The organism is Gulosibacter macacae (assembly GCF_003865375.1).
Taxonomy (GTDB): domain Bacteria; phylum Actinomycetota; class Actinomycetes; order Actinomycetales; family Microbacteriaceae; genus Gulosibacter; species Gulosibacter macacae.
Map to the genome: position 1 here is coordinate 144469 of NZ_RQVS01000003.1, position 57671 is coordinate 202139.

The window sequence follows — 57671 nt, forward strand, 5'->3', positions numbered from 1 at the left end:
CGCATGGCGAGTGGGTAAAAATTACTCCGGGCTTGGAAGCGGTTTGGGATAAACTTGCGAATTCAAAAGATACGTTGGCTGATCTCGCGGTTGATCGAGAAACAATTTGGGCCCTTGATGTCGGACTCACACCTCGCTACTACATATCTGCAACGCGACGCAACCTTGATCGAAGCTCTAAGGCGACGCTTTATTTTGCAACCGAGACCGATCGAGATCGCGCTGCTGTTGTCCTCAATTCCTCGGTTCCATATTTTTGGTGGAGAGCGCTCGACGGTGGCGTAACATTACCTCGTCGAGTGCTCATGTCCACTCCTATACCGCAATTCGAATTATCGAGAGAAACTGTCGAGGCGCTCTGGGTTTCAGAGGCGATGAATGTCGTTGTGAAACAGAATTCTGGCCGTATGAATGAGAATGTGAAACACTCAACGGAGCTAGTTTCTCAGCTGAATACCCTTACCATGTCGGGCGCGAGCCATCTGAAGTTGCTCTATGCCAGTTCCATGTTCCCACTAAGCGATATGATGTCGCCAAGCCTAGACGATGGCGGCGGAAGGAATGGGAACTATGCAGGCAAAGGGATCGGGCAGTAGCGAATTCGACATGCTGCGGAATCATCTCCAGAGCGACCCCGCGGTCAAGCGAGAGGTCGAGTTTGCCTTTGCGTCTCTAGTTGGGGCTGCGAACCCATCGGATCGCGGCTTGCGATTCCTCTTTGGGGGTGGAGCAGAATGGATCTTGGCTGCAGCCTCTTGGTCTGCAGGTGTCTTGACCGCGCCGGCAGGTCACAATTCCAATGGGTTCGATCTTGCCGACTTGCTCGCTAAGGCACGAGGGTTGTGGAGTGTCAAGGCGAGTGCATCTGATAAATCAATGACAGTTCGCTTAACCAATTTCATGGGTGATGGTGCGAACGCCGACTGGCAAGATCCAACGGTTTTTGTGGCGCCTTATTTCGGTGGGGCTGTCCTTGTAGATCCTAAGATCCATGCTGAAATTCACTCACAGGTAATCAAGAAGGGTGACGCCCTTACACTTGCTGGCACGATCGTTAAGAGGTTTCGGGATGAAAGTCCAGCGAATTTCATTCCGTTTGAAGTTGCTGTGAATAAAGGAACCTTTCAAGGCGACCCGTTCTCGTTTATAAAATCTGTACTTGCTCCGGGTCATTTTCCCATCCTGTCAAGACCGTTTCTTGAATCGACACCGATTGCTGCCTCTAGTCGGGTTGAGGAGATCAAGAAGCTGGCGGAATTGAGGGACGCGGGCGCGTTATCGGAAGAGCAGTTCCGGAAAGCTGTTGATCAAGTCGTATCGTAGATGTTGCTTGATTGTTGTTCGAAGTGAACATCGCGCACCAGAACAGATATTAGTGATACTCGTGCATTCCCTATAGCAAAGTATTGAGAGCAGTTCGAAGGGCTCGGATGCCCTCAAGTGTAACCGTTGATCCGCCACCTGACAATGAACCTCGCGAATCAAACGATGCAGAGTACTTGTGCCCTGCCTTCTTGATAATGCGCTCCAACACCTCAGGCATGGATCCTCTTGAAGAAACTCCGACTCGTTCAGCGGCACTTGAGAAGACTTCACTTGGAAGACTCGAGCCGACCGAGACCTTCTTTGCGGGTAGTCCTAGAAGCCTAGTTACATCGTCTAGGACATCTTGCTTAGTCTCGCCGCCGAGAAATCCATATGAGCCATTACGGCTTGCGCTAGATTGTCCTGTATTGTTACAGGTTGAACACCAGGAATGATCCATTCCGTGGATACATTCATCCATTTAGCTCAATCCTTCAAATAATCATACAGCAATTATGTTTCGGGGGAAGTCGCTTCCCGAGACATACTTTCCCTGCTCGCAGGATACAGTCTTCATACCAATAGAGGTTGAACCTTCGCAAGGATTCCGCTTGTGTGTTGGTGCCCCGCTTGCCGTCACCGCGTGGGTGTCAACGCAGTTGCGTGTTTGACTTATGTTCCAGCTGGGGCATGGCGCGAGGACTGGAGTGCCGCGCACCGTTTTGGCTCAATTGAGCACGTGCGATTAGCGGCGAGTGGCGCGTGTCTCACACGAAGCCGCCCCCAGGTTCTATTTCGGTGTGAATCTCCGGCATGAGCATCATGCAAGGGTCGCCGGTGGTCTCCAACCGCTGCCACTGTGGAAACCGAATTATCCACAGGGGTAGATGGATTCGGAGTGACTGGAATCTTGCTGTGGCTACCTTGACGTCGTGACTCTTGACCCGGCCGTTGAATCTCCACCCGACGAGGATGCATCCGGTCTCGCACCGCAGGTGACCTCGCGGCCGCCGGTGGTGCTTGACGAACTCTTCGCGACGCCGCAACGACCGAGGTTTCGCATCACGGCTGGCGCCGCCGTCGTACTCGCGCTGGTTGCAGCAGCGGTGGTGGTACTCGCGGTGGCGCTGCAACCGCGCTCAAGCGGGATGCAGGCGGCGACGACCGGCACACCGACCGCGACCGTGATCGATGCCGCCCCATCGTTGGCACCGCGCGTGCTCGTGCACGTGCTCGGCGCGGTGGTCTCACCCGGGGTCTACGAGCTCGGACCCGGTGGTCGAGTTGTCGATGCAATCGCGGCGGCAGGAGGCTTCACCGACGACGCCGAGATCTCGGCCATCAACCTTGCCCGGGTCGCCGTTGACGGCGAGCAGCTCTACGTGCCGCGCATCGGGGAAGAACCACGGCCGGCGCCTGGCGGCATCGTCGGCGGTGGTGTCACGCCCGGGGGAGTGAGTGGCGGACTCATCAACATCAACACGGCCACGGTCGCCGAACTCGACACCCTGCCACGCATCGGTCCAGCGATTGCCCAGCGCATCATCGACCACCGAGAGGCGAACGGTCCCTTCGCCTCAGTCGATGACCTTGGCGATGTACCCGGAATTGGCGAGGCGACGCTCGAAGGGCTCCGCGACTTGGTGACCGTGTGAGCAATCCATCGCTATCCGCATCGGCCGGCGTCGATACGTCGCAACCCGAACGGCCTCCGCTTGATCTTCGGCTGCTTCCCGCGGCTGCGTTCGCCTGGTTGCTGGCGTGGGTCGCGACCGGGTTCCCGCCGCTGGCATGGTGGCTTGTCGTATGCTGTCTGCTTGCAGCAACGGGCGCGCTGGTGTGGGCTCGGCAAATTGATCGCAGCGGTCGCGACAATCGAGTGAGCGCCGGCGCGCTGGGCGCGATCGCCGTTGTCGCCGCCGCAGGTCTGCTCGTCTCAGGGACCGCCGCAGCGCGCGCCGAGGCGCGAGTTCCCGAAAGCATCACCTTGGCCGCGAGTGACGGCTATCGCGTCGAACTCCACGCGGTCGTCACCTCGCTTCCCAAGCGAGACGCCCAATCCATCCGTGTGCGGGTCACCACGCTCGCGATTGACGGGCAGCCCGCTGAGGCGCCCGTGCTTCTCTTCCTGCCGGCGAGTGAACAGGATGCCTCCGCCCTAGAAATCGGCACCGAACTGCTCGTCGCAGCGAAGCTGCAGACTGTGCCAGCAGGAGACCGCGTGGTGGCGCTCGCTTTCGCTTGCGAGCCAGCTCTCGTCGCCGCGGCACCGAATTCATTGCTCGCGGCAGGCAACGAGTTGCGCTCGAGCTTCGTTGATCTCGCGCGTGAGCTTCCCGGTCCTGGCGGCGCGCTCGTGCCGGGGCTCGCGGTCGGTGATGAGCGGCTCGTCGACGCCGACCTGGATGCGGCAATGAAGGTCTCTTCGCTCACGCATTTGACCGCCGTCTCCGGCTCTAACATCGCGCTCATTGTCATGGTGGTGATTGGGCTCGGACGTCTGGCCGGATGGAAACGTGCCGTTCGGCTCGCGGCCGCGGGCGCCGTCGTCGCCGGATTTGTGCTGTTGGTAACTCCGCAGGGCTCGGTGATTCGGGCGACCGCGATGGCGCTGCTCGTGCTCGTACTCGACGCGACCTCGCGGCCCGTGCAAGGGCCGCCGGTGCTGTCGCTTGCGGTAATCGTGTTGCTTGCCGCTGATCCCTGGCTCGCGCGCGACTATGGCTTCGCGCTCTCGGCAGCGGCGGCTGCCGGCCTTCTGCTCGGAACCCGACCACTCGCGACCTGGCTCGAACGCTGGTTGCCACCGCCAATCGCGCTCCTCATCGCGGTGCCACTCGCGGCGCAGCTCGCTTGCCAACCCATCCTGTTGCTCCTTGAACCGTCCTTGCCGCTTTACGGTGTCGCCGCGAATCTGCTCGCGGCTCCGGCCGCCCCGGTCGCTACGGTAATCGGGCTTGCGGCCTGTCTCGTGGCGGTCGTCGTGCCACCTCTTGGCCAGGTGCTCGTGTGGATCGCGTGGCTCCCGGCGCAATGGATCGGACTCATCGCCGAGACCACGACCGGCCTGCCATTCGCCTCGATCCCGTGGCTGGACGGCGCGCTCGGGGCTACGGTGTTCATCCTTGTGCTCGCGGCGATCGTGCTCGTGGCTGCCAGACTCGGTGGCGAGCGCTGGCGACGGGTGCGGAGTCTCGTTGCTGCAGTGCTCACGGTGACGCTCGCAGTCATCGTCGCGGTGGCGGCTGGTGTCGCGGCGCTTCGCAGTCGCGACCTGCCGAGCGATTGGCGACTTGTGGCCTGCAATGTCGGGCAAGGTGATGCGCTCCTGCTCAGCGCCGCGGGCGCGACCATCCTCATTGATACTGGCGATGATGCGGCCCTCCTGCACGACTGCCTTGATGAGTTCGGGGTGGAGCGAATCGACCTTCTGATCCTGAGCCACTTCGACAACGACCATTCCGGTGCGCTGGCTGAGCTGCGCATCCCAGTGGACGCGGCCTGGTTGCCCGACACCAAGGAGGCAAGAGACGAGCCAGACACCCTGCGCCTCGAGCTCTCAGGCGCGACCCTCCACTTCGGTGCGGCCGGTGACGCACTAGCAATCGGTGACCTCACCCTGCACGCGCTCTCGCCGAGACCGGGCTTGAATGGTGCTCCGTCCCGGGACGAGGGCAATGACGGCAGTCTCGTCGTCCATGCAGTGCCCAATGCTGACTGTGCTGTCTCCTGCTTCAGCACGCTCTTGCTGGGTGACGTGGGGGCGGAAGCGCAGCGCCGCATCCTGCGTAGCAACGTCTCGCTTGTTGCGACCGTCGTGAAGGTCTCGCACCACGGCTCTGCCGACCAATCCGCCGAGTTCTACGCCGCAGTTGGCGCGCAGCTCGGCATCGTGTCGGTCGGCGATAACAACTACGGGCACCCGCGTGACGAAGCTCTGCAACAGCTCGCCGAGGCGGGTACGGCGTGGCTGCGCACCGACAAACACGGGCACCTTGCCGTGTTCATTCGTGACGACGCGCTCACCACGTGGACCTCGATCTCGTGATCTGCGTCCCGCGAATTTCCTCCTGCGGCCTCATCCCGCTCCGGGAGCGGGATGTTGAGCTGTGCGGCAATTTGCGGGACGGGCATCGACCTACGATGGAAGTCTGACGAAGGAGGCGCAGTGGCGGCACCGAAAAAGGCGAGCAAGCCGAGCGCAAAGTCGCGCATCCAGCAGGTGCACTGGCGCGAATCGCGACCGGCACCGGTCGTGCTCGTCTCCGGCCCCGAAGACTTCTTCGCGCACGAGGCGATCACGGGCCTGCGCACCCTCCTGCGCACCGAAGACCCCTCGCTCGAAGTCACTGAACTGGATGCATCTTCGGCCGCCCCCGGCGAACTCACCACCGTCGTCAGCCCGTCGCTCTTCATGGAGCCGCGCTTCGTCGTCGCCGAAAACGTGCACCAAACCGGCGACGCCTTCCTCGAAGAAGCACTGAGCTACCTTGAGTACCCAGTCGAGGGCACGACGCTCGTCTTGCGGCACGCCTCGGGCGTGCGCGGTAAGAAACTTCTCGACGCGGTGCGAGCGATGCCTGATGCGATCGAAATATCTTGCGTCGCGCTCAAAGCCAATGAGCAATTTGACTTTGTCGTCGCGGAGTTCCGAGCCGGTGGCCGCCGGGTCCAACCACAGGCGGCACAAGCGCTCATTGCCGCGTTCAACACCGACCTCGCTGAACTTGCCGCAGCCTGCCGACAGCTCATGAGTGTGAGCCCCGAACCCGAGATCTCAGTCGAACTTGTCGAGCGCTATTACGGTGGTCGAGTTGAGACCACGGGCTTCAAAGTCGCCGATGCCGCTATCGCCGGTCGCGTCGCCGATGCCCTCTCATTGACCCGAGCCGGCTTCGATACCGGCCTCAACCCGGTGCCGATCGTTGCGGCGATCGCGATGAAGCTCCGCACCATGGCAAAGGTGTCAGATCTCGGTGGCAGCGACGCCCAACTCGCGGGCCAGGTCGGCGCCGCGCCCTGGCAGGTCGGTCAGGCCCGCCGCGAGTTGCGTGGCTGGAGTGATCAGGAACTCGGCAGCGCCATCCGACTCACCGCCGAGACTGATTGGCTCGTCAAGGGCGGCTCCCGTGACGCCGAATTCGCGGTCGAACGACTTGTGCGCCGCATTGCCGCACGCGAGTTCTGATCCGCGCAATAGTTTGGCGTGCATCCGGGAATAGACTGAAGCCATGAACTCGCGTGCTCGTCTGGGAATTGCCGCCCTCGCCACCTCGGCCGCTCTTGTCCTTAGTGGATGCGCCGGGAACGATCTCGCTTCATCCATTTCCTCGGCCTTTGGTGCGGATGCGACCGCGACCGCGACGACGGAGCCGACGAGCCCCTCAACCCAATCGTCCTCGCCGAGTGCGCCACCCACCGCCACACCCGCGCCAAGCGCGCCAGCAACTTCGGCGCCGCGACCAACCGGTGGCCCCGGCGCGGGACCCACCAACACCGCCGCCTGCGGCACGATGAGCGGCGAAGATGCGCTCTACACCAATCTGCACAAGCTGCCGCCAGCTGTGGAAGGGCGCAGCGACATCCACTGGGATCCCACCTGGGCTGACATCAACTACGACGCCTGTGCTGACCTCTCCTGGATCACGGTGCCGATCGAAGGTGGCACCGCATCCTCACCACACCAGATCATGCTCTTCCACAAGGGCGAATACCTCGGTACCGGCTCGTACGTGTCGTTCGGCTTTTGGCCGGAGGTGACGCGCGTCAACGACGCAACACTCAAGACGGTGTACAAGTGGCCCCGCGCTGGCGAATCTAATGCCGGCGCAAGCGGGCGTTCCACCTCGTATTACACCTGGGATGCATCGCTCGAGAAGGTCGTGCACTCGGGTGAGTTCCCTCCGCACTAACGGGATCGGATGCCCTAGCGACGCGCCGGCTGCTGCTGCGTGATGCAGTGGATGCCGCCACCGTGCGCGAAGATGCCGCGGGCATCCACGAGCTCGATGGTGTGCTCGGGATAGCAACGTTGCAGAATCTTTGCCGCAACTTCGTCGTTCGGGTCGTTGAATGCGCAGAGAATAACTGCGCCATTGCAGACGTAGTGGTTGATATATGACCAGTCGACCCAGCCGTGTTCGTCGCGCAAGACCGTCGGAGCCGGTACTTCGATGACCTCGATCGGGCGGCCAGCTGCGTCGGTCTCGCCAGCGAGGCGCTGCTTGAGTGCCTGGCTGATCGCATAGTCAGGATGCCCCTGGTCGCGCTGGTCATGCACGAGCACCTTCGCGGGCCCTGCGAACGAAGCGATAATGTCGACGTGCCCGCGGGTGCCGTAGGAGTCGTAGTCGCGGTGGAGCCCGCGGTTGAACCAAATCGCCTTGGACGCGCCGATGGTGCAGGCGAACTCGACCTCGACTGCCTCGACGGTGGCGCCGGGGTTTCGGTGCGGATCGAGTTGCACCGTGCGGGTGAGCAGCACTGTGCCCTCACCATCAACGTGGATGCCGCCGCCCTCGTTGACGAGCTCGCTCGAGACCACGCGGACACCCGCATGCTCGGCAATGACCCGGCCAATCTTTGAGTCGTTCTCCCAGGTCGCCCAGCTCTGCGCACCCCAGCCGTTGAACACCCAGTCGACGGCGACGAGTTCGTCGCCGTCGAAGGCAAACGACGGGCCGATGTCGCGCATCCAGGCGTCATCGAGGTCGTGAATGACGATTTCGAAGCGGTCGCGGAACTGCGCACGCGCTTCGGCGGCGTCGCCCGGGTCAACGATCATCGACACCGGCTCATACTTCGCGATCGTTTCGGCAACCTTGAGCCAATCGCGCCGGGCCTGTTCAAGGGCTTCTTCACCGCGCTCACCGAACGTGTCGTTCGGGGGAGGGAAAGCCATCCAAGTGCGCTCGTGGGGCGCCCACTCGGCGGGCATGAGCGGTGAGGTCATCATTGACTCCGTTCGTCGTCGAACACTGCGCTAACTATATTAATGGCGATTATTTTACGAGCGCAATATGGCCATCTTGGCACCCGGGGCTGAGCGGAAACGAGGTAGGCCCCGCCGAAGCGGGGCCTACCTTCAAAAACTGCTACTTAGAGCGAGTTCACCGAACGGGCGATTGCCGACTTGCGGTTCGCGGCCTGGTTCTTGTGGATGACGCCCTTCGAGACGGCCTTGTCGAGCTTCTTCGACGCGAAGGCGAGTGCCTCGTTTGCCTTGGCTGCGTCGCCAGCGGCGACGGCCTCGCGGACGCGACGGATCGCGGTGCGGAGCTCCGACTTGTAGGCGCGGTTGCGCTCGGTTGCCTTGCGGTTGGTGCCAATGCGCTTGATCTGCGACTTGATGTTTGCCACTGTGAGTGTCTTTCCTCGGGAGAAGTTGATTGCTGATTCGCACCGAGCGGGTAGAGGGGCCGCGCGGCGCATCGCGTCGAGTGGGGTACGCGTAAGCCAAGGGCCAACGTTACCAGCATCCGGGCCGATTCCGCATCCATTTCGCGCAGATCGCCGTGCCTTCTATTCTCAAAGAACACCGCAGCCGGTGCCTAGACCGAGATGGGATTCGCGTGACCGATACAACCGCAGCGCTGCTCGAAGAACTCAGCGACCTTGCCGATCCGAAGACTCTTGCGGTGAACGAGCGCCATGGCGATGATCACGCGGTCAACCTCACGAAGCTCCGAGCCATTGCCAAGCGGCTGAAGACGCAGCACGAACTCGCGGTCGAACTCTGGGCGACGGGCGACTCGGCCGCGCGCTTGCTGGCGCTCCTCATCTGCCGGCCGAAGACGTTCACCGAAGCCGAACTCGACCGGATGCTGCGCGAGTCGCGCATTCCCAAGGTGCACGGCTGGCTCGTCAATTACGTCGTGAAGAAGAGCGCGCACGCGGAGGCACTGCGGGTGGCGTGGCTCGCCGATGACGATGCGGTGGTCGCAAGTGCGGGCTGGGCGCTCACGAGTGAGCGGGTGCTCAAACGGCCCGACGGTCTTGATCTTTCGGGGCTGCTCGACACGATCGAAGCTGAGATGAAGGATGCACCGGAGCGGCTGCAGTGGGCAATGAACGAATGCCTCGCGCAGATTGGTATTGCGCATCCCGAGCATCGCGCGCGTGCACTCGCGATAGGTGAGCGGCTCGAAGTGCTCAAGGACTATCCGACGCCGCCGAATTGCACCTCGCCGTTCGCACCGATTTGGATCTCCGAGATCGTGCGGCGGAACGAGGGCAAATAGCGTCGGCTGGGGTCTCGATACGCGGCTTCGCCGCTACTCGACCAGCCAATGGTGCACCTACTTTGACGCAGCGCGCTCGAGCGCTTCGCTGAACTCTCGGGCGCGCTCCTGCTCGGCGCGCACCGGCGCGATCACGAGCGCCTGCACAACCGTCTCGACCTCGCGCAGCATCCGGCGCCGCGCTCGGCGCTTCCGCACCGCACCGACCGCACCGCTCACGGCCGCAGTCAAGAGCCCGACCAGGATGCCCAACAAGAGTCCCAGCGCGATCAGCAGCCCCGGCACCGGCCAGCCCTCAATCATCGTGATCTCGGGCCGTGGCAGGCCAAAGTTCGGCAAGAACCAGGAGGCGAGATACCAACCAACACCGACAATCGCCGCGATGAGCGCGAGCCACTGAATGATCGTGATGATCACCCACCACCACGAGCGGCCAGCCCCAAGATCCGTTCGCGCAATCGCACGGTCGAGTTCATCCGGTAGCTGTTCGGTTGCCTCATTGGCGCGTCGACGCAACGACGCCTGCCAGCGGTCGGGCAGAGCGGATGCGGCACCGTCGGCATAATCGCGCACGCTGCGGCCGATCGCCGCGCGCTGACCAGCTGAAAGCGGCGGCAGCGAGGTGCGGTGCAACTCGGGATCGGTGTCTGACTTCTTCGTTGCCGCGGCCGCAGACCCGAGCCGCAATCGGCGCAGGGGATCGGGGCGCAACCGCAAAAGCCAACTCGTGAGTGGCCACCCGGTCGCTTGGCCAGCGCGCTTGCGATATGAGGCGCCGACGGCGTTCGCCACAATGTCCACGCCCGCGGCCACGCCAATGTCGTCGACGAGGCGCGAGTGGGTCGCCTTCGTCGGCACGAGCGCGGTCGACGCCGAGCCCTCGGCGCCGAGCTTCGTCGCAAGACTGCGCGCATCCGCTTCGAGGCGTGCCGTTGCGGCCGCGCGGTCGCGCGCAAACTTCGCAATCATCTTGCGCACCGCATCCACGCCCTCGCCAGTCGCGGCGCTCGTCGGAAGCACCCGCATCTTGCCGAGGCCGTCGGCGCGCACAAGTTCACTCAGCGAGTGCACCACCGGCTGCACCTCGTAGGGCGCGAGCGTGTCGATCTGATTGAGCACGACTGCGGTCACGGCCGAATGCGTGGCGAGCGGACGAATAAAGTCACGGTGGATGGTCGCATCTGCGTACTTTTGCGGGTCAACGACCCAGACGAGCACATCGACCTGACCTGCAAGTCGGGTCGCGATCTCGCGATGCTCGAGCGCCACCGAATCGAAGTCGGGCAGATCGAGCAGGATGAGCGAGAGCGACGGATCACCATCGAACGGCGCGCTTGGCGTGCGGCGGTCGCGCACGTCAAGCCAATCGAGCAGTGGTTCGGCACCGGTCATGTTCCAGACGGCCGCGAGGGGTTCGCTCGTCGTCGGGCGCACGACGTGGGTGCGGGCGAGTGGCTCCCCGACAACCGCGTTGAACAGCGACGACTTACCCGAACCGGTCGCGCCGAAAAAGCCGACGACGGTGTGCTCGCTTGAGCGCTCGCGGCGTTCGGCGGCCGAGCGCAGGAGGGCATCGAGCGCCTCGGCTTCGGTGTCGAGGATGCGGCCCTCGGCAAGATCGCGGGCGTGAGCGAGCGCGGCGAGCCGGTCGTCAAGGCTGAGACTGCTCATTGGGTCGATCCTGCAGTGTCGGGGCGCGGGTCATCACTGGTTGCTGGGAGTTGCGGCAACGGCGGGAGCGGCGGCATGGCTTCAGCCTCAGCTTCGGCCTCGGGAACGGGCCGCTCGGAGGTGGGCCGACTCGGCCAATGCGGCACTTCGTCGAGGTCGTTGGCATCGAGGTAGTCGCCGGGTTCGCGCACAACCGGGGTCGCTGCGGTCGGCACCGTAATGGCATTGAGGTTCGTTGCCGCCTCGACCGGGTCAGCGAGCGGCACGGCCATTGATGACGCGAGCGCGTCGGCGGTTGCGGTGAGTTCAGCACCGCTCGGACCCTCAAGCACCGGCGCCACGAGCGCCGCATAGCGCTCGTACTCCTCATCAAAGAGTTGCTGCACGCGGGCATTGAGGTCATCGCGTGCTTCGGCGGCGAGCTTGCGCACTGCCTCGTCACCAAAGATCGTCTCGAGCAGCTTCTGACCAATGACGGCCGAGCCACCCGCGATGGCGATTTCACCACCGGTGAGTCCGGCGGTGGAGGCAAAGACGAGCACCATGAGCGCCACGGTCACGCCATTCAGGCCGAGCGAGAGGACGCGCGCCTGTACCCGCTTATTCGCGGCATTGTCCGAGATGAGTTGCATGAGCGCCGTTTGCCAATCGCGCACGAGCTGCGAGGCGCGGGCATCAAGGTCGGCTGACTCGCGCGCGAGCGCGGGGTCGGCTACGAGCTGGCGTCCGGCTGCCGTATTGCGCAGGCGTTGCCAGACGGCACCCGCAGCACGACCGGCTTCATCAACGATGACCGCGTGGAGACCGGTCTCGATTTCGTTCTCGACCTCGCGCACCGGCGCTGGTTCACCCGAGAACCACTGACCCACGCGATCGCGGAAGCGGCCAAACCACGTTTCGATCGAGCGGAAAACATCGGAGGTACCGACGTAGTCCTGCCAGCGGGCAAGCACCTCGCTCCGCAGGAGCGTGCCGTCGCGCGTTGATTCGATGACGTGTTCGACCGACTCGTCGTACTCATCGGAGGCAACGGCAAGGAGCTCATCAGTGGAATTGAGTTGCGCATCGCGCGCGGCGGCCACTTCGAGCGCTTTGCGCTGCAATTGTGCGACGGCGCCGGCCACAGTGCGGCGGGCAACTTCGTGGCGGGATGCGCGATCGGCCGCGATCGTGCCAAGCCACTGGCGAATCGGTGCCACGGCCTCGGCCGGCAACATGCCGAGTTCATCAAGGGGCGTTTCCAGGATGGTGAACACCGGCGCCTCGGCGAGACCGCGTTCAGCGAGCATTCGGCGCAGATCAGATTCGACATCGGCAGCCGCACCCGGCGGCACGCGATTGAGTACGACTGCGACGGTGATGTCACGCGCGGCCGCATCGTCGAGGAGCTTCCACGGCACCGCATCGGCGTACCTGTTCGCCGTCGTCACGAAGCACCAGAGGTCGGCGGCGGCGAGCAATTGTGCGGCTAGCGCGCGGTTCTCGTCGGCGATTGAGTCGATGTCGGGTGCGTCGAGTACCGCAAGATCCGGCGGGATGTGGTCATCGGCGACGAGCACGACGGATGAGATAAGCGCGGCATCGGGCGCGGCACCAGCTTGGTTCGAGGGCACCGGTGTCGAGACCGCGGTGCCGGTGATGCGGCTGAGGCCGGGCAGGATGCGTGCCGACGAGAACCACTCTCGGTCACTCGGCGAGTGCAAGAGGATCGGTTGCCGAGTCGTTGGTCGAATCGCGCCGGTGCGCGTGACCGGGTGGCCAACAAGCGCGTTCACAACGGTCGATTTGCCGGCGCCGGTGGACCCACCGACCACCGCGAGCAGCGGCGCATCCAGATTCGCGAGCCTCGGCGCGATGTAGTCGTCGATCTGCCGTAGCGCCATTTGCTGCGCGGCGCGCGCCGTGTCGACCCCGGGCAATTCGAGTGCCAGCGAGGTCGCGGCGAGTTGTGCGCGCAACTCATCAAGTTTGCCGAGGGCAAGGGTGGTCGAATCGGTCACGTACTTAGCTTGCCGCATGCGGCTGAGGCTCGGCATGGCGACGCGGCGGTGCCCGTGCGCAAACGACTGCGGGTCCGCATCCAAATTCGGATGCGGACCCGCAGCGTTCAAGAGGTTAGGAAGCCGGGCCGGCGTGCTTGCCTGTCGACTTGGCGGCGGCCCGTGCGGCCTTCGCCTCATCGCGAGCCGCCTTCTCGGCGGCCTTTTCTTCAGCGGAGATCGCGTCAACGAACTCGGCGTGCTCGCCTCCGGGCACCCAGCCGGAGTTCACCACGCGCACCTGCCAGAGGATGGCGAGCACGAGAATGACCAGGCCAATGCCGAGCGTGAGCGCAACGCTCATGCCGACGTTGCCCGAGAGCACGCTCGCACCAATGAGCGAACCGAACCAACCGAAGTCGGCGTCACCGAAGGTGGAGCCGGCCATCGACGGGTTGCCAGCGAGGATCGCGACCCCGTTGAGCACTGCGTAGAGAAGGGCCGGCAGGATCGTGATCAGGATGCCGTTGACGAAGCCACCAACGACTGCACCGATGCGACCACCGGTTGCGTTGCCGTAGACACCCGCACCACCACCGGTGAAGAAGTGGGGCACCATGCCGGGCAAGATGAGCGCGAGACCGAAGGCCGGGCCGAGCCAGACTGCGAGCAGCACGAGCATCACTAGACCGCCGACGAACGACGAGATGAAGCCGATGAGCACGGCGTTCTGGCCGTAGGGGAACACGATCGGCACGTCGAGCGCCGCCTTCGCGCCCGGAACGACCTTCTTCGCGATGCCCTGGAAGGCGGGGATGAGTTCACCCAGCAGGGTGCGCACACCGTAGAGGATGACCGAGACGCCGACACCGAACATCAAGCCCTGCATGATTGCGGCCATGATGAACGCGCCGCCGTCAGCGGCATCGAGCAATGCGTAGGCGGAGTCACCGAGCGAGATCATGCCCCAGATCGCGAAGACGACATAGATGAGCACCATCGACAGGGCGGTAGCGACCATCGAGTCACGCAAGAACGAGAGTCCTTGCGGGAACTTGATGTCTTCGGTCGAACGCGAGCGCTTGCCGACGGCCTGACCGGCAGCACCGGCGGCGATGTAGCCGAGGGTGCCGAAGTGGCCCATGGCGACAGTGTCGTTGCCGGTGACGCGCTTCGTCCAGGGGTGGGCGAAGGCGGGCATCGCGACCATGATCACGGCGAGGAGGAACGCACCAACAATGACGGCGAGCCAGATGTTGTCGCTGCCGAAACCGATGGAGAGCAGTACTGAGAGCATCATCGCCATGAACACCATGTGGTGGCCGGTGAGGAACACATAGCGCAATGGCGTGAAACGGGCGATGACGAGCATGAGCAGGAAGCCGAGCGCGAGAATGTACGCGCTCGTGGCACCAAACTCGGCTGCGGCCATTGCGGTGATGACTTCGTTGGTCGGCACCACACCTTCGGCGCCGGTTACTTCGAGGACGAGTGTGCCGAGCGGGCTCAGTGCGTTGACGACGACGCCGGCACCCGCGCCAAGCACGAGGAAGCCGAGCGTTGCCTTGAGTGCGCCGCCAATGATTTGGCCGGCGGTCTTACCGAGGGCGATGAGGCCAACGGCGACGATGATGCCGACGAGGTAGGCGGGGACATTAAGGATTTGCTGACCGATGAAGTTGAGTACGTCAACGAACCAGTCCATGAACGGTCCTTTCCAGCAGTGGGCCGAAGCCCGAGAGGTGATCGGCCCGGGTCACGCGCGGGCCTGCGCGTTGTGAGTTAGAGGTCGAGTTCCTCGATGAGCTTTTCGCGGATCTCGTCTTGGTCAACGAAGTTGTCGACGACGACGACGGGGGTGTCGGTGTCGCCGAGCTGCTCGACGAGCTCGGAGCTTGTCATCACGAGGTCGGCGGTGGCGGCGGCGCCGCGGGCCGAGGAGATATCGGCGGCTTCGACATCGCCGTCGACACCAAGGTCGGCGAGGACCTGGTCGATGTTCATCTTGAGCAGCACCGAGGTGCCGATTCCCATGCCGCAGACGGCGATGATCTTCATTTCGTTCCTGTTCTTAGTGCGGTTTCTCAGTGCGGTGAATATTCGCGTCGTGAAACGTGGATGCGGATTAGCCGAGGAGCGCGGCGCGCACTTCGGCCGGGTCGGTAGAAGCTTTCAACTCGGCGAGCTTCGCCTGATTGGCGAGCACGCCAGCAAGCTTTGACATGACCTGGAGGTGCTCATCGTGGTCAAAGGCCGCGAGTCCGACGACGAGGGTGACGGGGTCATTGTTCTTGCTGCCGAACTCGACGGGCTCCGCGAGGGTGACCCAGCTCAGCCCAGTGCGCTTGACGGCTTCGGATGGACGGGCGTGCGCGAGTGCGAACCCCGGGGCGACGACGATGTACGGCCCAAGTGTTTCGACCGCTTCGATCATGGCGTCGGTGTAGGCATCGGTGGTCGTGCCAGCCGCGACGAGGGCGTCACCCGCCGCTCGTACCGCCGCACGCCAATCTTCGGCCGCGACGCCAAAGCGAATTGCGGATTCGGGCAGTAGATCTTGAGACAACGAAACCTCCCTGTGACGGAAGTGACTAATTTGACAAACAGCTTAGGACATTCATCAACAACTCACAGGATTTCGTGTCACTAGTCAACAACGTTCTCGTTGATTAGAAACGCCTAAGTGCTGAGGTTCTCGAAGCAGGTCTGCTGAGGTTCTCGAAGCAGGTCTGCTGAGGATCTCGAAGCACGGCGCGGCAACGCATCCGCCCCGGTCATGGGACAATGGCAGGCACCATGCCGAACCAACCCAAGATCCTGCAGCCGCTCGAAACTCCCGCCGAGCGCATCCGCAATTTCTGCATCATTGCGCACATCGACCACGGGAAGTCGACGCTGGCCGACCGGATGCTGCAGCTCACCGGGTCGGTCGAAGATCGCGTTATGCGCGCGCAATACCTCGACAAGATGGATCTCGAGCGCGAGCGCGGCATCACCATCAAGTCGCAGGCCGTGCGCATGCCCTGGCATCTCGAGGGTGATGACTACATCCTCAACATGATCGACACCCCCGGTCACGTCGACTTCTCGTACGAGGTATCGCGCTCGCTCGCGGCCTGTGAGGGTGCGGTGTTGCTCGTGGATGCAGCGCAGGGCATCGAAGCCCAGACGCTCGCGAACCTTTATCTCGCGCTCGAAAACGACCTCGAGGTCATCCCGGTGCTCAACAAGATTGACCTGCCGGCCGCTGACCCCGAGCGCTATGCCGAAGAAATCGCCAACCTCATCGGTGGCACGCCCGATGACGTGTTGCGCGTAAGCGGCAAGACCGGCGTGGGTGTCGACGCGCTTCTCGACCGCATTGTCGAGCGCATCCCGCAGCCGCAGGGCAACCCGGATGCACCGGCTCGCGCGCTCATCTTCGACTCGGTCTACGACGCCTACCGCGGTGTGGTCACGTATGTGCGCATGGTCGACGGCTCGATCGTCGAGCGCGAAAAGCTGCGGATGATCTCGACCGGCACGACCCACGAACTGCTGGAGCTTGGGGTTTCGGCGCCCGAGCCGAAGAAGGCAAAGGGTCTCGGCGTCGGTGAAGTCGGCTACCTCATTACCGGCGTGAAGGACGTGCGCCAGTCGAAGGTGGGCGACACCGTCACCTCGGCAGTAAAGCCCGCCGAAGAGGCGCTCCCCGGCTATGTTGAGCCGAAGCCCATGGTGTTCTCGGGTCTCTATCCGATTGACGCAAGCGATTACCCCGAGCTGCGCGAGGCACTCGACAAGCTCAAGCTCGAGGATGCGGCACTCAACTACGAGCCCGAAACTTCGGTCGCGCTCGGTTTCGGCTTCCGCGTTGGCTTCCTGGGACTACTCCACCTCGAGATCATCACCGAGCGGCTTTCACGCGAGTTCGACCTCGACCTCATCACCACTGCACCGTCGGTGCCTTACGACGTCGTCGTCGAAGACGGCACTGAGCACCATGTGACGAACCCCTCGGAGTACCCGGAGGGCAAGATCAACGAGGTGCGTGAGCCGGTGGTGCGGGCCTCAATCTTGGCGCCGAAGGAGTACGTCGGCAAGATCATGGAGCTGTGTGAATCGCGCCGCGGCTCGCTCATCTCGATGGACTACCTCTCGGAGCAGCGCGTCGAGCTGCGTTACACACTGCCGCTCGGCGAGATCGTCTTCGACTTCTTCGACCAGTTGAAGTCACGCACCCAGGGCTATGCCTCGCTCGACTATGAGCCGATTGGTGACCAAGCTGCCGACCTCGTCAAGGTCGACATTCTGCTTCAGGGCGAGCGGGTGGATGCGTTCAGCGCGATCGTGCACAAGGACAAGGCGTACAGCTACGGCACGATGATGGCCGAGCGCTTGCGCAAGCTCATCCCTCGCCAGCAGTTCGAGGTGCCGATTCAGGCGGCGATTGGTGCGCGCATCATCGCCCGCGAAAACATTCGCGCCATTCGCAAGGATGTGCTTGCGAAGTGTTACGGCGGCGACATCTCGCGTAAGCGCAAGCTGCTCGAGAAGCAGAAGGAAGGCAAGAAGCGCATGAAGACCATCGGTCGCGTGGAAGTGCCGCAGGAAGCCTTCATCGCCGCGCTTTCGGGAGACGTCGAAGAAAAGAAGAAGTAGGCGGACTGGCAGGGTCTCGATCCGTCGCTTCGCTCCTACTCGACCAACCAAATGGCCTGGGTGGTCGAGTAGGCCGAAGGCTGTATCGAGACCTCGCTATTTACCTACTGCTCCCCGGCATCCCAGTACACCGAGTCGTAGATCGCGAAGTCGCCGTCGCCACGCATCCCGACGAGCGGCGGCAACTCACCCTTCGGCAGATCGACGAGCAGCGGCAGGCAACCGGTCGCTGACTCTCCAACAGCCAAGGGCGTCGCGGGGTCGTGCGCCAGGCATTCGTCAACGCCTCGTTCGTTGACGCCATAGCCGGTGCCGATGCCGTTGATGCCGTCGCCCTCATACCCGTACGGCGAGACATCGATCTTCGAGTTCGTCACCGCTGCCGCAGCATCATCGAGTGCCGTAATCGTGTAGGTCACAATGGCGAGGCTTCCGCCCGAGGCGATGTGATCGTCGAAGATCTGCTGGCCGGCATACCAGGCGTCATCGCCAGCAGTCGGCGCGTTGATCACGACCTCGAAGCGCCCGGTTGCATCCGAGCCAATGACGAACCGGGCCGGCTCACCAAACGCGACGATCGAGCCGGGGGTGGTGACATCGGCAGTGCGTGCGGCAGCGATCACCTCGCTGTTGTTCGATCCGTCACGATCACTTCCTCCTCCGGCGCATCCACTGAGTAGGAGCGCGCTGGCGGCAAGGGTGGTGAGGGGCAGAAGGAGTGAACGGCGTGACATGAGCTGAGCTTTCGTAGAAAAATGGAACCCTTCCAGTTCACCCGGATTTGTCGTTGACGTCATCGCACGGGCGACGGATGCTGTCTGCACGAATGGTTGCATCCGAGTCGTCGGTGAAGACACGCCGACGCCAGCGCTCGGTTGCCCGCGCTTGCTACGGTCGGGCTCATGCGATTCGGTATCGACTTCGGCACGACCCGCACGATCGTCGCGGCGGTCGATCGGGGTAACTACCCGGTCGTCGGCATCGACGACATCGACGACGACCAACACGACCACATCCCGAGCGTGGTCGCGCTCGACGGCGACCGGCTCGTCGCGGGTTGGGAAGCGTTGCGCCACGCACAGGGCCGACCGCTCCTCGCACGCTCGTTCAAGCGCCTCCTCGCCCGGCCCGATGTCACGGCCGAGACGCTCGTCGCCATCGGTGACCAAGAACGTCGGCTCGGCGAAGTGCTCGCGACGTTTGCCGCGCACGTGGTCGAACGCATCCGCCGGAGCCCGCTGTTTGCGCAGGGGAGTGACGGTGAACACGGGAGTGACGGCGAAATTGAGGCCGTCGTCGGTGTGCCCGCGAACGCCCACAGTGCCCAGCGACTGTTGACCCTTGACGCGTTTTCGCGCGCGGGTGTGCGCGTCCTCGCCCTGGTCAACGAGCCGAGTGCTGCGGCTTTTGAGTACACCCACCGGCACCCGCGCGGAATCAACTCCAAGCGCACAAGTGTGGTCGTGTACGACATGGGCGGCGGCACCTTCGATGCCTCGCTCGTGCGCATCGACGGCACCGATCACGAGATAGTGCGTTCACTCGGCGTTGCCCGCCTCGGCGGCGATGACTTCGATGAAGTGCTGGCCGATCTTGCGCTCGCGGCCGCCGGTCGCGACGGTGATGTCTTTGGCGATCGCGCCCGCGGGCGTTTGCTCGACGAGGCTCGCACTGCGAAAGAACGCCTCGCGCCGCAGTCGCGGCGCATGGTGCTCGAACTGGGCGACGACGATGTCACGGTGCCGGTCGACGAGTTCTACGAGGCGGCGACCCCGCTCATTGATCGCTCGATTGACGCTATGCGCCCACTCATCGGCGAAACCGAGCCCGGCACCCTCGCTGATACCGAAATCGCCGGCATCTACCTCGTCGGCGGCGCGAGCGGACTGCCGCTCGTGCCCCGGGTGCTGCGTGAAGAGTTCGGGCGTCGGGTGCATCGCTCGCCGTATCCCGGCGCATCCACGGCCATTGGTCTTGCGATCGCGGCCGACCCCGAGTCGGGTTATCGCCTGCGCGATCGACTCGCGCGCGGTATCGGTATCTTTCGCGAACAGGATGCTGGCCGCACCGTGTCATTCGACCCACTCGTCGAACCCGCGGCGAGTTTCGATGACGGCGGCGCCATTTTCGCGTCGCGTCGTTACCGAGCCGCGCACAATGTCGGCTGGTTCCGCTTCGTCGAATACTCGGCGCTGGATGCGTCGGGGGAGTCGACGGGTGATCTCACTCCGCTCGTCGATGTCATCGTGCCGTTTGATCCAGCATTGCGTGACGGTCGCGACCTCGCTGCGGTTCCGGTCGAACGCCGCGAAGACGGTCCGCTTGTCGAAGAAACCGTGCGCGTGGATGCGAATGGCATCGCCTCGATTCGCATCGAACTTGTTGATGAGGGTTACGTCGTCGAGCGTTCGGTCGAGCGCGCCTGAGCCTTGGGCCGCATCCAGTTTCATCCCGCGTGCCGACGAACTGGGCACGGAATGCGGTGACAGTTGAGGCATGTCTCGTCACCACCGCTATGTCGCCGCGATCGCGGGAACCGTGCTGATCACCGGTGCGCTCTCGGGTTGCGCGGGTGATGACCGCATTGTCATCCACGAAGAGGGCACAGTAGCCGCAGTGTCCATTGATGGGGTCGCCGCGAGCATCGGGGGTTTCGCGGCCATGTGCTATCTCGACTCCGGCAAAATCGTCATCGTGCCGGGGCCCGATGCCGCGAATCCGAATGAGATCGAGTACGTCATCGCCTACTTCGACGAGCAGCGCACACCCACTGAGTTCGACCTCAAGTTTGGTGACAGCACCTCGCAGTGGCTCGCGGACGACGGCACGGCAGCACCCGCGTTTGTGTTTGACGGCACTGACTTCACGCTTGCCGGTGCAGTGGCCGATGCGTCGGGCAAGATCACGCAGGTGGTCGCGATTGGCAGCTGCCCCGAACCCATCGTTACCGCGACCCCGAGCAATTAGGCGCACGCGGGCGAGTCGAGTCCAACCGGCGGCGGACGCGAAATGTCGTAGGGCCGTCGTACCTTGGCGATATGCGTGCCGGGCGAATGGGGATCGTACTCGCGCTGATCGGGTTGATCAGTGCGACCCTCACCGGTTGCGAGAACGTTCCGCAGGATGGCTACGAGGGTGGTTCGCTGACCCACTTCATCGTCGACGGTGTTGAACTTGGTGGTGATCGCGTCGCAGTCGACTGCCAACCGGGAGATCGCCTCATCGTCTTGCCACCCGGGGGCGAAACCTTCGGCACCCACAACGCGGCCGTCTATTTCACTCAGGCGCACCAAGTCACGTCGATGTACTTCAACAACGAGGGTGACTCCTACGTATGGACCCCCGACAACGCCGACATCGCCGCACCATCTATGCGGATCGAAGGGCAACAATTCATCGTCAAGGGCACCCTGTCAGGCGAGGCAGGGTTAATCACCGTCGAGTTGCAGGGGCAGTGCCCGGCACCGCTCTAGCTACCGGCGCACGCCGACGATGTCGTGCGGCACTCGCCCGGCGGCGTGACCGCGCTCCTCGAAGTGCGTGAGCAACCGTCCCTCGAACCGCGGCGCGAACCCGCCGCGCGCAGGCTCCGGGTCTTCTGCATCCGGCCGCTCACCAAGGTGCGGATTGTCGAAGTGCTCACTCGCTTCAACCACATCGCGCATTTGCCAGGCGTAGTCGCGCCAGTCAGTCGCGAGCCGCCAGATTCCACCTGGCTCGAGCATCCCGGCGACTGTGCGTGCGAACACTTCGCTCACGAGTCGACGCTTGTGGTGGCGCGCCTTGCGCCAGGGGTCGGGGAAGAATGTCCAGGCCTCCTGCGCGCGGGGGTTTGCCGCGCCCGGCCGCGAGGCGTCGACCGCGCCGGTCGTGACGCCCGTGCCATACGCATCCACGCCAAAACCACCGGCAACCATCTCGGGGTCGTCGACCACTTCGAGACCGAACACGATCGGGAGCGCCTGCGCCGCATCGGCTTCGAGGATGCGCACATTGTTGACACCGGCACGTGCCGCGTTGGCGACACAGCGTGCCGCGCCCGGGTGCCAGCCCTCGACCGCCAAGAAGTTCCACTCGGGATGCGCAGCGGCGGCGTGCGCGAGCTGCTCGCCATTGCCCGGCCCGATCTCGACGACGAGGGGCGCGCGGCGGCCGAATGCTGCATCCAAATCTACGAATGAGTCAGCGATCGATGCGGTCGCGGGGCCAGGTTCCACGGGGATGAGATAGCGCGGACCGTGCTCCTCGAGCACGTCTTCGAAATCACGCGCCATCCGCTGGCCGCGCAGCGTGAACGACTTCACTCGCGAGCGTGCGTCGGGCGGCAGATTGCCCTTGGCGTAGATCCCAGGCGTTGGCGTCGATTCGGCGTCAGTCATGGGCTCTATTGTCCCGGATGCGCGAGGGATGACGCGCGGACCGCACTCGCTACGATCAAGGCATCATGAGCGCACCCCGGCCTGATGCAGCTGAGCCGACCGACGCAGCGCCGCGTCGCCGTCGGCGGGAGCAGAGCGCACCGCGCCGACTCAACAAGCCGCGGCTCCCCGAACGGCATCTCCTTGAACGGCCAGCCGTCGGCCTCCACGCCACCATCAATATCGCGACGATCCTGCTCGCGATCTTCCTCATTGGCTATGTGATCCTCGAACAGCCTGAGCAGATCGATGACTTCACCTCGACGGTCATTGCCGCGCTCGGTGTCCCCATCGCGCTCTTGTTCATTCGCGGATTGCGACGGGCGCAGCCGCGGATCGACGGTCTGCCGATCACGGTCGAGCAGTTTCCCGAATTGCATGCGCGCATCGTCGACATCTCCCGCGCGGCCGGATTGGCACGCACGCCGCGCGCCTACCTCACCTCGGTCGGCGGCTATGAGCCCTGCCGAGTCGACAAGGGCGCCCGCGACATCGTGCTCGTGAGCTCCGATCTCTATGCCGAGTGCGAGCATCACGGCACGCCACAAGTGCTCGACTTTGCAATTGCGCATGAGGTCGGCCACGTGGTCGCCGGGCACGGCAACTATTCGCGGATGCTCGCGACATCGTGGCTGCTCGACGTGCCGATCATTGGCGGGCTCGTGAGTCGGCCGCAGGAGTACACAGCCGACCGGGTGGCGGCCCGAATCGCACCAACCGACGCCATTCGCGCACTCGCAGCCATGGCAATCGGACGTGACAACTACCTGCGCGTGAGTCCCGAAGCCATGCACCGTGAGGCATTTCACCGATCGGGTGTGTTCGTCGTGCTTGCCAACCTACTCTCCGGGCGGCCACCGGTGTCGTGGCGGATGCGCGCCATTCTGCCGCCGTATCCGCGCGGGCGCGTGCTCTTCCCACCGCGGCCAGACCAGCATCATCTCTAAACGAGTACCCTGGTGGGGTGAGTGCAGACAACCCCTTCGGCCAAGTACTGGTCGCCCTGATTACCCCCATGGACCACGACGGCGAGGTCGCCTGGACCGACGTGGAGCGGCATGTGGCCGCCCTCGTCGATGGTGGGGTAGACGGCATCGTCGTGTCGGGAACCACCGGCGAAACCTCGACACTGACCGACGACGAGAAGCTCAAGCTCGTCGAGGTGGCGAAGGCGGTCGCAGGCAACCGAGCCAAGATCATCCAGGGTGGCCCCTCGAACGAAACCGCGCACGCAATTCAGCTCGCGAAGCAGTCGGAGCGCGTCGGTGCCGACGCGATCATGGCGGTGACGCCCTACTACAACAAGCCCACCCAGGCCGGTGTGCTCACCCACTTCCGTATGGTCGCTGACGCGACCGACCTGCCGATGATCCTCTACGACATCCCCGGCCGCGCGGGCGTGCCGATCAAGTACGAGACGATCCTGCGGCTCGCGAAGCATCCGAGTATTCTCGCCGTGAAGGATGCGAAGGGCGACCTTGCCGAGGCTTCGCGCGTCCTTAACGAAACCGATCTGCTCTACTTCTCGGGCGACGACCCGATGGTCTTGCCGGCGCTCGCTATCGGCTATTCGGGCCTCATCGGCGTAACGGCGAACATTGCGCCGCAGCCCTACCGCACCATCGTCGACGCCGTGAACCGTGGCGACCTCGCGACCGCGACTGCCGAGCACAAGCTGCTCGAACCGCTCGCCCGCGCAACGATGACACACATTCCCGGTACCGTCTCGACGAAGTACCTCTTGCACGGCCTCGGCCGTATTTCGACACCGCGCGTGCGCCTGCCGCTCGTCGGCCCCGAAGAGTGGGAAGCCACGCTCATCGAGGACGACGTTGCTCAGGTGCGCAACCTTGAGGGTGTCGACTTCACCAACTTCCGCCCCGACCGCAACGCTGCCGCTGGCGGCGCTCTGCCGAAGATCGCGGGCACCACGCGCTAGCGCGCATCAAACGCGGATGCACCGCTCGCCACGCTCTGGCGGGGGAGTGAACCGCCCGACTGACAGGCACTCTATGACTGACGCAGGTTCACTCACCGACACTCGACCCATCACGTTGCCGAAGCTGCAACGTGATGTGCTGCGGATCATCCCGCACGGCGGGCTCGGTGAAGTCGGCCGCAATATGACCTCATTCGAGATCGATGGCAAGATCCTCATCATCGACTGCGGCGTGCTCTTCCCCGAGTCGACGCAGCCGGGCGTCGACCTCATCCTGCCCGATATTGAATCGGTGATGGATCGACTCGATGACGTCGTCGGTATCTTCCTCACGCACGGTCACGAAGACCACATCGGCGGCGTGCCTTACCTGCTCAAGCGCAAGCCAGACATCCCACTTATTGGTTCGGCGCTCACGCTCGCACTCGTCGAGGCGAAGTTGCGTGAGCACCGCATCAAGCCCTACACGCTCACGGTGCGCGAGGGCGACGTTGAGTCGTTCGGGCCGTTCACTTGCGAATTCATCGCCGTGAACCACTCGATTCCCGACTCGCTCGCGGTGCACGTGTCGACGAAGGCGGGCACGTTCATTCACACCGCCGATATCAAGCTCGACCCGACGCCGATGGATGGTCGTCTCACTGACCTACGCGCCTTTGGTCGCCTCGGTGAGCAGGGGGTTGACCTCTTCCTCTGCGACTCCACGAACGCTGAAGTACCCGGTCACTCGGGTTCGGAACGTTCGGTGGGCCCGGCCATTCACGAGGGTGTGCGCACCGCCGAAGGCAAGGTGCTGGTGGCCAGCTTCGCGAGCCACGTGCACCGCGTGCAGCACGTCATCAACGCCGCGGTGGCAGCGCGACGCAAGGTGGCACTCGTGGGCCGCTCGATGACCCGCAATATGGGTATCGCGCTTGACCTCGGCTATTTGCACGCGCCCGAGGGCACGATCATCGACTACAAGAAGGCACTGCAACTGCCCGATAACCAGGTCGTGTTCATTTGCACCGGTTCGCAGGGTGAAACGCTCGCCGTGCTCAACCGCATCGCAAGTGGTGACCACGCCATCGAGGTGCGTGACGGTGACCGCGTAATTCTCGCGTCGAGCCTCGTGCCCGGCAATGAGGTGCCAGTGTCGAACATGATCAACAACCTCATGAAGGCCGGCGCCGACGTCATTCACAAGGGCAACGCTCGCGTGCACGTTTCGGGCCACGGCTTCGCCGACGAACTGCTTGCCTGCTACAACGTGATCAAGCCGAACTACGCGATGCCAGTGCACGGCGAATACCGCCACCTCGTGGCGAACTCGCGCATTGCGGCACTTTCGGGTGTGCCCGAAGACCACATGGTGATCACCGAAAACGGTGGCGTCATTGAAATGGTCGACGGCATTCCTGAAAAGGTCGGCCAGGTACCGATCGGTTATGTCTACGTTGACGGTAAGACTGTCGGCGAGGTCACCGAAGATGACCTCAAGGACCGTCGCGTCCTCGCCGAAGAAGGCTTCATCTCGATCTACGCCGTGGTCGACCCAACCAATGGCGACATCGTTGCTGGTCCCGAGATTCACGCGCGCGCCTTCGCGCCCGATGACTCGGTCTTCGAGCCGCTCATTCCCACGGTGCGCAAGGCCCTCGAGGATGCACTTGATGACGGTGTGCGCGACAAGTACCGGCTTTCGCAGGCGGTGCGTCGCGTGGTGGGCCGCTGGGCCGCGACGAAGCAGCGTCGTCGGCCGATGATCGTGCCGATCGTGACGTTCTCGCACCTCGACGACTGAAGTCGAGTTCGTCTCACTCACGTGGAGGGGCTGTGGAGGTACTGGTACCTCCACAGCCCCTCCACGTGAGCCAAACTGCAACGCTCCGCCGTTGATCCGGGCGGATGTCGGTGGCGGCGGTTAGCGTGGAGCCCATGTCAAGCACAGCGCCCAAGCGCGCCCGAAACCAAAGCACGGGCGGATCCGCATCCGGCCGTGGTTCTGGTGCGCGAAAGAAGACCGATGCGCGCGCGAATGACACGAAGGTGCAGTTCACCGACGACGAGCTCGGGCTCGGTGCGCGCGCCTGGAATGGCTTCGCGCACGCGATCGGCGGTATGGTCCGCTCACTCGGGCGCGACGATATTGCCAAAGAAGACCGCCGCGACAATTTGCCGACCGTACTGCTCCTGCTTTCGATCATCGGAGCGGTGGTCGTGTGGTTCTTCCCGGGCCAGCCGGTGGCGATGGCGTTCAACGCCTACACCTTCGGAGGGTTGTTCGGCGTCGTCGCCTACGCCCTCCCGGTCGTCTTCGCCTCGCTCGCGATCTGGCTCTTCCTGCATCCCGCGAGCGTCAATGACAATGGCCGCATCCTCACCGGACTCGCTCTGGCGCTCTTTAGTGCTTCGGCCATCTGCCACCTGCACGGCGGCGAACCGCAGCCCGCGCAGGGGATGCCGCTGCTCGCGAATGCGGGCGGCGTGTTCGGCTGGATCGTTGGGGCACCGCTGGGCTTCTTGATCACGAGGATCGGCGCCACGATTCTGCTCGCGCTCATCTTCCTCCTCAGCCTGTTCATCATCACCAAGACTCCGCCCCGCCAGTTGCCGCAGCGCATCCGAGCGGGTTGGCAGTGGATGTTCGGGGCGTACCCGGCGACCTCGACCGGCAACGACCCGGTCAGGGTCGATGCCAATACCGGCGAAGCGCTCGATTCTGGCGATGATTCGGTGCCGTGGTGGCGCCGCAATGACTCGGGTCGCGAAGTTGACCCCGCCTATGACACGCCGCTCGTCGACCCCGCCAACCGCGAGGGCGCCGACGAACAGCAATTGGATGCACGCCCCAAGCGTCGCGGACGCAAGCCGCGTTCCGAGTCGACGACGACCCTGCTCGATATGACCGGACTCGGTGAGGTGCAGCCGCCGAGCGACAGCAACTCGCCGCACGGCCTGAGTGACGACGCCGACGGCCTCGACGATCTCTTCGGCGAGCCCGAAGCGCCAATCGACTACGAGGGTGCCAACGCGCGCTCAGTGACCCGGCGCGCGACCCCGGCGAGCGAACAGCCGACCACGGTGATCCCGTCGCTGCCGGACGCCGGCGCCAATCCGACGCTGAAGTTGCCGACAACGAGCGCTGCGGCGCCGAGCACCACCGGTGAGCCGACTGAGGCGGATGCGCTCGCGGCCGTTGAGGATGATGACGACGCCACCGCGAGCTGGGATTCGCGTGCGGAAGATCAGACCGACGAGTACCGCCTACCGGTGACGACGCTGCTTGAACGCGGCGCCCCATCGAAGGCGCGTACCGAGGCGAATGACACGGTCATCGAGGCGCTCAACCAAACGTTCGAGTCGTTCAACGTCGACGCCAAGGTCACTGGCTTCTCGCGCGGTCCCACGGTCACGCGCTACGAGGTCGAGGTTGCCCCGGGCACCAAGGTCGAAAAGGTCACGCAGCTTTCGAAGAACATCGCCTACGCGGTGCGATCGAACCAGGTGCGCATCCTCTCGCCGATCCCCGGCAAATCGGCCATTGGTGTCGAGATTCCAAACCCCGACCGCGAAGTTGTGGCGCTCGGTGATGTGCTCGCCTCACAGAAGGCACTCAAGGCCGGGCACCCGATGACCATCGGGGTTGGCAAGGATGTCGAGGGCGGCTTCGTGGTTGCGAACCTCGCAAAGATGCCGCACCTGCTCGTTGCTGGTTCGACCGGCTCGGGTAAGTCGAGCTTTGTGAACTCGATGATCGTGTCGCTCCTCATGCGCTCGAAGCCGAGCGAAGTGCGCATGGTGCTCGTCGACCCGAAGCGCGTGGAACTCACGCCGTATGCTGGCGTGCCTCACCTCATCACTCCGATCATCACGAACCCGAAGAAGGCAGCTGAAGCGCTGCAATGGGTCGTGAAGGAAATGGAGATGCGGTACGACGACCTTGAGAACTTCGGGTTCCGTCACGTCGATGACTTCAATGCCGCAATTCGCGCTGGCGAGGTCGAGGTGCCAGAGGGCTCGAAGCGCAAACTCAAGCCCTATCCCTACCTGCTCGTCGTGGTCGACGAGCTCGCCGAGCTCATGATGGTGGCACCGCGCGACGTCGAAGACTCGATCGTGCGCATCACCCAGCTCGCCCGCGCCGCCGGTATTCACCTTGTGCTCGCGACGCAGCGTCCGTCGGTCGACGTCGTCACCGGTCTCATTAAGGCCAACGTGCCCTCGCGTCTGGCCTTCGCGGTGACGAGTTCGACCGACTCCCGAGTCATCCTCGACCAGGTGGGCGCTGAGACGCTCATCGGCCAGGGTGACGCGCTATTCTCACCGGCCGGGCAGAAGCCAATCCGTGTGCAGGGCGCATGGGTTGGTGATGACGAGATTCACTCGGTCGTCAAGCACGTCAAGCAGCAGGCGCGGCCCGAGTACCGCACCGATGTGGCGGCACCCGCCGAGAAGCGTGAAATCGACTCCGATATCGGTGACGACCTCGAGCATCTGCTGGCTGCGGCCGAACTCATCGTCAACTCGCAATTCGGTTCGACCTCGATGCTGCAGCGCAAGCTTCGCGTCGGGTTTGCGAAGGCGGGCCGGCTCATGGACCTGCTCGAATCGCGTGAGATTGTCGGGCCCTCGGAGGGCTCGAAGGCCCGCGATGTGCTGGTGACGCCGGAAGAGTTGCCGCAGGTGCTGGCAATGCTCCGCGGCGAAGATCCTCCTGCCGGTGGCGGCGACTACAGCGATGCGGACGACTACCGTGAACCCGACGACCTCGTGGCCGCCCAATACGATGGGCTGGAAGAGGTCGAGGCCGACGACGATGACAATGACGCGTGGAGCCTGACCGGTCGCGACTAGCGAATCGGGCGACAGCCGCGTGACTGACAAGAACGGTCGCGCATGAGAGTGAGAAGCAATGGGCAAGCGCATTTGGCGAGTCGGTGAGGGGCCAGTCAGTTCCTGGTCGGTGCCGAACGTCATCACGATGGTGCGCATCCTGTTCGCCCCAGCGATGGTGTGGGCGCTCATTGCCGACGGGGGTGCGGGTGGGCCGCTGCGTTGGCTGGCGCTCGCGCTCTTTGTCGTGGGCATCGGCTCCGACGCCATCGACGGTCACCTCGCACGCAGTCGAAACCTCATCTCTGACCTCGGCAAGCTGCTCGATCCGATTGCTGACAAGGCACTTACCGGCGCGGCCCTCGTTACCCTCTCGTGGCTGGGCGAGTTGCCCTGGTGGGTAACCGGCCTCATCCTGTTCCGCGAACTCGGCATCACAGTCTGGCGACTCATCGAAGTGCGCCGCATCGTGCTCCCCGCCGGGCGCGGCGGCAAGCTCAAGACCGTGCTGCAATCGGTGGCCATAGCCTTTGCCATCGCACCCTTCCCGGCGCTGTTTGGTGACTGGATGCACTGGGTCAACACCGTGCTCATGGCCGCAGCGCTCGTGAGCACGCTTTGGTCGGGTCTTGACTATCTCGTGCGCGCATACTGGAAGCGACCGGCCGCCTAAGCCGACCACGGAGGTGTCAACGATGACCCAGGATGCTCACGAACCGAACCCGGCGAACCTCGCGCTGGAGCGTACCCGCGAAGTCGCGCAGATCCTCTTGGATGCACGGCTCACCATCGCCGTGGCCGAGTCGCTCACTGGTGGCGGGCTTGCCGCCGAACTCGTGCGGGTGCCGGGAATCTCGGCATCCTTCCGCGGGGGAGTGGTGGCGTATCACACGGCGCTCAAGCACACCGTGCTCGGCGTTGATCGCGAACTCCTGCTCGACCGCGGGGCAGTTGATCCCGAGGTGGCGCGACAGATGGCTGCTCGCGTGCGCGAAGTCATGGCGGTTGCCGGGCAACACGCCGATATCGGTCTGTCGACGACCGGCGTGGCGGGGCCTGACTCTGCCGATGGCAAGCCCGCAGGCACGGTCTTCGTCGGCATCTCGTCACTCTGGGGTGAGCGCGTCGTCGAACTCGACTTCAGCAATCTCGTGCGGCTCGATGACCCTGTTGGCTCGCGTCAGCGCATCCGCTTTGCCACCATTGAGGCGGCACTATTCAACCTCCTTGAGCATCTGGCGGAGCAGGTCGAGACCGGCCCAAACGCCGAAGTCTGAGTGTTGGCTGAACTTATTCGCATGACCGGGAATGCAAAATTGGCACTCGCGGTTGTAGAGTGCAAGATCGCGACGCTCAGGTAATTACCGTAGCGTCGCAGTGAACTGCGGCAATGCCGCGAAAGGAGGTGCCGAAATGGTGCTAGCACGACATGAAATGGGCGAAGTGCTCCGTGACGTTCGGCTGCGCCGTGGCGACACGCTTCGACAGGTGGCAGGTCGCGCATCGGTGGCGCTGGGCTACCTCTCGGAGATTGAGCGCGGGCAGAAAGAGGCCTCGAGCGAGATTCTCGCTTCGGTGGCGGAAGCCCTCGACACTCCGCTTTCGGACATTTATCACCAGGTGGGTAATCGCATCGCGCAGCACGAGCGTCGCGAACTGCGCGAGCGTCGCTTCGCGCCCGTGATTCCCGACACGATTCCTGAAGAGCTCGTGGCCCAGGTGGGCCCGGTTGAGAAGGTCGCGAACTAACAGTTCGCAATGATGACGGGGTCCGCATCCATTCGGATGCGGACCCCGTCATTTGTGCGTTGGTCGCCCTGTGCGCCCTAGTTGCCCTGCATGAAGAGATAGATGCCGAGGGCGGTGAAACCGGCGCCCACGGCGATGGCCGCAAACTGCATCGGGATGAAGAAGAGCGTGTGCTGATCGATGAATCGCGGGCGTACCTGCAGTCGCTCTTGCGCGACGAGCGCGTCGACCTGCGCGAACGCCTCTTCTTGCGAGGTTGGCACCGCGAACTGAGGCGAGAGTTGCACGGGAGCCTGCGCAACAATGCGACGCAACTCTTCGGTGCGTGCGACGGTCCACTCATCGAGCTTCTGCTCGGGGCCCGTGCGGTTGAAGCGCACGCCCACCAGGAACGCGAGGGCCGCACCGATGATGGCGGCGACCGCGACGAAGATTCCGCCAGCACCGTCGAGCATCTTCGCCGCGCTTGCGATCGCGAGTGCGATAGCAATGAGCAACCCAGGGATTCCAAGGGCGAGCCCGCCCCATCCGCGCCAAATAATCATGTGTGCACGCTATCGAGCGCGGTGCGGTGAACCAATGGGCCGCAAGTACGATATTCGGATGCGTACGAGTGAGTTTCAGCGGGCCGTGGCCGACGAATTTGGTGCGGCCTATGGTGCGACCGTGGTGCGCGATGTGGTGCTTGACGCGCTCGCCGATCGCACGGCGCAGGAAGCCCTTGATGCTGGCGAGGATCCGCGTCGTGTGTGGGAAGCGCTGTGCGCTGCCATGGATGTGCCTCGCGATCGTTGGTATGGCGTCGGGCGACTCGATCCGCGCCGCTAGGGCGGTAGTCGCAAGGATGCAGATATTCGAGATTTCGACACGCCGACTCGAAATCATTCGAACACCTGTTCTAACTCGCGTAGTGTCTACCGCAGGTGCTGTGGACGGCCATTCATCCACAGGGGTAGGTGTGCGCCGAGCGAATGTCGGAGGCTCAACCTAACCTGTGGGCGTCAGGTCGAAAGCGGACCAATCCGCCTTGTCGAAGCGCTCTCCATCAGCGCGAGGCAGCCTGCAGGCGACAACGACACGACTCATAAGGAGAGCACCCCATGGCCGCACCTAAGGACCGCGAAAAGGCCCTCGAATCCGCACTTTCTCAGATCGACCGTCACTTCGGTAAGGGCTCGGTCATGCGCCTCGGGAGTGAAGAGCGCGCCCCCGTCGAAATTATTCCGACCGGTTCGATTGCGCTTGACGCTGCGCTCGGCATTGGTGGTCTTCCCCGTGGTCGCATCGTTGAGATCTACGGTCCGGAATCGTCCGGTAAGACGACGGTTGCCCTGCACGCCATCGCCAATGTGCAGCGCCAGGGCGGCATCGCCGCCTTCATTGACGCTGAGCACGCACTCGACCCCGACTACGCCCAGAAGCTTGGCGTCGACATCGACCAGCTGCTTGTCTCGCAGCCCGACACGGGTGAGCAGGCCCTCGAGATCACCGACATGCTCGTGCGCTCGGGTGCCGTCGACCTCGTGGTCATCGACTCGGTGGCGGCCCTCACGCCGCGTGCTGAGATCGAAGGCGAGATGGGTGACACCCATGTTGGTCTGCAGGCGCGCCTCATGTCGCAGGCGCTACGCAAGCTCACCGGTGGGCTGAGCCAGACCAAGACCACTGCGATCTTCATCAACCAGCTGCGTGAAAAGGTCGGCGTGTTCTTCGGTAGCCCCGAAACCACCTCGGGCGGTAAGGCACTGAAGTTCTACGCCTCGGTGCGACTCGACATCCGCCGTATCGAGACGCTCAAGGACGGCTCCGACGCAGTCGGCAACCGCACCCGCGTCAAGGTCGTCAAGAACAAGATGGCACCGCCCTTCAAGCAGGCCGAGTTCGACATCCTCTTCGGCGTCGGCATCTCGCGCGAGGGCTCGCTCATTGACTACGGTGTCGACCACGGCATCGTGACGAAGTCGGGATCGTGGTTCACCTACGACGGCGACCAGCTCGGCCAGGGCAAGGAAAATGCTCGCCGCTACCTCCTCGAGAACCCCGAGGTTGCCGCTGAGATTGAAGACCGCATCCTCATCAAGCTCGGCATTCGCGAAGACCCGAACGCCGGCGTCATCGACCCGGCCACGGGCGAGGTGCTCGACGCTGACAGCTTCGAAGAACGACTCGGTGCTTAGGTAACGACTCGGTGCTTAATTGAAGTCGATACAGGGGTGTCCGGTCTGGAGCTGATCGGGCACCCCTGTGTCGATGTTGAGCGGGAGACAAACGAATGACAACAGACGACCATCTCGCCGAGGTCATCGCCTTCCCCGGTGCGTGGCAACGGACTGATGCGCGCCAGCAGGCTGAGCCAGACGCCGATCGGGACGCAGCTGAAAGTGACGGCGCAACCGACACCATCTCTACTCTGCAGCAGCGCATCCGCGCGGTTGAGACTCGCGAGCGAGTCGAGCACGCGGTTGCTGCGCAAGACGAGCCGGCCGCTGAGACGGAGCCACGGCGGCGCGAGCAATTGCGCCCGGCGGGGAACGTGCGGAAGCTTGGCGGACGTAGCCGCGTGCAGTTCCGACCAAGCGATGATGAAGCCGATCAGGAAGCCCACACCCACGCACACTCTCCCTCGAACGTCACGGCGCTTCCGGGGAGTGCGGGGAACGCAGATCTCATCGCCGGCGCCAGCGATCTGCTCGTGCGCTGGCTCGGCAGGGCACCACATTCAATTCGCGACGCCCGGCGCTATTTGCGCGAGATGTTCGAAGGACTCGGCGAGCTCGATATCGAGAACATCCTCGACCGGATGCAAGAGCTCGGCTACCTCAACGACCGCGTTTTCGCCGAACAACTTCGCGACGGCAAGTTCGCGCGCAAAGGCCTCGGGCAAGGCACGATGCGGCTCGAACTGCGAAAGCTCGGCATCGCCGACGACATCATCGCCGAAGTGCTTGGTGACCTCGATGTCGACGACGAGTACGAAAGGGCCCTCGACCTCGCGCGCGAGCGTGCTCGACGTAGCAGAGGACTCGACTACGACACCGCATTTCGACGCATCCACGGTTACCTCGCCCGTCGCGGCTTTGGCGGCGAACTCGCCACCCGAGCTGTCCGCACCGCACTCAGCGACTAGCGTGCTGAGGCGCATGTCTGCTGCGAGGCGCCGCTGACTAGACTGGAGATGGTCGTCGATTGTGGCGCCATGACCGGGCGCAACCGCCCTGAAAGGGGTGCATTGTCCTGTCCGCCTCCCCGAGAAGCACGCGCGTTGTCAGCACACTTGCCCAGCGCATCCTCCCGCAACGCAACGATTACGCGCAGCTAGGCCGTACTTGGCGCGTTGACGTCACTGCCGGTATCACGGTGGCAATTGTCGCGCTCCCGCTTGCCCTCGCCTTTGGTATCTCCTCCGGCGTCTCCGCAGCCGCGGGACTCGTGACCGCGGTCGTGGCCGGCATCGTCGCGGCCATCTTCGGCGGTTCGAATGTGCAGGTGTCGGGACCCACGGGCGCTATGGCGGTCATCCTCGCACCGGTCGTGGCCGTGCACGGGGCAGAATCGGTGCCGCTACTCGCGCTCATGGCGGGCGTACTCCTCGTCGTCATGGGACTCAGCGGTCTCGGACGAGCGGTGTCACTCATTCCCTGGACCGTTGTCGAGGGCTTCACCCTCGGCATCGCCGCGATCATCTTCTTGCAACAGGTGCCAATGGCACTCGGCACGACCGCATCCGTTGGGATGAATCCGGGGCTCGCGGCCATTGCAGCGTTCGGGACCGCTGATTGGGGGACCGCGCTCGTCACGCTCGCCATCGTCGCGGGAGTCTGGGGCCTCATCCTGCTGCTGCCCAAAGTGCACCCGGCGATTCCGGCGAGCTTGGTGGCGGTGATCCTCGCCACCGTCGCGACGTTCGTGTTCACGCTGCCGGTGCCCACCATCGGCACACTCCCGACCGCATTGCCCGCGCCCGCGCTCCCGAGCTTCGACCTGGCACGGCTCGGAGAGCTTGCCATGCCAGCCTTCGGCATCGCAGTCCTCGCGGCCATCGAATCCCTGCTCTCGGCCCGCGTCGCCTCACGCATGGCCGACACCGGCCCCTACTCACCCGACCGCGAACTCAGCGGGCAGGGTCTCGCGTCAATCGCATCCGGGCTGTTTGGCGGCATGCCTGCGACTGGCGCCATTGCCCGCACGGCAGTCAATGTGAAATCAGGGGCACGCACGCGCCTGAGTGCCATCGTTCACGGTGTGCTCTTGCTCGTGGTCATCTACCTCGGCTCGACGCTCGTCGCCCACATCCCGCTCGCTGCTCTCGCGGGAGTGCTCATGGCGACCGCCACCCGCATGGTGTCGCCCGAAACGGTGCGGTCAATCTTCAAGGCGAGTCGGGCCGATGTGCTCATCTTCTTTCTCACCGCTGCGATCACCTTGGCGTTCGACCTCATCGTTGCTATTCAAATCGGTTTGGTGTTGGCGGCGATCGTGGCGCTCAAGCACGTCGCTGATCAGGCCGGCGTGCGCCGTGAGTCACTGCCGGGCGAGCGGCTTCCCGGTGATGAACGCATCGCGCTCGTTCGAATTGATGGCGCAATGTTTTTCGGCGCGGCCGACCGACTGCAGCGTGAGTTCAATGAGTTCACTGGCATCGAGGTCGTCATCATTCGGCTCTCGCACTTGAGCGGACTCGATGCGACCGGGGCGAACGCCCTCGTCGATATCATTCACACGTTCGAGCATCGCGGCGTCACCGTTCTGCTCAAGGGATTGAAGCCCGAACACCAGCGCGTCGCGCGTGCGTTTGGTGTGCGGGCGGCGCTCCGTGACGAAGCGCACGTATTTGACTCACTCGAGGATGCGGTGGCCCACGCCCGTAGCCACATCGAGCGTGGACCCTGGCAACCCGCGAGCTAGCGAAAGCCGCTTCTCGGCAAGTGGCCCTCTCGTGGTCAAGTGGCCCACCCATGGGTGGGGGAGTTCGTCACGAGAGGGCCACTTGCGCCAATTCATTCACTCGCGGTGAGCGGTTCGAGCAGGATGCGACGGCCGGCCCAGCGAGACCGCAGCCACACATCGTGGCTCGCGATCACCACGGCCCTTGGATATTGCGGAAGCACCCGTTCCAACTCTTCCGCGAGCGCGAGCGCGAGGTGGTTGGTCGGCTCATCCAGCAGCAAGAGCGCGGGCGGCTCGGCCACAAGCGAGGCAAGCGCCACCCGTCGCCGCTGCCCGTACGACAATTCGCGTAGCGGTTTCGCGCTCGCCTCGGCATCGAGCAAACCCAGCTCTGACAGTGAGGGCGCTGCATCCGGTCGCCGCAGCGCCGCCCGGTAGGCATTCGCAGCAGTCATAGCGAGGTCAGGCCAGGAATCGTATTGCGCGAGAAGCCCCACGGTGCCGACCCGCTTGACGGAACCAGCATCCGCGTCGAGTTGGCCGGCAAGGAGCGCCAGCAATGTCGACTTACCGGCGCCATTCGGTCCCTCAATCAGGATGCGGTCTTGGCGAGCGATCTCGAGGCTCACCGGCTGCATCCGGCCCGCGACCGCGGCATCGGCGACGACGGCGAGTGGCACCTCGCCCCCACGCTCGCGATGCGCGAAACCGCGGAATCGCAGCGGTTCGGGTGGCGGTGCGACGGGAGATCGGTCGAGCGCGGCGAGCTGCGCCCGCGCCTGCCGCAGGCGCGCCCCTACGGTCTTTGCCGCCCGATCCGCCTCGAATTTCTTCGCAACCCCAGCCTCGCCGCGCGGCTCCGTCGTGTGAAAGATATCGCGGGCCTCGATGTCGATCACCCGCTGCAGACGAGCCCGTTCGAGCTGTTCCTGCGCGAACGCGGCTCGCCACTGTTCGAGTTCGCCGGCCCGTTGGCGCAGATACGCACTGAACCCGCCACTTGACCTCGCGCCCTGCCTGACGCCATCGCGCGCGCCGTGTGGTCCGACCTTAGGGTCGAGATCTACGATGCCCGTCGCCACCTCGTCGAGGAAGGCACGATCGTGGCTCGCGAAGAGCACGGGGCCAGACCAACTGCGCAACTCGTTCGACACGAACGCGCGCGCTGAGTCATCAAGGTGGTTCGTCGGTTCGTCGAGCAGCAATGCGACTGGCGCTTCGAGAAGCAGGGCCGCGAGTGCCAGGCGGCGGCGCTGACCTCCCGACAGCTCGGCGATCGGACGATCGCGAGCGAAGCCACCGAGCCCGACTCCGGCGAGCACCGACTCGATGCGGGCATCCAATTGCCACAGACCACGCTGTTCTGCCTCGGCGAGCGCGCGCTCGTACTCTCGCGCCGCATCCTCGTCATCGGCAAGCTGCAGGGCCGCGGCTTCGAGCCGATCACCAATCGCCCGCACCGGAGCAACTGCGTCGTCAATCACCTCGCCAATACGCACATGCGCAGCGGGCGCTAATTCTTGGCCAAGCAGCCCAATCGTCGCAGGCGAACGCACCAGACCCGCATCCGGTTCGAGCTGGCCCGCGAGCGCCGCGAGCAACGTTGATTTGCCGGCGCCATTCGCACCGATGAGACCGATTCGTTCGCCGGGGCCAACGACGAAATCGATATCGTCGAGTACGCGGCGCCCACCGCGAACGACCGTGAGACCCGTTGCTTGCAATTGCGCCGATCGTTGGCGCGACACATCGTGTGCCATAAGATCCCCTCCCCGGATGCATCCGGGAGCTGTGATAGTTCCCCGGCGGGCACGCGACGGTGCCGCAGACGCGGGGCGGAAAATCAGCGCAGGAACATGCCGACGATGGTACACGCCGCACTCGAACGTAGAATTGGCGCATCATGACCGAAACCGCCACCCGTATTGCCCCGTCGTCCGCCGCCTTCAACGCCGACGGCTCCCAGCGCAGCTTCTTCGTGCGCACACTCGGCTGCCAGATGAACGTGCACGACTCCGAACGCATCTCTGGTTCACTCCTCGCCGCCGGCTATGTCGAGGCGGCCACCGAAGACGCCGATGTGCTCGTGATCAACACCTGCGCCGTGCGTGAGAACGCCGCCACGAAGCTCTACGGCAACCTCGGTCACCTCGCCTCGGTGAAGCGACAGCACGAGGGCATGCAGATCGCGGTGGGCGGCTGCCTCGCGCAGATGGAGCAGGACGAGATCGTCCGCAAGGCGCCACAGGTCGATGTCGTGTTCGGCACACACAACATGGGTTCGTTGCCCGTGCTGCTCGAGCGCGCCCGACACAACGAAGAAGCCCAGGTTGAGCTGCTCGAATCGCTCGAAACCTTCCCCTCGACGCTCCCGACGAAGCGTGACTCGACCTACTCGGGCTGGGTATCGATTTCAGTCGGATGCAACAACACCTGCACGTTCTGCATCGTGCCGTCACTGCGTGGCAAAGAGAAGGATCGCCGTCCGGGCGACATCCTCGCCGAGGTGCGCGCGCTCGTTGATCAGGGTGCCATCGAGGTGACGTTGCTCGGTCAGAACGTGAACTCCTACGGCGTGGAGTTCGGTGACAAGCTCGCGTTCGGCAAGTTGCTCCGGGCCTGCGGTGAAATTGATGGGCTCGAGCGGGTGCGGTTCACGAGCCCGCATCCAGCCGCCTTCACCGACGATGTCATCGATGCGATGGCGGAGACGCCGAATGTGATGCCGCAGCTGCACATGCCGCTGCAATCGGGTTCTGACCGCATCCTGCGCGAGATGCGCCGCTCATACCGCTCGAAGAAGTTCCTCGGCATCCTCGAGCGGGTGCGCGAACGCATGCCGCACGCGGCGATTTCGACCGATATCATCGTGGGCTTCCCGGGCGAAACCGAAGAAGACTTCCAAGAGACGATGCGGGTGGTTGAGGCCTCGCGATTCGCGAATGCCTTCACTTTCCAGTACTCGATTCGTGATGGCACGCCCGCCGCAACGATGGCCGATCAGGTGCCGAAGGAAGTAGTGCAGGAGCGCTTTGAGCGCCTCGTTGAGCTGCAGCACCGCATCTCGCTCGAAGAGAACGAGCAGCTCGTGGGCACGCGTCAGCAGGTGCTTGTTTCGGTCGACGAGGGTAAGAAGGATGGCGCCACGCATCGGCTCACGGGCCGCGCCGAAGACAATCGCCTCGTGCACTTTGCGGTGCCTGAGGGGTCGGAGACGCCGCGCCCGGGAGACGTTGTCGACGTTGAGATCACGCGCGGCGCGCCGAGCTACCTGCTCGCGGATGCTCCTGACGGGGCGCCGCTGCGTATCCGTCGTACACGAGCCGGCGATGCCTGGGATGCGGCGCAGGCTGCTTCCTGCGGCACCGGTAGTGCCGACACTGCCGTGGGTGCAGTGAACCTGGGTCTGCCGACGCTGCGCATCGGCGCCCCCCAGTGACCGAGCAGCCGGCCGAACTCATCGTCATTGGTGGCGCGACCGGCACCGGCAAGACGGCACTTTCGCTCGACGTTGCCGAGCGGCTGGCAACTAGGGGGAAGAAAGCCGAAATCATCAACGCCGATGCCATGCAGTTCTATCGCGGCATGGATATCGGCACCGCGAAACTGCCAGTGGCCGAGCGTCGGGGGATTCCGCATCACCTCTTTGATGTGCTCGAGGTGACCGAGGAGGCGACCGTCGCCTGGTACCAAGAGGTCGCCCGAGACTGCATTGATGAGGTGCTCGGTCGCGGCGCCGTGCCGATTCTCGTTGGCGGCTCTGGCCTCTACATCGCCGCGGTCGTGTTCGATCTGCAATTCCCGGCCCGAGATGAAGCCGTGCGCGCCGACCTCGAACGCGAACTCGAAGAGTGGGGCTCGGGGATGCTCCACCGCCGCCTTGCCGAATTCGATCCCGAAGCCGCCGAGCGGATTGACCCGCGCAATGGTCGACGGGTGGTGCGCGCACTCGAAGTGATCAAGCTCACCGGCGAAAAGTTCTCAGCACAATTGCCCGAACAGGATGCTTGGTGGCGCCACACTGCGATGGTGCTTGTTGAGCGCGAGCGCTCCGAACTCGTTGCCGCGCTCGACGCTCGCGTCATCGAGATGTGGCGTGACGGGCTCGTCGACGAGACGGCAGAGTTGCTCTCGCACGGTCTTGTTGACACGTCAACTGCGGGGAAAGCCATCGGCTACGCCCAGGCTGCCCGCCAATTGCGGGGCGAGACCACTGAGGCTGAGGCCATCGCCGAAGCGCAATTGCTCACGCGCAAGTATGCCCGGCGCCAGGTCTCGTGGTTCCGTCGCTACGACACGGCGCTACGCTTGCGTGCCGGGGATGCGTGGGGAGCGTCACTCGTGCTCGATCACGCCGGGCTCACCAACTAGGGCCGCGGCAAACGCCCGCGCAACTCCATCGCCTCGCGCACTCGTTCCATCGCCATGGTGAGCGCGGCCTCGTGTGGCAGTGTGCCATCGCGCTGGCTCATATCGAGCACGGCGACCGTATTGGCGCGCAGCTTTTCTGAGATCATCTCGAACACCGCAGCGGTGTCGACGACGAACGGCGAGTTGCGAGCATCCGTCGAGTGGGCGGCGGCGACGATGCCGCCCGCGTTCGCAATGAAGTCGGGCACGACCTGCACGCCCCGCTCCTGCAGGATGCGGCGCGAACTCGGCGAGGTCGGCAGATTCGCGCCCTCAACGATGAGACGTGCCGTGGTGTTGGCCGCGACGGCATCGGTAATCGTGTCTTGCATTGCCGCGGGGATGAGCACATCCGCATCCACGTCGAGCACATCGCGCGAGTGGTCACCGCTCGCGTAGGCACTCACGCAGGCATCGCCGTGTTCGGCGCGCAAGTCGAGCAGTCGCTCGAGGTCGAGTCCATCGCGGTCGTGCACGGTGCCGGTGGCGGTCGCAACCGCCACAATCTGGGCGCCGAGCGCCGCGAGCCGTTGGGCTGCGGCAACGCCGACTGCGCCGAATCCCTGAATCGCCACGCGCTTGCCAGCCAGCGATTCACCGCTTCGCTGCAGGGCAGCATCCGCCGCCTCAGCCACGCCAAACCCGGTCACACCGAGCTGGTCATAGGGCACGCCGCCCAGCGCGCGGGGAAGTCCGGTCGAAGTGCCGAGATCACCGAGCTCATCGGCGAGGATGGCCGCATCCCGCTCATTGAGCCCCATGTCGAGGCCGAAGAGGTACTCGCGCGGCACCTCATTGCGGAGCGCTCGAGCGAACGCGCGCAGGATGCGTTCCTTGTCGGGTGAGGTCGGATCGCCGAGGATGCCCGCCTTAGCGCCACCGTGGAACAGATCGACTGCTGCCCACTTCCAGGTCATGGTGCGGGCGAGTCGGCACACTTCCTCGATCGTGAGCGTCGGACTCATCCTCGTGCCGCCCTTGCCAATGCCGCGCGCGGAATTGTCGATGACCAGCACACCTCGCATGCCGGTTCGGCTATCGCTGACGACCACGATCTTTTCGGGTCCCCACTCATCGGCCATGCGCAGCAGGTCTTCTGCCATCACCTCGTCCTCTCCATTGATCGAGTCGGTGTCGCCTACCACTTTGGGTGAGAACCGAAGCAATCCGAGACCTGCGAGAACAGGGGCTTGTGGTTGAAGCATAAGTTTTTCTTCTGCTTGGTCGACAGATCACGGCCAGAGTCGGCTTCCAGTGCACGTCGGGGTGGGTAAGTATCTGACCAGGGCCGTGATTGCAACGGAGCGATCGCGCCGGCCCGCAACGAAAGGATTCGCGATGACGCGCCCCGCCTATTTCAGCGACGACGAGATCGAGCGCCTGCTCACGCAGGAGCTGGCGCTGGAATCTCAGCGGAGCGCCTTCTCTGCCCTCGGCAATGACGAAGCCGTGCTCGCGCCGCGCGTGCTCATCGACGGAGCTGACGATTCCGTCGCGTTCAGCTATGTCGCCCGGCTGTCGCCGCAGGCCCCAGTAGTGAGTAAATTCGGCAGCGTCAACCCCGTCAACGCCGAACGCAACGAGCCGGTGATCTCTGCGACCGTGCACATGCTCGACGCCGTCTCCGGGCGCCCGGTTGCCACGCTCGAGGCGACGAACCTCACCACTCTGCGTACCGCAGCGGCCTCGGCGCTCGTGTGCGAGCAATTGGCTCGCGAGGATGCACGAACGCTCGGCGTGATTGGCTCCGGAGTGCAAGCTCGGGCACACATTCATGCCTTGACTCGGGTGCGAAACTTCGAAGAAGTGCGCGTCGCCGGGCGCTCACTCGAGCGCGCGAAGGCGATGGCTCGTGAACTCGCCGCAGAGATTGATGTGCCGGTGCGGGTCGTCGGTCACGAACTCGTTGCCGCTGCCGATGTGGTCGTCACCTGCACGACGAGCTTCGAAGCGGTGCTCGAAACCGCGTGGGTCCGGCCTGGCGCCACGGTGATCAGCGTCGGTGCCTTTGCGCCCGACCGCATGGAACTTCCGACCTCGCTCATCGACCGGGCCGACCTCGTCGTTGTCGACCATCTTGAGACCACTTCGGCCCAATCGGGCCCCGTGGTGGCTGCCCTCGAATCAGGTTCGATCGGCCTCGGTGACCTCGTCGAGCTTGGCACCGTCGTGACTGGCAAGCATCCGGGCCGAACGAACCCGCGCGAGATCATCGTCTATTTCAGCGTGGGCATCGGCATCCAGGATGCGGCTGCCGCAGCCGCCGTCGTGGCCGCAGCCGACGGCGTCAGCGCGGCCGACGACTAGCGAACTCCGGCGCGAGCGTGATGCCGGGCGAGCGGCTTGCCGTTCGCCGGGCTGCGCGCGCCAGCGTTTCAGTGAGCTTGCCGATGGCCGGGTTGCCGTGCCGAGGTGCCACTAACAGCGACACGTGGCGCTGCACCGTGAGGTCTGAGATCGTCGCCGTATCGGTGTCGCCATCGGCGAGGGTAGTGGCCGCGAGCGCCGGCACGAGCGCGACGCCAAGGCCAGAGCGTACGAAGCTCGCGACCACGCTGTAGTTATTACTGCGATAGCGGATCTCAGGGGCAAATCCGGCAGCCGCACAGGCCCGTTCAACGGCATGGGCGCACTGCGCGTCGGCACTCGTGGCAATCCAGGTTTCATGCTCGAGATCACGCAGGGTGATGGTCTGCCCAGAGGCGGGATGCCCCGGTGACACAAAGGCAACGAGGTCTTCCGAAAGCAAGTGCACTGCGGTGAGTTCTGCTGGCCAGCGCATGGGCACCAGGTCATAGCGGTAGGCGAGGGCGACATCGAGTTCGCGTTCGACCAGCCGAGGCACCAGCTCGCTCGGCTCACCCTCGTCAAGGATGAGCTCAACTTCGGGATGCGTGCGGACGAACTCCGCGAGCGCCGCCGGCACGAGTTGTCGGCTTGCGGTCGGGAAGCTCCCGAGCCGGATGCGCCCCGCGCCACCTTCGCCGAGGTTGCGCACCTAATCGTCGAAGGAAGCAAGCGCGGCAAACACTTCGTGGGCGTGGGCGTGCAATTGCTCGGCGACGCTCGTCGGACGAATGCCCCGGGCATCCCGTTCAAACAGTGTCAGGCCAGTTTCGCGTTCGAACGCGGCAATCTGCTGCGACACCGCCGACCCCGTATAGCCAAGCTGGCGGGCGGCGCCAGCGAATGACCCGGTGCGCAGTACGGCGACCAGGGTGGTCAGATGAGTCGGATTCACCACGATGTGCTCCCTTCGCTTTGGTGAGGGTAGCGCAGATTTGCTTGTGCTCAATAGATGCGAACGAATGAAGCTGAGCATAAGAGCTACTTGCCCTAGGGTCATGAAGCCGCAGTCTTGCGGCATGTGCACGCCACTCGGTCGTCGCCAGAATCGGACAGACCGAATCAATCCACCGCGATCGTGGCTCGTCAGCTCGATAAGTCGCACGCAACGGAACGACTCACCCGGCAATGTGGCCGGACGCTCGGCTCCTCGTGCGTTCCCGCCCCGTTTCCGGTGGGCCGACCACACGAAGGGAACGTTCATGGCCGACCAGTCAGCGCCGATCGCCATCGACCTGAACAACGTCGAGAAATCTTTCGGCGACCACCACGTACTCAAGGGCGTCTCGCTGCAGGTTCCCACCGGCACCGTGACCGCCATGATCGGCCCCTCGGGCGCCGGCAAGAGCTCGCTGCTTCGCTGCATCAATCTGCTCGAGCGGCCCGATAGCGGCACCATCACCGTTGAGGGCATCACCATTGACGTGAGCACCAAGATCGATGACGAACAGCTTCGTGCGCTGCGTCGTCAGATCGGCATGGTGTTCCAGCACTTCAATCTCTTCCCGCACCTCACCGTGATGCAGAACGTCTCACTTGCGCAGATGCGCGTGCTCGGTCGCAGCAAGGATGAGGCAAACGAGAAGTCGCTCACCCTGCTCAAGCGCGTTGGCCTCGGCGACAAGGCCGACCAGTACCCGGCCCGTTGCTCGGGTGGTCAGCAGCAGCGCATCGCAATTGCCCGCGCGCTTGCACTCGAGCCGAACATCATGCTCTTCGATGAGCCGACCTCTGCGCTCGACCCGGAACTCGGCCTTGAGGTGCTCGCGGTGATGCGCGAACTCGCCGAAGACGGCATGACCATGGTGGTTGTCACCCACGAAATGCAATTCGCGCGCAGCGTCTCCGATGACCTCGTGGTGATGGCCGACGGCCGCATTCTCGAAGAGGGCCACCCCGAAGAGATCTTCAGCGACCCCAAGGAGCAGCGCACCCGCGAATTCCTGCGAGCGGTGCTGGAACGCTAACCATGGACGTCCTGCTCAATACTCTGCGCGGTGTGCCGGTCACCCTCGGCATCACCCTCATCGCCTTCGCCATCGGCGTCGTCGGTGGCGTGCCGCTCGCCCTCATGCGCCGCAGCCGCATCAAGCCGATCAGCTGGCTCGCCATCGCGATCATCGAACTCCTCCGCGGCATCCCACCGGTGGTGTGGCTGTTCATTATCTTCTTCGGCCTCGGCACCTCGATTCCGCAGATGACCGCCTTCATGGCTGCCGTCATTGGCCTCGGCATCGTTGCCGCCGCCTATATGGCTGAGATCTATCGTGGTGGACTTCGCTCCATCCATAACGGCCAATGGGAAGCCGCCGAAGTGCTCGGGATGCGTCACCGCACCGTGCTGCGCGACGTCATCGGCCCGCAGGTCTTCCGTGTGTCGATTCCCGCGGCCGCCACCTACGGCATTGGTCTCCTCAAGGACTCCTCGGTTGCCTACGTCATCGGCGTCACCGAGATCGTCTACTACGCGAGCGAGCAATCGCGCCAAACCGTTGACGCGATCGGGCCGTTCCTCATCGCCGCAGCCGTCTACGTGATCATGACCATCCCCACCGCCTGGGCGACGCGTTCGCTCGATGCGAAGATGCGAAAGCGAGTGGCGAAATGAGCTTCATCAACGACTGGATCGCCTACATCCCGCAGCTCTGGCCGGGCCTGCTCGTCAGCCTGCAGGTCACTGGCCTCGCGCTCCTGTTCGGTGTGCCCGGAGGACTCGCCCTCGCGGTGTTCTCGAGTCATCCGAACCGCATCGTCAAGGCGATCGTTATCGGCCTCGTCGAACTCGGTCGCGGTACCCCTGCGCTCGTGGTCCTCCAGGTCATTTACTTCGGTGTGCCCTCGGTGGCGCCGACGATCGCGCTCGACTCCTACCTTGCTGCCGCGCTCGCACTCGCGCTCACGACGGCCGCTTACACCTCCGAGATCATCCGCGGTGGCCTGCAGGCCGTGCCGCAGGGTGAACTCGAAGCGGCCGCGGCACTCGGCATGAAGCCGTGGCACACGCTCTGGGATGTGGTGATCCCGCAGGGTATCCGCTTCGCGATTCCCGCCCTCATCGGCTTCGCCATCCTCATCTTCCAGGCCACCTCGCTCGCCTACACGATCGCGCTGCCCGAACTGCTGAGCCAGGCGTACTCGATCGGATCGAGCACCTTCAAGTACCTCAGCGTGCTGCTCCTGGCGGGCCTGTTCTACGCCATGATCACGATCCCCGCGAGCGCGCTCACCAGCTACGCCGAGCGCCGCCTCGCGCGCCACCTCTAAACCCGAACAATCCATACCCCCAATAACTCAACGAGGAGTTTCCAATGAAGCAACGACGCAAGATGATCACCGCACTTGTCGCGACCGCGGCGCTCGCGGTCACCCTGACCGGATGCGCCGGTGGCGGAAGCGGCGACGTCGCCGCTGACTGCCAGCCGAAGCACGAGTTCTCGACCATCAAGGACGGCACCCTCAGCGTCGTGCTCTACGACCTGCCGCCCTTCTCGAAGCTCGACAACGGTGCGATCACCGGCGTCGACGGCGACATCATGACCGAGTTTGCGAAGGAAGAGTGCCTCACGATCACCGCGACATCGGCTGCCACCTCGGCGAACATCCCCACGGTGCAGGCGGGCCGCGCCGATGTCTCGATCGCTGCCTGGTACCGCACCCAGGCGCGTTCTGAGATCGTGCTCCTCAGCGACCCGATCTACACCGACCAGATGGCGATCATCTCGAAGGATGGGCTCTCGAGCGTCTCGGAACTCGAGGGCCAGACCGTCGGCACCGTTGACGGCTACCTCTGGGTCGAAGACATGCGCGCTGTGCTCGGCGACAAGCTGAAGATCTACCCGACCACGCTCAACATGAACCAGGATCTCGCTGCCGGCCGCATCGACATCGGCATCGACAGCTACGGTTCGGCCACGCACAACAACACCGACAACAAGTTCAAGGTTGAGGTCGTGCAGCCCGACGAGCGTGTCGCCGCGAGCCAGGAAGCCGCGCAGATTGCGATTCCGGTTGCGCCCGGCAACGAGGCACTTGTCACCGCGATCAACGACTTCATCAAGGTGATCCGTGAAGACGGCCGCCTCGAAAAGATCCTCGTCGACAACGGCCTTGACGCCACGGCCGCCGACACCGGTGACCCGCGCCTGATCTAGTCCGCGAACCCCGCGAACACAAGTAACCGCATCCGATTTCGGCGGCGAAACCAACACGGTTTCGTCGCCGATTTCGTAACTCAACAGAAGGAACCTCATGCACCAAGTAACTGGCGCGCGCGAGCGGGTGGCGATCATTGGAGCCGGCGCGATCGGCGCCGCCATCGCTTGCGAGCTCGCCGAGAGCGGCCGCGAGGTCGTCGTCATCGATGCGCTCGACACCTGGGGGCTTGGCTGCTCCGACGGCAATGCTGGCTACATCTGTCCCTCGCATGCCGGGCCGTGGGCGACGCGGCGAGAAATGGGTCAGGCAGTGCGCTGGCTCGGGAAACGCGAGAGCCCGCTGGCAATGCGGCCGCTGCCTTCGCTCGTGCCCTTCTTTGGGCAACTCATGCGCGTCGATGAGACGGGGATGCGGCGCTCGGGCACTGTGAACCGGGCAATGGCCCGGCGAGCGGTCGAACTGCATCGGCGGCTCGCCGAATCAGGGCTTGATTCTGGTTTTCGTCAGGACGGCCTCCTCGATGTGTATCGCGATGAGCGTCGCTTCGACGACGCGCGGGTGATTGCCGAACAACAGCGGGCTGATGGTGTCGATGCGCGAGTGGTGGATGCACGCGGGCTCGCCGCGCTCGATCCAGGCCTCGACGTCGAAGCCGTGGGCGGTGTCTGGTACCCGGGTGACGCGCACTGCGACCCGGTGCGGTTCATGCGCGCCATCGGCTGGCGGGCGGAGGCGAGGGGAGTGGAACTCATGGCTCGCACGCGCGTGACCTCGTTGGAGCGGCATCGCCGAGGCGTGCGGGTACAGACCTCGGCCGGTGCGGTGCTCGCCGATCGCGTGGTGATCGCTGCCGGAGCCGCGAGCGTGCGGCTCGCGCGTCGTCCGTATCCGATGTTGCAGGGTGGCAGGGGCTACTCGGTTGACTTCACGGCTCCGGGCGTCGCGGCACCCAAGCGGCCGGTCGTGCTGCAGGAAGACCGAGTCGCGATCACGCCGTTCGCGGATCGCATGCGAGTGGCCGGCATGATGATGTTCACCGGCCTCGATGAGTCGATTGACGCTCGCCGGGTGGATGCGCTGACTCGCGCCGGCACGCGGGCATTCCCGGAATGGGGCGAGGCGACGATCAGTGCGCCCTGGGCGGGTTTGCGGCCGTGCACACCGGATGGGCTACCGCTCCTTGGCTGGGTCAATGATCGCGTCATGCTCGCCACCGGCCACGCCATGCTCGGTCTCGCGCTCGCACCCGACACCGCCGAGCGCGTGCGCGCGCTGTTCGAGGGCGCTGCCATCGAATATGCGGATGCGCTGAATCCACGACGCTTCAGCCACTAACCACAACGAGTGCGGAGGCGCTCGAAGCACGGTTTAGGTCCGTGCTTCGAGCGCCTCCGCACTCGCGTTGTTGGTACGCCTAGATGAACTCGACGCCCTGGGCGAGCGGCAGCTCACCCGAGTAGTTGATCGTGTTCGTGGCCTGGCGCATGTAGATCTTCCACGAGTCGCTACCCGACTCGCGGCCGCCACCGGTCTCCTTCTCGCCGCCGAACGCACCGCCGATTTCGGCACCCGAGGTGCCAATGTTGACGTTCGAGATACCGCAGTCCGAACCGCTCGCCGAGAGGAAGCGCTCGGCCTCGGCCTGGTCCTGCGTGAAGATGGCCGACGAGAGACCCTGCGGCACCTCGTTGTTGAGCGCGATCGCATCCGCGAGCTCGTCGTAAGTGACGACGTAGAGGATGGGGGCGAAGGTCTCCTCGTGCATCACCTGCGATTGCGCGGGCATGCGCACGACCGCCGGCTGCACGTAGAACGCGTCGGCAGCCGCATCCTCGAGCACCCGCTCGCCACCGCAGACAACGGTGCCGCCCTGCTCGACGGCGTCACGCAGTGCCTGCTGCTGGGCGTCGAAGCTCGCACGGTTGATGAGCGGACCGACGAGCGTACCTTCGCTCGTCGGCGCCCCAATGGCGAGGGTGCCGTATGCCTTCGCGATGCGCTCGACGAGTTCATCAGCCACCGAGGTGTGCACGATGAGGCGGCGAAGGGTGGTGCAACGCTGGCCCGCGGTACCTGCGGCAGCGAAGACGATGCCACGCAGGGCCAGGTCGAGATCGGCCGAGGGGGCCACGATCGCGGCGTTGTTGCCACCGAGTTCGAGCAGTGCCCGACCGAAACGCGCGGCAATGGTCGGCGCGATCTCGCGACCCATACGCACCGAACCGGTGGCCGAGACGAGGCGCACGCGGTCGTCTTCAACGATGGCGGCCGCTGCGTGACGGTCGGCGAGCACGAGCTGGTGCAGATCGGCGGGCGCGCCGACTTCTTCGACCGCGCGAGCGAGGAGCGCGTCGGTGGCGATTGCCGAGAGGCGCACGGCCTCAGCCGGCTTCCACACGACCGTGTCACCGGCGATAAGCGCGAGCGCGGTGTTCCAGGCATACACGGCCACGGGGAAGTTGAACGCGGTGATGATGCCGACGACCCCGAGCGGGTGCCAGGTCTCGGCGAGGCGGTGGCCGGGTCGCTCCGACGGCATGGTCTTGCCGTAGAGCTGGCGCGACTGGCCAACTGCGAGGTCGACGATGTCGATCATTTCCTGCACTTCACCGGCAGCTTCCGAAGGAATCTTGCCGGCCTCGGCGGTCACGATCACGGCGAGGTCCTGCTTGTACTCAACGAGCAGTTCGCCCCAGCGCTTCACGAGTGCGCCGCGCACCGGCGCCGGAACCTCGCGCCAGCCGCGGAAGGCGGCGTCGGCGCGACCAATGGCGGCATCCACATCTTCGGCGGTGTTTGCGAAGGTCCCGGCGATCTGACCGCCAGTGATGGGGGTGTGCACGGCGACCGGGCCGGTCGTGGCCTCGGCGCTCACACCGATGCGGTCAAGGGCCTCGCGCACATTGCGAGCGATCTCGTCAGTCGTGGGGAAGTTCGTCATGGATTTACCTTTCGTGGTGGTCGAGTTGCGCGCTTAGGCGTCGGTGCCGTCGGCGTTGTCGGTGCGGATGCGCATGCGGAGTTCCGCTTCGAGCGCGTCGAGCGAGGCTTGCTGCTGTTCGGCGTAGAGGGAGGTCGGGTCAGCGATGCGGATGCCGATGACCTCGGAGAGACGGTCGATGTCGTAGGGAGTGCCGAGCTGTTCGTCATCGCGCGAGCCCTCACCGCGAAGGTTCGACTGGAAGATGCCTGCCGCCGAGCGGGGCAGGAAGTCTTCGTAGACGATCGGCTCGGCGACGATGACGCCGGCTTCGAGCAGCTCGCGCAGGCTCGCGGTTTCGGTGAGCGGCACGACGCCATCACCGCGGCGGAAGGTGAAGAAGCACAGGCCCTGCGCCGCAAGTTCGAGCTCAGTCGAGGGCAGCGACTCGCGCCAGACATCGAGGGCAACCTCAACACGAGTGCGGTCGGGCTGCTCTTCGTGACGTCGACGGTCAACTTCGGCGACGAGCTGGTCGTAGAGGTCGCGGCCCTTGGCGGTGAGCGCGATGCCGCGCTGTTCCACCTCACCGAACCGCACCCGCAGGGTGCCTTCGCGCACCTCCCCGTCGGGGTAGCGGAACATGCGGTGCTCATCGAGCGCGCGGAACGAGGTCTGTCGCAGCAGCACATCCGGTCCCTCCCAATCGGGCGGGCCCTGAATCTCGTCGATCATGGTGATGCCGCGATCGGTCATCCGCTTGTAGAGGTCGTCAATGTCGAGCACGCGCGGTGTGAGGTGGTTGATGTGGGTCGCCGGGACGCCGCCAATATCGGCAGCCACCGACGAGATCGCCTCGAGGTGGTGGTACCACTCGTGGTCGATCGGTTCGTCAGAGAGCTCGAACGACGCGGTGGCGAGATCGAGGAAGCGGTCCGCATCCTCGCGCTCGAGACCGCCCTGCTGCGCCGAGCGGTCGGCGAGGGCGAGGAGTTCTTCTCCGAACAGCTCGCGCGAGCCGATGAACTCTTCGAGTCGTGCCTGAGTCGGTTCGTCGAAGAAGCGACGGTCATCGTGCGCGAGCATCGAAGTGAACACGCGGAAGGGGTTCTTCGCGAGCTCGTCGGCCGCGATCGGGCGGAATGCGGTCGAAACCACCGGCACCGAGCTGCGCGAGGCGTCGCGAAGGTCGTAGAACCCGACCGGATGCATCCCGAAGCCGGCGAAGACACGGCCGACCTGTGCGAGTTCTCGAGCCGAGCCGACGCGAATGGCACCGTGGCGCTCGGCGGTGACGCGGTCGATGCTGCCGAGGCGTTCGGCGTCAGCGCCATTGCGGGCAATGAAGGCTTCGTTCACCTCGCGCGACACGTCGACGAGCGTGTTGTAGGCGGGTACTTCGGCGCCGTAGAGCTCGGCGAGGCGCACGGCGAACTCGGCGCGAAGTTCCCAGAGGGGAGTGAGGGTGCTGGACATGAAAGGTGCTCCTAGGGCGTCGTTGGCGTTCGGAAGATCGGCTAGATGATGTGGAGTTCGGCGAGTCGTGCCTCTTCACCCGCGAATCGGCCGGCGCTGAACGAGCTCGGGTCGAGGAACGACTCGCGTTCGAGATAGATGTCGCGAATGAGTTCACCGACGGCGGGGCCCTGCAAGAAGCCGTGACCCGAGAAACCGGTGGCATAGAGGATGCGCGGATCGCGCGGATCGCGGCCGATCATCGCGTTGTGGTCGGGGGTGTTTTCGTAGAGGCCTGCCCAGCCCGCTTCGAGCGGCTGGTGCGCGAGCGTCGGCGCGATGATCTCGGCGGCCGCATTGAACTCATCCACCCAGTTGTAGGAGAAGCTGCGCTGGAAGCCGGGCTGTTCTTCGTTTGAGATGCCGAGCAGCATCCCGTTGCGGTGGTTGTGGAAGTAGAGCGTCGTCGACAGATCGAGCGTGAACGGCACAATCGGATGCGGTCCCGCAGCTTGCGGGGTAAAGCCAATTTGCCGGCGCACGGGTTCGATGGGCAGGTGCACGCCGACCATTTCGCCGAGGCGGGTTGACCAGGCGCCAGCGGCGATCACGATGTGCGCAGCCCGGCAGGTGCCGCGGTTCGTGTGCACGTTGACACTGTCGGCGTCTGCTTCCAGTCCCACGACCTCAGTGTGTTCGAGGACGCGCACACCGAGTTCGGTTGCCGCCTGCGCGTACACGGCCACGACCTTCGACGGCTGGGCGTAGCCGTCGCGCGGTGAGAACGAGCCGCCGACCAGCGCATCCGCGTTGAGGAAGGGGTTGAGTTCGAACGCCTCGCTCGGCGAAATCATGCGGCTATTGCAGCCGAGCGAGTTCTGCACGCGAGTCGACGACTCGACGGCGGCGAGTTCGGAATCGGTGCGGCAGAGGAAGAGGTAGCCGACTTGCTTGAGGCCGATGTCGTGGCCCTCTTGCGTGAGGCGTTCGAAGGTGTCGAGGCTGCGGCGACCGAGCACGATGTTGCCGGGGTCGGAGAATGTGGCACGCACGCCACCAAGGGGCTTCGCAGAGGAGCCCGAGCCCAGTTCGTCACGTTCGATGACGACGACGTTCTTGACGCCGGCGGCAGCGAGCTCGTAGGCGGCGCAGATGCCCATGATGCCGCCGCCAATGATGACGACTTCGGCCTCGGCGGGGAGCGGGGTGGCGATTTCAGGCTGAAGTGGGACGCAATTGTCCAAGTACTCGTACTTCATGCGGGAGGCCTCTCGAAAACTCGGTGGCCGCGACGTTGCGGCCTCGATAGATCGTCCCGAAGCCGATGCTTGAGCACAAGCGAGAGATATTGAGTAAATCGTTTAGTCTGGCTAAATGAAGTGGACTCTCGACCAGCTCCGCACCTTTCTCGCCGTGGCCGAAGCTGGCAGCATGACGGCCGCTGCGCAGGCGCTTGGCTACACCACTGGCGCGATCTCGCAGCAAATGCAGGCGCTCGGACAGGCCTGCGGGGTGCCGCTATTTGTACGTGACGGCCGGGCCATCGAACTCAGTGATTCGGGGCGCACATTGCTCTCGCATGCGCGGCGATTGCTTGAGGCTGAACGGCTCGCCTCGATCGCGCTATCAGGACCACTGAGCGGGCAACAATTGCGAGTCGACCTTGGTGTGTTTGGCTCGGCGGCGGTTGCTGCGATCTTGCCGACGACGCGTCGCCTTGCCGAGCAGATGCCGAACGTCACCCTTCACGCCCACGAGGTTGACGTGGAGCGTATGCCCGAGGCGGTGGCGGCGCGTGAAATCGATCTCGCACTCGGTGTTGCCTACCCGGCTGCGCCGACCGCGCTGCCGCAGGGGGTCACGACCGTGCCGCTGCGACGTGAGCCGTTTCGCATTGTGCTCACGCCATCGCTCGAGCCCCTCCGCAAAAGCGAGAATGTGGTTGAGGTAGCGAATGCGACCGGCTGGATTCTGCCGCCAGGCTCGTCGGAATTCGGGCGTGCGACCCGGCTCGCCTGCGCTGCGGCTGGTATCGAGCCTAATATCGCCCACCTGGTCACCGACACGGCCGTATCGATTGCCATGGCAGAAAGTGGGCTCGGGGTGACACTCGCAACGCCGCTCATGCTCCGCATGTATCCCCGTGAAGTGGTCACGGCGACGTTGCCGGGGGAGTCGGTGCGTGACGTCGTCGCGATCGTGCGACGCGGATCGCTCGAGCGGGAGAGTGTGCGCGGAGTGCTTGACGTGCTGACGGAGGTGTTTGCGGGTCGCTAAGTGCTGCGGTTCGAGCTCCTCAGCACACTGCGTCGATTGCCACAGCGCGCTCGGGTCACCGTGACGCCTACGATTGACCCCATGCGTCTCGCTTTCACGAAGACCCAGGCCACCGGCAACGATTTCGTCGTCATCGCCGACCCTGACGGTGCCATTGACCTTGCGCCTGAGCACATCCGACAGCTCAGCGATCGGCACTTTGGTGTGGGTGGCGACGGGGTCATTCGTGCAGTGCGCAGCAAACACCTCGAACTCGGTCGCGACCTGCTCGAGATCGACCCGAGCGCCGAGTGGTTCATGGACTACACGAACGCCGACGGCTCGGTGGCTGAGATGTGCGGTAACGGTGTTCGCGCCTACGCCCACTTCTTGCTCGAACGAGGTTTCACCGACTTCGACGCCGACGGGATGCTCGCCATCGGTACCCGCGCGGGTATCAAGCTCGTGACGCGGCATGAACTTGGCTATGAGGTCGATCTTGGGCGCTGGCGGCTCGCCGGAGGTGAACCGCTCGTGCACGCGGACGGTATTGAAGTCGCGCGACCAGGGCTCGGCCTCGACCTTGGCAATCCCCACGTCGTGGTGGCACTCGCAAGTGCCGAAGAGCTCGAAGATTTGGAGCTTTTCTCTCAGCCCGCCCTCGATCCGGTGCCTCCGGCGGGCGCCAATGTCGAGTTTGTCGTGCCGCTCGACCCGATGGTCGAGAGCGGTGTAGGGAACGTCCGTATGCGTGTTTACGAACGCGGCGTTGGCGAAACGCTTTCGTGCGGCACCGGCGTCGCTGCCACGGCGCTCGCGGTGCGGCATTGGGCCGGAGTCGGCGCGCCGAATGTCTGGCGCGTCGAAGTTCCCGGGGGAGTGCTTGGCGTGCGCATGTTGCACGGTGAAGACGGTGAGCATGTGCTCCTCAGCGGTCCGGCCTCACTCGTATTCGACGGCGAATTCGATTTCACGACCGGATAGTCGGTCTACTTCGGTAGTGAAGTAGAAAACCACAAAAATTGTGGAAATCGTCGCGTTGTGCCGTCCCTCTAAACGAACGTCATGCATAATGGAGTTCCCCTTGCAATGAAGCAATCGGAAGGACTCCATCCATGAGCCCATCTGCCAGCCACGCGGCCCCGCCGTCGGATTCAGCCGACACGGGCTCAGTTCGACTGCGCAATATCACTAAGCGATTCGGCGACCATGTTGCGGTCAATGATCTTTCGCTCGATATTCACTCGGGCGAGTTTCTCTCGCTCTTGGGCCCATCTGGATGCGGTAAGACCACGACCCTGCGCATGATCGCGGGATTTGACGACCCAGACTCTGGATCTATCGAACTTGCTGGCAAGAATGTTGTTGGCTTGCCCGCCTATAAGCGGAATACCAATACCGTGTTCCAGCAATACGCGCTCTTTCCGCATATGACCGTCGCCGAGAATGTCGCCTACGGATTGCAACAGCGAAAGACTCCGCGCAGCGAAATCCGCGACAAGGTCTCAGAAGCGCTCGACATGGTGCAAATGCGCACATTCGCTGACCGCAAGCCCAATTTGCTTTCTGGTGGTCAGCAGCAGCGCGTGGCACTGGCTCGCGCCCTCGTCAACCGCCCGGCGGTGCTCCTCCTCGACGAGCCGCTCGGCGCCCTCGACCGCAAGCTCCGCGAAGAGATGCAGATCGAGCTCAAGCTCCTGCAACAGCAACTCGGTACGACGTTCGTCTTCGTTACCCACGATCAGGGTGAGGCACTTTCGATGAGCGACCGCATCGCGATCATGCGTGATGGCAAGATCGAGCAGCTCGACGATCCCGACACGATCTACGACTCCCCGGCGAGTGCCTACGTCGCCGCCTTCATCGGCCAACAGAACTTCTTTGAGGGCGTGCTCGAATCAGCAGATGAGATGCGTGCCGATGGCTTTGGCCTCGCCGCAACCCGGCCCATCGCGTTGCGTGCGGGCACCAGGGTCCGCGGTGCCGTGCGCCCCGAATTCGTGCGCATCGAACCAACGCAGGGCACCGCATCCAGCGATGTCAATCGCGTCGAAGGCGAACTCGTCGGCATCGCGCACCAGGGCGAGTCGATGCAATTCCTCGTCGAGATCCCCGGCGGCCGAACCATTTCGTCCCGCCGACCCGTAGCCGACCGAGCCGGCCTTCAACTCGGTGACCGCATCACCGCATCCTGGGCGCCCGAAGACGTGCGCCTCTTCGCCGAAGACGAGGGCCCCGCCGATCTGCACCGCGCCGTCGACGAGAACCTCACCACCACTGAAATCTCGAGCATCTAAGGACTGGAACGATGAACACGCCTGACCCCATCCGCATCCTCGCCAGCGCCGAAGCCGCCCCGCGTATTCGCGCCGCGCTCTCACGTCGTGCCTTCCTCGGAGCGCTCGGCGCCTTCGGTACCGCAGGCGCGCTCGCCGCCTGCGCCGCACCGGGTGGTGGCTCGAATGCCGGTGACGGCACGATCGAAGACACGCTCGCCATGTACACCTGGGGCGACTATGACTCGCCAGATGTGCTCGAGCAATTCCAGGCCGACAACAGCGTGCGCATGACCGTTGACTCGTTCGGATCGAACGAAGAGCTCATCGCGAAGCTGACCAGTTCGCGCGGTACGAGTGGCTACGACATCGTCGTACCGACCGGCGTCTACATCGCCGAGATGGTGAACGCGGGCCTCCTCGAAAAGCTCAACCTCGACCTCATCCCGAATATTCAGCACGTGTCGCCGGAGTTCCTCAAGCAGCCCTGGGACCCGAACAACGAATACTCGATCTGTAAGTCGTGGGGCACGACCGGCTTCGTCTACGACAAGCAAGCCATCGGCCGCGAACTCAAGACCTGGGACGACTTCTTCGACGCTGCCATGAACGAAGCGTCGGGCAAGACGAGCATGCTCGATGACCCGCAGGGCATCATCGGTTGCTACTTCTGGTCAAAGGGTTACAGCACGAACGACAACAACGCCGCGCACTTCGACGAGGCCGAGACCTTCCTCGTCGAGCAACTCGCGCCGCACATCTCGACATTCGACTCCTACCCGGGTTCGGGCGGCATCGTGCAGGGCACCCAGATGCTCTTCCAGGCGTGGAACAACGATGCGCGCCTGGGCATCATGGAAAGTGGCGACCCCGAGCGCTGGGCCTGGTCGGGTGGTGGCCCCGAGAGCGAACTCTGGATGGACAACTGGGCGATTGCCGCCGGTGCGAAGAGCCCGAACGCTGCCCACGCCTTCATCAACTTCGTGCTTGACCCCGAGATCGCCTTCCAACAGATGGAATATGTCGGGAGCGACACCGGTGCCATCGGGCAGCGTGAGCTCGCCGAAGAAGCTGGTGTCGAATACCCCGACATGATCTTCTTCTCAGCCGAGCAGGTCGCCAACCTCAAGCCCGTTGAGGTGACCGAAAGCCAGGATCGCTTCGTCGACATCTGGAACAAGATGAAGGCCCGGGCCGCCCAATGACCTCTGGCAGTGTCACCACGACGCAGAAGCCTGCGGACACGGCACCGGCCGCGAACCGGAAGCGGCGCGGATTCGGTGCACTGCTTGCCCTGCCGACAGCAGCGTGGATCATCCTGTTCTCGCTGCTGCCGGTGGGCCTGGTCTTCTACTACTCGTTCGGCCGTAAGCCGAGCGTGTTCGGCACCCACTCGAACGATGTCTTCACCTTCGACCGTTACGTCGAAGGGCTCACCGGGTCGAACGCCTCGGTGCTCTGGAACAGCATCGGTATTGCGCTCCTCGGCACGCTGTTCTGCTTGATCATCGCGCTGCCATTTGCCTACTGGCTTGCCCTCAAGGCGAAGCCAAGCCGCCGTGGCCTCTATCTCGCGCTCGTGATGGTGCCGTTCTGGACAAACCTGCTCGTCCGCACGATCGGTTGGCAGATCATCCTGGCCCCGGAGGGCTGGCTCTCGCAGGCCCTGCAGAACTCCGGCCTGCTGCAAAGCCCACTCGCGATGCTCAACACCCGTGAGGCGGTGCTCCTCGGTGTGGTCTACAACTACCTGCCGATGATGATCCTGCCGCTGTTCGTTGCCTTTGACCGCGTCGCCGGCCCGTTGCGCGAAGCAAGTGCCGACCTCGGTGCGAGCCGCATCGGCACCTTCCTGCGGGTGACGCTGCCGCTTGCGTGGCCGGGCATTCTCATCGCGATCCTGTTCGTGTTCATCCCGCTCATGGGCGACTACATCACGCCGACCGTGCTCGGCGGTGCGCAGGGCATGATGATCGGTCAGCTTGTCGCGAGCCAATTTCAGAACGCGCAGAACTGGGCGCTCGGCTCGGCGATGGCGGTACTTCTCGTCATCACGGTGCTCGCGATCGGCGCGATCATCTGGCTCATCACCAAGCTCATCGCCCTGCCGTTTAAGCGGCACTGGAGCCTCACGCTGAAGGAGGATGCGTAATGTCGCGCGCTAAATCGGCCGACCGGGTGTTCGGCATCTGGGCGGTGCTTGTCTTCA

General features: G+C 64.2%; 52 protein-coding genes and 1 pseudogene (2 of these 53 only partly in view). 36 read left to right on the forward strand and 17 right to left on the reverse strand.

The window, feature by feature from the left end:
• From EG850_RS03365 to EG850_RS03390, 6 genes are all read left to right on the forward strand, one after another.
• Positions 1-596, forward strand: the 3' portion of a protein-coding gene (locus EG850_RS03365; RefSeq protein ID WP_185714927.1) for an N-6 DNA methylase. It extends 1063 nt beyond the left edge of the window; the window shows 596 of its 1659 coding nt (coding positions 1064-1659); its start codon lies beyond the left edge, outside the window; the stop codon is at positions 594-596.
• Positions 571-1323 (forward strand): SHOCT domain-containing protein, encoded by a 753-nt coding sequence (locus EG850_RS03370; RefSeq protein ID WP_124969940.1) that lies wholly within the window; start codon positions 571-573, stop codon positions 1321-1323. The genes EG850_RS03365 and EG850_RS03370 overlap by 26 nt, the downstream gene beginning before the upstream one ends.
• Positions 1324-2237: 914 nt before the next feature.
• Positions 2238-2960: a ComEA family DNA-binding protein gene (locus EG850_RS03375; RefSeq protein ID WP_235829194.1), complete on the forward strand. Its 723-nt coding sequence runs from the start codon at positions 2238-2240 to the stop codon at positions 2958-2960.
• Positions 2957-5353: a ComEC/Rec2 family competence protein gene (locus tag EG850_RS03380; RefSeq protein WP_124969943.1), complete on the forward strand. Its 2397-nt coding sequence runs from the start codon at positions 2957-2959 to the stop codon at positions 5351-5353. Before EG850_RS03375 ends, EG850_RS03380 begins: the two co-directional genes overlap by 4 nt.
• Before the next feature lie 120 nt (positions 5354-5473).
• Positions 5474-6493: a DNA polymerase III subunit delta gene (gene holA, locus EG850_RS03385; protein ID WP_124969945.1), complete on the forward strand. Its 1020-nt coding sequence runs from the start codon at positions 5474-5476 to the stop codon at positions 6491-6493.
• Between the two features lie 43 nt (positions 6494-6536).
• Entirely contained in the window at positions 6537-7217 is a 681-nt protein-coding gene (locus EG850_RS03390) for an LppP/LprE family lipoprotein (protein ID WP_124969948.1), read from the forward strand.
• Positions 7218-7231: 14 nt separating this feature from the next.
• Here the strand turns inward: EG850_RS03390 and EG850_RS03395 are convergent, their stop codons facing one another.
• Positions 7232-8257, reverse strand: coding sequence for an agmatine deiminase family protein (locus EG850_RS03395; protein ID WP_124969951.1), 1026 nt, complete (start codon positions 8255-8257; stop codon positions 7232-7234).
• 146 nt (positions 8258-8403) lie between these two features.
• Complete coding sequence (gene rpsT / locus EG850_RS03400; protein WP_124969954.1) at positions 8404-8664, reverse strand: 30S ribosomal protein S20; 261 nt, start codon at positions 8662-8664, stop codon at positions 8404-8406.
• A 212-nt stretch (positions 8665-8876) separates the two neighbouring features.
• On the opposite strand from rpsT, the gene EG850_RS03405 reads away from it, so the two are divergent.
• A complete protein-coding gene (locus EG850_RS03405; RefSeq protein WP_124969956.1) occupies positions 8877-9545 on the forward strand; it encodes a DNA alkylation repair protein in 669 nt (222 codons plus the stop codon).
• Positions 9546-9602: 57 nt separating this feature from the next.
• Here the strand turns inward: EG850_RS03405 and EG850_RS03410 are convergent, their stop codons facing one another.
• The 5 genes from EG850_RS03410 to EG850_RS13235 form a co-directional block, all read right to left on the reverse strand.
• Positions 9603-11216, reverse strand: a complete 1614-nt coding sequence (locus EG850_RS03410; RefSeq protein ID WP_124969959.1) for a GTPase family protein — start codon at positions 11214-11216, stop codon at positions 9603-9605.
• Positions 11213-13216: a dynamin family protein gene (locus tag EG850_RS03415; RefSeq protein ID WP_124969962.1), complete on the reverse strand. Its 2004-nt coding sequence runs from the start codon at positions 13214-13216 to the stop codon at positions 11213-11215. The genes EG850_RS03410 and EG850_RS03415 overlap by 4 nt, the downstream gene beginning before the upstream one ends.
• 115 nt (positions 13217-13331) lie before the next feature.
• Positions 13332-14900, reverse strand: a complete 1569-nt coding sequence (locus EG850_RS03420) for a PTS ascorbate transporter subunit IIC (protein ID WP_124969965.1) — start codon at positions 14898-14900, stop codon at positions 13332-13334.
• A 77-nt stretch (positions 14901-14977) separates the two neighbouring features.
• Positions 14978-15253 carry a PTS sugar transporter subunit IIB gene (locus EG850_RS13230; protein WP_185714929.1) on the reverse strand — a complete coding sequence of 92 codons (276 nt, stop codon included), beginning with the start codon at positions 15251-15253 and terminating at the stop codon, positions 14978-14980.
• Positions 15254-15320: 67 nt separating this feature from the next.
• Positions 15321-15761 (reverse strand): PTS sugar transporter subunit IIA, encoded by a 441-nt coding sequence (locus tag EG850_RS13235; RefSeq protein WP_185714930.1) that lies wholly within the window; start codon positions 15759-15761, stop codon positions 15321-15323.
• Positions 15762-15991: 230 nt separating this feature from the next.
• On the opposite strand from EG850_RS13235, the gene lepA reads away from it, so the two are divergent.
• Positions 15992-17836 (forward strand): translation elongation factor 4, encoded by a 1845-nt coding sequence (lepA, locus tag EG850_RS03430; RefSeq protein ID WP_124969968.1) that lies wholly within the window; start codon positions 15992-15994, stop codon positions 17834-17836.
• Positions 17837-17940: 104 nt separating this feature from the next.
• Here the strand turns inward: lepA and EG850_RS03435 are convergent, their stop codons facing one another.
• Positions 17941-18570: a hypothetical protein gene (locus EG850_RS03435; protein ID WP_124969971.1), complete on the reverse strand. Its 630-nt coding sequence runs from the start codon at positions 18568-18570 to the stop codon at positions 17941-17943.
• A gap of 168 nt (positions 18571-18738) precedes the next feature.
• Here EG850_RS03435 and EG850_RS03440 point away from each other — a divergent pair, with 168 nt between their 5' ends.
• The 3 genes from EG850_RS03440 (at position 18739) to EG850_RS03450 (ending at position 21309) form a co-directional block, all read left to right on the forward strand.
• A complete protein-coding gene (locus EG850_RS03440; protein WP_124969974.1) occupies positions 18739-20262 on the forward strand; it encodes an Hsp70 family protein in 1524 nt (507 codons plus the stop codon).
• A 70-nt stretch (positions 20263-20332) separates the two neighbouring features.
• Positions 20333-20803, forward strand: a complete 471-nt coding sequence (locus EG850_RS03445) for a hypothetical protein (RefSeq protein ID WP_124969977.1) — start codon at positions 20333-20335, stop codon at positions 20801-20803.
• 71 nt (positions 20804-20874) lie between these two features.
• Positions 20875-21309 (forward strand): hypothetical protein, encoded by a 435-nt coding sequence (locus tag EG850_RS03450; protein ID WP_124969980.1) that lies wholly within the window; start codon positions 20875-20877, stop codon positions 21307-21309.
• Here EG850_RS03450 and trmB read toward each other — a convergent pair whose 3' ends face one another.
• Positions 21310-22215 carry a tRNA (guanine(46)-N(7))-methyltransferase TrmB gene (gene trmB, locus EG850_RS03455; RefSeq protein WP_235829196.1) on the reverse strand — a complete coding sequence of 302 codons (906 nt, stop codon included), beginning with the start codon at positions 22213-22215 and terminating at the stop codon, positions 21310-21312.
• Positions 22216-22280: 65 nt separating this feature from the next.
• Between trmB and EG850_RS03460 the strand changes: the two genes are divergently transcribed.
• The 7 genes from EG850_RS03460 (at position 22281) to EG850_RS03490 (ending at position 30757) form a co-directional block, all read left to right on the forward strand.
• On the forward strand, positions 22281-23201 hold the full coding sequence (locus EG850_RS03460; RefSeq protein ID WP_124969983.1) for a M48 family metalloprotease: 921 nt from the start codon (positions 22281-22283) through the stop codon (positions 23199-23201).
• A gap of 17 nt (positions 23202-23218) precedes the next feature.
• Positions 23219-24193 (forward strand): 4-hydroxy-tetrahydrodipicolinate synthase, encoded by a 975-nt coding sequence (dapA, locus tag EG850_RS03465; RefSeq protein ID WP_124969986.1) that lies wholly within the window; start codon positions 23219-23221, stop codon positions 24191-24193.
• Positions 24194-24266: 73 nt separating this feature from the next.
• Positions 24267-25976, forward strand: coding sequence for a ribonuclease J (locus EG850_RS03470; protein ID WP_124969989.1), 1710 nt, complete (start codon positions 24267-24269; stop codon positions 25974-25976).
• Positions 25977-26110: 134 nt separating this feature from the next.
• Positions 26111-29029, forward strand: coding sequence for an FtsK/SpoIIIE family DNA translocase (locus tag EG850_RS03475; RefSeq protein ID WP_124969992.1), 2919 nt, complete (start codon positions 26111-26113; stop codon positions 29027-29029).
• A 58-nt stretch (positions 29030-29087) separates the two neighbouring features.
• Positions 29088-29681 (forward strand): CDP-diacylglycerol--glycerol-3-phosphate 3-phosphatidyltransferase, encoded by a 594-nt coding sequence (gene pgsA / locus EG850_RS03480; RefSeq protein ID WP_124969995.1) that lies wholly within the window; start codon positions 29088-29090, stop codon positions 29679-29681.
• Positions 29682-29703: 22 nt separating this feature from the next.
• The gene (locus tag EG850_RS03485) at positions 29704-30285 is read left to right on the forward strand and encodes a CinA family protein (protein ID WP_124969998.1); all 582 of its coding nucleotides are present in this window, start codon (positions 29704-29706) and stop codon (positions 30283-30285) included.
• Between the two features lie 136 nt (positions 30286-30421).
• A complete protein-coding gene (locus EG850_RS03490) occupies positions 30422-30757 on the forward strand; it encodes a helix-turn-helix domain-containing protein (protein WP_124970001.1) in 336 nt (111 codons plus the stop codon).
• A gap of 77 nt (positions 30758-30834) precedes the next feature.
• Here the strand turns inward: EG850_RS03490 and EG850_RS03495 are convergent, their stop codons facing one another.
• Entirely contained in the window at positions 30835-31302 is a 468-nt protein-coding gene (locus tag EG850_RS03495) for a hypothetical protein (RefSeq protein ID WP_124970004.1), read from the reverse strand.
• Between the two features lie 34 nt (positions 31303-31336).
• Between EG850_RS03495 and EG850_RS03500 the strand changes: the two genes are divergently transcribed.
• The 4 genes from EG850_RS03500 to EG850_RS03515 all read left to right on the forward strand — a co-directional run bounded on the left by EG850_RS03500 (position 31337) and on the right by EG850_RS03515 (position 35662).
• Positions 31337-31585 carry a DUF3046 domain-containing protein gene (locus EG850_RS03500; RefSeq protein ID WP_456237268.1) on the forward strand — a complete coding sequence of 83 codons (249 nt, stop codon included), beginning with the start codon at positions 31337-31339 and terminating at the stop codon, positions 31583-31585.
• A gap of 272 nt (positions 31586-31857) precedes the next feature.
• Positions 31858-32934 carry a recombinase RecA gene (gene recA, locus EG850_RS03505; RefSeq protein ID WP_124970011.1) on the forward strand — a complete coding sequence of 359 codons (1077 nt, stop codon included), beginning with the start codon at positions 31858-31860 and terminating at the stop codon, positions 32932-32934.
• A gap of 95 nt (positions 32935-33029) precedes the next feature.
• Positions 33030-33884, forward strand: coding sequence for a regulatory protein RecX (locus tag EG850_RS03510; RefSeq protein WP_124970014.1), 855 nt, complete (start codon positions 33030-33032; stop codon positions 33882-33884).
• 230 nt (positions 33885-34114) lie between these two features.
• Complete coding sequence (locus EG850_RS03515) at positions 34115-35662, forward strand: SulP family inorganic anion transporter (protein ID WP_235829197.1); 1548 nt, start codon at positions 34115-34117, stop codon at positions 35660-35662.
• Between the two features lie 92 nt (positions 35663-35754).
• On the opposite strand, the gene EG850_RS03520 is transcribed toward EG850_RS03515, so the two are convergent.
• Positions 35755-37404, reverse strand: a complete 1650-nt coding sequence (locus EG850_RS03520) for an ABC-F family ATP-binding cassette domain-containing protein (protein WP_124970020.1) — start codon at positions 37402-37404, stop codon at positions 35755-35757.
• A 143-nt stretch (positions 37405-37547) separates the two neighbouring features.
• On the opposite strand from EG850_RS03520, the gene miaB reads away from it, so the two are divergent.
• Both miaB and miaA read left to right on the forward strand, forming a co-directional pair.
• The gene (miaB, locus tag EG850_RS03525; protein ID WP_124970023.1) at positions 37548-39083 is read left to right on the forward strand and encodes a tRNA (N6-isopentenyl adenosine(37)-C2)-methylthiotransferase MiaB; all 1536 of its coding nucleotides are present in this window, start codon (positions 37548-37550) and stop codon (positions 39081-39083) included.
• Positions 39080-40015, forward strand: coding sequence for a tRNA (adenosine(37)-N6)-dimethylallyltransferase MiaA (miaA, locus tag EG850_RS03530; protein WP_124970026.1), 936 nt, complete (start codon positions 39080-39082; stop codon positions 40013-40015). Before miaB ends, miaA begins: the two co-directional genes overlap by 4 nt.
• Here the strand turns inward: miaA and EG850_RS03535 are convergent.
• On the reverse strand, positions 40012-41157 hold the full coding sequence (locus EG850_RS03535; RefSeq protein WP_185714931.1) for a Glu/Leu/Phe/Val family dehydrogenase: 1146 nt from the start codon (positions 41155-41157) through the stop codon (positions 40012-40014). The two genes, miaA and EG850_RS03535, sit on opposite strands and share 4 nt — an antisense overlap.
• 235 nt (positions 41158-41392) lie before the next feature.
• Here EG850_RS03535 and EG850_RS03540 point away from each other — a divergent pair, with 235 nt between their 5' ends.
• On the forward strand, positions 41393-42361 hold the full coding sequence (locus EG850_RS03540; protein ID WP_124970029.1) for an ornithine cyclodeaminase family protein: 969 nt from the start codon (positions 41393-41395) through the stop codon (positions 42359-42361).
• Here EG850_RS03540 and EG850_RS03545 read toward each other — a convergent pair.
• The gene (locus tag EG850_RS03545; protein WP_124970032.1) at positions 42342-43052 is read right to left on the reverse strand and encodes a LysR substrate-binding domain-containing protein; all 711 of its coding nucleotides are present in this window, start codon (positions 43050-43052) and stop codon (positions 42342-42344) included. The two genes, EG850_RS03540 and EG850_RS03545, sit on opposite strands and share 20 nt — an antisense overlap.
• A gap of 68 nt (positions 43053-43120) precedes the next feature.
• A pseudogene (locus EG850_RS13240) lies at positions 43121-43298 on the reverse strand (LysR family transcriptional regulator); the annotation flags it as partial.
• Positions 43299-43602: 304 nt separating this feature from the next.
• On the opposite strand from EG850_RS13240, the gene EG850_RS03555 reads away from it, so the two are divergent.
• From EG850_RS03555 to EG850_RS03575, 5 genes are all read left to right on the forward strand, one after another.
• Positions 43603-44367: an amino acid ABC transporter ATP-binding protein gene (locus EG850_RS03555; protein ID WP_124970037.1), complete on the forward strand. Its 765-nt coding sequence runs from the start codon at positions 43603-43605 to the stop codon at positions 44365-44367.
• Between the two features lie 2 nt (positions 44368-44369).
• Complete coding sequence (locus EG850_RS03560; RefSeq protein WP_124970039.1) at positions 44370-45008, forward strand: amino acid ABC transporter permease; 639 nt, start codon at positions 44370-44372, stop codon at positions 45006-45008.
• Positions 45005-45664 carry an amino acid ABC transporter permease gene (locus tag EG850_RS03565; protein ID WP_124970040.1) on the forward strand — a complete coding sequence of 220 codons (660 nt, stop codon included), beginning with the start codon at positions 45005-45007 and terminating at the stop codon, positions 45662-45664. Before EG850_RS03560 ends, EG850_RS03565 begins: the two co-directional genes overlap by 4 nt.
• A 44-nt stretch (positions 45665-45708) precedes the next feature.
• Complete coding sequence (locus tag EG850_RS03570; RefSeq protein ID WP_124970042.1) at positions 45709-46551, forward strand: substrate-binding periplasmic protein; 843 nt, start codon at positions 45709-45711, stop codon at positions 46549-46551.
• Between the two features lie 97 nt (positions 46552-46648).
• Positions 46649-47890, forward strand: a complete 1242-nt coding sequence (locus EG850_RS03575) for an NAD(P)/FAD-dependent oxidoreductase (RefSeq protein WP_124970044.1) — start codon at positions 46649-46651, stop codon at positions 47888-47890.
• Positions 47891-47969: 79 nt separating this feature from the next.
• Here EG850_RS03575 and amaB read toward each other — a convergent pair whose 3' ends face one another.
• Genes amaB through EG850_RS03590 form a run of 3 tightly spaced genes read right to left on the reverse strand, consistent with a single transcriptional unit; the run spans position 47970 to position 52189 of the window.
• Positions 47970-49496 (reverse strand): L-piperidine-6-carboxylate dehydrogenase, encoded by a 1527-nt coding sequence (gene amaB, locus EG850_RS03580; protein WP_124970046.1) that lies wholly within the window; start codon positions 49494-49496, stop codon positions 47970-47972.
• Between the two features lie 33 nt (positions 49497-49529).
• On the reverse strand, positions 49530-50951 hold the full coding sequence (hglS, locus tag EG850_RS03585; protein ID WP_124970048.1) for a 2-oxoadipate dioxygenase/decarboxylase: 1422 nt from the start codon (positions 50949-50951) through the stop codon (positions 49530-49532).
• Between the two features lie 41 nt (positions 50952-50992).
• Positions 50993-52189 (reverse strand): NAD(P)/FAD-dependent oxidoreductase, encoded by a 1197-nt coding sequence (locus tag EG850_RS03590; RefSeq protein ID WP_124970050.1) that lies wholly within the window; start codon positions 52187-52189, stop codon positions 50993-50995.
• 115 nt (positions 52190-52304) lie between these two features.
• Between EG850_RS03590 and EG850_RS03595 the strand changes: the two genes are divergently transcribed.
• From EG850_RS03595 to EG850_RS03620, 6 genes are all read left to right on the forward strand, one after another.
• Positions 52305-53207: a LysR family transcriptional regulator gene (locus tag EG850_RS03595; RefSeq protein WP_124970053.1), complete on the forward strand. Its 903-nt coding sequence runs from the start codon at positions 52305-52307 to the stop codon at positions 53205-53207.
• An 81-nt stretch (positions 53208-53288) separates the two neighbouring features.
• Positions 53289-54170, forward strand: coding sequence for a diaminopimelate epimerase (dapF, locus tag EG850_RS03600; protein ID WP_124970056.1), 882 nt, complete (start codon positions 53289-53291; stop codon positions 54168-54170).
• Positions 54171-54301: 131 nt separating this feature from the next.
• Positions 54302-55483, forward strand: coding sequence for an ABC transporter ATP-binding protein (locus EG850_RS03605; protein ID WP_124970059.1), 1182 nt, complete (start codon positions 54302-54304; stop codon positions 55481-55483).
• Between the two features lie 11 nt (positions 55484-55494).
• Complete coding sequence (locus tag EG850_RS03610; protein ID WP_124970062.1) at positions 55495-56667, forward strand: polyamine ABC transporter substrate-binding protein; 1173 nt, start codon at positions 55495-55497, stop codon at positions 56665-56667.
• Positions 56664-57614, forward strand: coding sequence for an ABC transporter permease (locus EG850_RS03615; protein ID WP_124970065.1), 951 nt, complete (start codon positions 56664-56666; stop codon positions 57612-57614). Before EG850_RS03610 ends, EG850_RS03615 begins: the two co-directional genes overlap by 4 nt.
• Positions 57614-57671, forward strand: partial view of an ABC transporter permease gene (locus tag EG850_RS03620; protein ID WP_124970068.1) — the 5' portion only. Its footprint extends 782 nt past the window's final position; only the first 58 of its 840 coding nucleotides appear in the window; its start codon is at positions 57614-57616; the stop codon falls past the right edge of the window. Before EG850_RS03615 ends, EG850_RS03620 begins: the two co-directional genes overlap by 1 nt.

Bases quoted from the DNA above. Each gene is read 5' to 3' on its own strand.
- EG850_RS03370 (WP_124969940.1), top strand. From the start codon at position 571: ATGCAGGCAAAGGGATCGGGCAGTAGCGAATTCGACATGCTGCGGAAT.
- EG850_RS03390 (WP_124969948.1), top strand. From the start codon at position 6,537: ATGAACTCGCGTGCTCGTCTGGGAATTGCCGCCCTCGCCACCTCGGCC.
- EG850_RS03395 (WP_124969951.1), bottom strand. From the start codon at position 8,257: ATGACCTCACCGCTCATGCCCGCCGAGTGGGCGCCCCACGAGCGCACT.
- EG850_RS03410 (WP_124969959.1), bottom strand. From the start codon at position 11,216: ATGAGCAGTCTCAGCCTTGACGACCGGCTCGCCGCGCTCGCTCACGCC.
- EG850_RS03420 (WP_124969965.1), bottom strand. From the start codon at position 14,900: ATGGACTGGTTCGTTGACGTACTCAACTTCATCGGTCAGCAAATCCTT.
- EG850_RS13230 (WP_185714929.1), bottom strand. From the start codon at position 15,253: ATGAAGATCATCGCCGTCTGCGGCATGGGAATCGGCACCTCGGTGCTG.
- lepA (WP_124969968.1), top strand. From the start codon at position 15,992: ATGCCGAACCAACCCAAGATCCTGCAGCCGCTCGAAACTCCCGCCGAG.
- EG850_RS03435 (WP_124969971.1), bottom strand. From the start codon at position 18,570: ATGTCACGCCGTTCACTCCTTCTGCCCCTCACCACCCTTGCCGCCAGC.
- EG850_RS03440 (WP_124969974.1), top strand. From the start codon at position 18,739: ATGCGATTCGGTATCGACTTCGGCACGACCCGCACGATCGTCGCGGCG.
- EG850_RS03445 (WP_124969977.1), top strand. From the start codon at position 20,333: ATGTCTCGTCACCACCGCTATGTCGCCGCGATCGCGGGAACCGTGCTG.
- EG850_RS03450 (WP_124969980.1), top strand. From the start codon at position 20,875: ATGCGTGCCGGGCGAATGGGGATCGTACTCGCGCTGATCGGGTTGATC.
- trmB (WP_235829196.1), bottom strand. From the start codon at position 22,215: ATGACTGACGCCGAATCGACGCCAACGCCTGGGATCTACGCCAAGGGC.
- EG850_RS03460 (WP_124969983.1), top strand. From the start codon at position 22,281: ATGAGCGCACCCCGGCCTGATGCAGCTGAGCCGACCGACGCAGCGCCG.
- EG850_RS03470 (WP_124969989.1), top strand. From the start codon at position 24,267: ATGACTGACGCAGGTTCACTCACCGACACTCGACCCATCACGTTGCCG.
- EG850_RS03475 (WP_124969992.1), top strand. From the start codon at position 26,111: ATGTCAAGCACAGCGCCCAAGCGCGCCCGAAACCAAAGCACGGGCGGA.
- pgsA (WP_124969995.1), top strand. From the start codon at position 29,088: ATGGGCAAGCGCATTTGGCGAGTCGGTGAGGGGCCAGTCAGTTCCTGG.
- EG850_RS03485 (WP_124969998.1), top strand. From the start codon at position 29,704: ATGACCCAGGATGCTCACGAACCGAACCCGGCGAACCTCGCGCTGGAG.
- EG850_RS03490 (WP_124970001.1), top strand. From the start codon at position 30,422: ATGGTGCTAGCACGACATGAAATGGGCGAAGTGCTCCGTGACGTTCGG.
- EG850_RS03495 (WP_124970004.1), bottom strand. From the start codon at position 31,302: ATGATTATTTGGCGCGGATGGGGCGGGCTCGCCCTTGGAATCCCTGGG.
- EG850_RS03500 (WP_456237268.1), top strand. From the start codon at position 31,337: ATGGGCCGCAAGTACGATATTCGGATGCGTACGAGTGAGTTTCAGCGG.
- recA (WP_124970011.1), top strand. From the start codon at position 31,858: ATGGCCGCACCTAAGGACCGCGAAAAGGCCCTCGAATCCGCACTTTCT.
- EG850_RS03510 (WP_124970014.1), top strand. From the start codon at position 33,030: ATGACAACAGACGACCATCTCGCCGAGGTCATCGCCTTCCCCGGTGCG.
- EG850_RS03520 (WP_124970020.1), bottom strand. From the start codon at position 37,404: ATGGCACACGATGTGTCGCGCCAACGATCGGCGCAATTGCAAGCAACG.
- miaB (WP_124970023.1), top strand. From the start codon at position 37,548: ATGACCGAAACCGCCACCCGTATTGCCCCGTCGTCCGCCGCCTTCAAC.
- EG850_RS03535 (WP_185714931.1), bottom strand. From the start codon at position 41,157: ATGGCAGAAGACCTGCTGCGCATGGCCGATGAGTGGGGACCCGAAAAG.
- EG850_RS03540 (WP_124970029.1), top strand. From the start codon at position 41,393: ATGACGCGCCCCGCCTATTTCAGCGACGACGAGATCGAGCGCCTGCTC.
- EG850_RS03555 (WP_124970037.1), top strand. From the start codon at position 43,603: ATGGCCGACCAGTCAGCGCCGATCGCCATCGACCTGAACAACGTCGAG.
- EG850_RS03560 (WP_124970039.1), top strand. From the start codon at position 44,370: ATGGACGTCCTGCTCAATACTCTGCGCGGTGTGCCGGTCACCCTCGGC.
- EG850_RS03565 (WP_124970040.1), top strand. From the start codon at position 45,005: ATGAGCTTCATCAACGACTGGATCGCCTACATCCCGCAGCTCTGGCCG.
- EG850_RS03570 (WP_124970042.1), top strand. From the start codon at position 45,709: ATGAAGCAACGACGCAAGATGATCACCGCACTTGTCGCGACCGCGGCG.
- EG850_RS03575 (WP_124970044.1), top strand. From the start codon at position 46,649: ATGCACCAAGTAACTGGCGCGCGCGAGCGGGTGGCGATCATTGGAGCC.
- amaB (WP_124970046.1), bottom strand. From the start codon at position 49,496: ATGACGAACTTCCCCACGACTGACGAGATCGCTCGCAATGTGCGCGAG.
- hglS (WP_124970048.1), bottom strand. From the start codon at position 50,951: ATGTCCAGCACCCTCACTCCCCTCTGGGAACTTCGCGCCGAGTTCGCC.
- EG850_RS03590 (WP_124970050.1), bottom strand. From the start codon at position 52,189: ATGAAGTACGAGTACTTGGACAATTGCGTCCCACTTCAGCCTGAAATC.
- EG850_RS03595 (WP_124970053.1), top strand. From the start codon at position 52,305: ATGAAGTGGACTCTCGACCAGCTCCGCACCTTTCTCGCCGTGGCCGAA.
- dapF (WP_124970056.1), top strand. From the start codon at position 53,289: ATGCGTCTCGCTTTCACGAAGACCCAGGCCACCGGCAACGATTTCGTC.
- EG850_RS03605 (WP_124970059.1), top strand. From the start codon at position 54,302: ATGAGCCCATCTGCCAGCCACGCGGCCCCGCCGTCGGATTCAGCCGAC.
- EG850_RS03610 (WP_124970062.1), top strand. From the start codon at position 55,495: ATGAACACGCCTGACCCCATCCGCATCCTCGCCAGCGCCGAAGCCGCC.
- EG850_RS03615 (WP_124970065.1), top strand. From the start codon at position 56,664: ATGACCTCTGGCAGTGTCACCACGACGCAGAAGCCTGCGGACACGGCA.